Source organism: Massilia sp. 01N410 (assembly GCF_056399665.1).
Map to the genome: position 1 here is coordinate 111,491 of NZ_JBFTRV010000010.1, position 56,559 is coordinate 168,049.

49 protein-coding genes and 1 tRNA gene (2 of these 50 only partly in view) are annotated in these 56,559 nt (G+C 66.0%); 15 read left to right on the top strand and 35 right to left on the bottom strand.

The features are described 5' to 3' along the window. Both ychF and AC1DOP_RS15255 read right to left on the bottom strand, forming a co-directional pair. Positions 1-1,029: the 5' portion of a redox-regulated ATPase YchF gene (gene ychF / locus AC1DOP_RS15250; protein WP_441934895.1), read on the bottom strand. Its footprint begins 63 nt before the window's first position; only the first 1,029 of its 1,092 coding nucleotides appear in the window; its start codon is at positions 1,027-1,029; its stop codon lies beyond the left edge, outside the window. Between the two features lie 76 nt (positions 1,030-1,105). Beyond that, positions 1,106-2,203: a patatin-like phospholipase family protein gene (locus AC1DOP_RS15255; protein WP_477252063.1), complete on the bottom strand. Its 1,098-nt coding sequence runs from the start codon at positions 2,201-2,203 to the stop codon at positions 1,106-1,108. Between the two features lie 97 nt (positions 2,204-2,300). Here AC1DOP_RS15255 and AC1DOP_RS15260 point away from each other — a divergent pair, with 97 nt between their 5' ends. Further along, positions 2,301-4,175 carry a DUF3857 domain-containing protein gene (locus tag AC1DOP_RS15260; protein ID WP_477252065.1) on the top strand — a complete coding sequence of 625 codons (1,875 nt, stop codon included), beginning with the start codon at positions 2,301-2,303 and terminating at the stop codon, positions 4,173-4,175. Here the strand turns inward: AC1DOP_RS15260 and AC1DOP_RS15265 are convergent. Beyond that, positions 4,172-4,651 carry a GNAT family N-acetyltransferase gene (locus AC1DOP_RS15265; protein WP_477252067.1) on the bottom strand — a complete coding sequence of 160 codons (480 nt, stop codon included), beginning with the start codon at positions 4,649-4,651 and terminating at the stop codon, positions 4,172-4,174. The two genes, AC1DOP_RS15260 and AC1DOP_RS15265, sit on opposite strands and share 4 nt — an antisense overlap. Positions 4,652-4,695: 44 nt before the next feature. Between AC1DOP_RS15265 and AC1DOP_RS15270 the strand changes: the two genes are divergently transcribed. Continuing rightward, on the top strand, positions 4,696-6,138 hold the full coding sequence (locus AC1DOP_RS15270; protein ID WP_477252069.1) for an HD domain-containing phosphohydrolase: 1,443 nt from the start codon (positions 4,696-4,698) through the stop codon (positions 6,136-6,138). A gap of 45 nt (positions 6,139-6,183) precedes the next feature. Here AC1DOP_RS15270 and pth read toward each other — a convergent pair whose 3' ends face one another. From pth to AC1DOP_RS15305, 7 genes are all read right to left on the bottom strand, one after another. After that, positions 6,184-6,768, bottom strand: coding sequence for an aminoacyl-tRNA hydrolase (pth, locus tag AC1DOP_RS15275; RefSeq protein ID WP_477252071.1), 585 nt, complete (start codon positions 6,766-6,768; stop codon positions 6,184-6,186). 134 nt (positions 6,769-6,902) lie between these two features. Further along, complete coding sequence (locus AC1DOP_RS15280; RefSeq protein ID WP_441934889.1) at positions 6,903-7,490, bottom strand: 50S ribosomal protein L25/general stress protein Ctc; 588 nt, start codon at positions 7,488-7,490, stop codon at positions 6,903-6,905. Between the two features lie 168 nt (positions 7,491-7,658). Then, positions 7,659-8,609, bottom strand: coding sequence for a ribose-phosphate pyrophosphokinase (locus tag AC1DOP_RS15285; protein ID WP_441934888.1), 951 nt, complete (start codon positions 8,607-8,609; stop codon positions 7,659-7,661). A 155-nt stretch (positions 8,610-8,764) separates the two neighbouring features. Further along, positions 8,765-8,841: transfer RNA gene (locus AC1DOP_RS15290), tRNA-Gln, on the bottom strand. A 78-nt stretch (positions 8,842-8,919) separates the two neighbouring features. Next, the gene (gene ispE / locus AC1DOP_RS15295) at positions 8,920-9,819 is read right to left on the bottom strand and encodes a 4-(cytidine 5'-diphospho)-2-C-methyl-D-erythritol kinase (protein WP_477252074.1); all 900 of its coding nucleotides are present in this window, start codon (positions 9,817-9,819) and stop codon (positions 8,920-8,922) included. 1 nt (position 9,820) lies between these two features. Then, positions 9,821-10,432, bottom strand: a complete 612-nt coding sequence (locus AC1DOP_RS15300) for an outer membrane lipoprotein LolB (RefSeq protein WP_441934886.1) — start codon at positions 10,430-10,432, stop codon at positions 9,821-9,823. Positions 10,433-10,534: 102 nt separating this feature from the next. Continuing rightward, positions 10,535-12,340: a tetratricopeptide repeat protein gene (locus AC1DOP_RS15305; protein WP_441934885.1), complete on the bottom strand. Its 1,806-nt coding sequence runs from the start codon at positions 12,338-12,340 to the stop codon at positions 10,535-10,537. Positions 12,341-12,457: 117 nt separating this feature from the next. On the opposite strand from AC1DOP_RS15305, the gene mutM reads away from it, so the two are divergent. From mutM to mutY, 3 genes are read left to right on the top strand one after another with little or no spacing between them, the layout of a single operon-like run. Beyond that, positions 12,458-13,303, top strand: coding sequence for a bifunctional DNA-formamidopyrimidine glycosylase/DNA-(apurinic or apyrimidinic site) lyase (gene mutM, locus AC1DOP_RS15310; RefSeq protein ID WP_477252076.1), 846 nt, complete (start codon positions 12,458-12,460; stop codon positions 13,301-13,303). A gap of 22 nt (positions 13,304-13,325) precedes the next feature. Next, positions 13,326-15,272, top strand: a complete 1,947-nt coding sequence (locus tag AC1DOP_RS15315; RefSeq protein ID WP_441934883.1) for a dynamin family protein — start codon at positions 13,326-13,328, stop codon at positions 15,270-15,272. Then, entirely contained in the window at positions 15,269-16,387 is a 1,119-nt protein-coding gene (mutY, locus tag AC1DOP_RS15320) for an A/G-specific adenine glycosylase (protein ID WP_441934882.1), read from the top strand. The genes AC1DOP_RS15315 and mutY overlap by 4 nt, the downstream gene beginning before the upstream one ends. A 179-nt stretch (positions 16,388-16,566) precedes the next feature. Here mutY and AC1DOP_RS15325 read toward each other — a convergent pair whose 3' ends face one another. The 8 genes from AC1DOP_RS15325 to AC1DOP_RS15360 all read right to left on the bottom strand — a co-directional run bounded on the left by AC1DOP_RS15325 (position 16,567) and on the right by AC1DOP_RS15360 (position 26,516). Beyond that, positions 16,567-17,706, bottom strand: coding sequence for a deoxyguanosinetriphosphate triphosphohydrolase (locus AC1DOP_RS15325; RefSeq protein ID WP_441934881.1), 1,140 nt, complete (start codon positions 17,704-17,706; stop codon positions 16,567-16,569). Beyond that, positions 17,703-19,391, bottom strand: a complete 1,689-nt coding sequence (gene aroKB / locus AC1DOP_RS15330; protein ID WP_477252079.1) for a bifunctional shikimate kinase/3-dehydroquinate synthase AroKB — start codon at positions 19,389-19,391, stop codon at positions 17,703-17,705. Before aroKB ends, AC1DOP_RS15325 begins: the two co-directional genes overlap by 4 nt. A gap of 87 nt (positions 19,392-19,478) precedes the next feature. After that, complete coding sequence (locus AC1DOP_RS15335; protein WP_441934879.1) at positions 19,479-21,461, bottom strand: Ig-like domain-containing protein; 1,983 nt, start codon at positions 21,459-21,461, stop codon at positions 19,479-19,481. Positions 21,462-21,495: 34 nt separating this feature from the next. Continuing rightward, complete coding sequence (locus tag AC1DOP_RS15340; protein ID WP_477252081.1) at positions 21,496-23,631, bottom strand: type IV pilus secretin PilQ; 2,136 nt, start codon at positions 23,629-23,631, stop codon at positions 21,496-21,498. Then, on the bottom strand, positions 23,628-24,176 hold the full coding sequence (locus tag AC1DOP_RS15345; RefSeq protein WP_441934877.1) for a pilus assembly protein PilP: 549 nt from the start codon (positions 24,174-24,176) through the stop codon (positions 23,628-23,630). The genes AC1DOP_RS15340 and AC1DOP_RS15345 overlap by 4 nt, the downstream gene beginning before the upstream one ends. Further along, positions 24,173-24,835 (bottom strand): type IV pilus inner membrane component PilO, encoded by a 663-nt coding sequence (locus AC1DOP_RS15350; RefSeq protein WP_441934876.1) that lies wholly within the window; start codon positions 24,833-24,835, stop codon positions 24,173-24,175. Before AC1DOP_RS15350 ends, AC1DOP_RS15345 begins: the two co-directional genes overlap by 4 nt. Continuing rightward, entirely contained in the window at positions 24,832-25,440 is a 609-nt protein-coding gene (locus tag AC1DOP_RS15355) for a PilN domain-containing protein (protein ID WP_441934875.1), read from the bottom strand. The genes AC1DOP_RS15350 and AC1DOP_RS15355 overlap by 4 nt, the downstream gene beginning before the upstream one ends. After that, positions 25,440-26,516: a pilus assembly protein PilM gene (locus AC1DOP_RS15360; RefSeq protein WP_441934874.1), complete on the bottom strand. Its 1,077-nt coding sequence runs from the start codon at positions 26,514-26,516 to the stop codon at positions 25,440-25,442. Before AC1DOP_RS15360 ends, AC1DOP_RS15355 begins: the two co-directional genes overlap by 1 nt. Positions 26,517-26,855: 339 nt before the next feature. Between AC1DOP_RS15360 and AC1DOP_RS15365 the strand changes: the two genes are divergently transcribed. From AC1DOP_RS15365 to AC1DOP_RS15375, 3 genes are all read left to right on the top strand, one after another. After that, the gene (locus tag AC1DOP_RS15365; protein ID WP_441934873.1) at positions 26,856-29,210 is read left to right on the top strand and encodes a penicillin-binding protein 1A; all 2,355 of its coding nucleotides are present in this window, start codon (positions 26,856-26,858) and stop codon (positions 29,208-29,210) included. A 90-nt stretch (positions 29,211-29,300) separates the two neighbouring features. Further along, entirely contained in the window at positions 29,301-30,803 is a 1,503-nt protein-coding gene (locus AC1DOP_RS15370) for an ATPase domain-containing protein (RefSeq protein WP_441934872.1), read from the top strand. Then, on the top strand, positions 30,803-32,317 hold the full coding sequence (locus AC1DOP_RS15375) for a hybrid sensor histidine kinase/response regulator (protein WP_477252085.1): 1,515 nt from the start codon (positions 30,803-30,805) through the stop codon (positions 32,315-32,317). The genes AC1DOP_RS15370 and AC1DOP_RS15375 overlap by 1 nt, the downstream gene beginning before the upstream one ends. Here the strand turns inward: AC1DOP_RS15375 and cyaY are convergent. Next, a complete protein-coding gene (cyaY, locus tag AC1DOP_RS15380) occupies positions 32,304-32,633 on the bottom strand; it encodes an iron donor protein CyaY (protein WP_441934870.1) in 330 nt (109 codons plus the stop codon). The genes AC1DOP_RS15375 and cyaY overlap by 14 nt on opposite strands. A 41-nt stretch (positions 32,634-32,674) precedes the next feature. Here cyaY and lptM point away from each other — a divergent pair, with 41 nt between their 5' ends. After that, positions 32,675-32,926 carry an LPS translocon maturation chaperone LptM gene (gene lptM, locus AC1DOP_RS15385; RefSeq protein WP_441934869.1) on the top strand — a complete coding sequence of 84 codons (252 nt, stop codon included), beginning with the start codon at positions 32,675-32,677 and terminating at the stop codon, positions 32,924-32,926. Between the two features lie 2 nt (positions 32,927-32,928). Continuing rightward, a complete protein-coding gene (gene lysA, locus AC1DOP_RS15390; protein WP_441934868.1) occupies positions 32,929-34,203 on the top strand; it encodes a diaminopimelate decarboxylase in 1,275 nt (424 codons plus the stop codon). A 106-nt stretch (positions 34,204-34,309) separates the two neighbouring features. Here lysA and AC1DOP_RS15395 read toward each other — a convergent pair whose 3' ends face one another. Next, the gene (locus AC1DOP_RS15395; protein ID WP_477252089.1) at positions 34,310-35,263 is read right to left on the bottom strand and encodes a helix-turn-helix transcriptional regulator; all 954 of its coding nucleotides are present in this window, start codon (positions 35,261-35,263) and stop codon (positions 34,310-34,312) included. A 57-nt stretch (positions 35,264-35,320) separates the two neighbouring features. Here AC1DOP_RS15395 and AC1DOP_RS15400 point away from each other — a divergent pair, with 57 nt between their 5' ends. Together AC1DOP_RS15400 and AC1DOP_RS15405 are read left to right on the top strand one after the other, a co-directional pair. Beyond that, positions 35,321-35,944 (top strand): LysE family translocator, encoded by a 624-nt coding sequence (locus AC1DOP_RS15400; protein WP_477252091.1) that lies wholly within the window; start codon positions 35,321-35,323, stop codon positions 35,942-35,944. Then, positions 35,941-36,732 carry an NIPSNAP family protein gene (locus tag AC1DOP_RS15405; RefSeq protein WP_477252093.1) on the top strand — a complete coding sequence of 264 codons (792 nt, stop codon included), beginning with the start codon at positions 35,941-35,943 and terminating at the stop codon, positions 36,730-36,732. Before AC1DOP_RS15400 ends, AC1DOP_RS15405 begins: the two co-directional genes overlap by 4 nt. 3 nt (positions 36,733-36,735) lie before the next feature. Here AC1DOP_RS15405 and AC1DOP_RS15410 read toward each other — a convergent pair whose 3' ends face one another. From AC1DOP_RS15410 to AC1DOP_RS15440, 7 genes are all read right to left on the bottom strand, one after another. Then, complete coding sequence (locus AC1DOP_RS15410) at positions 36,736-37,032, bottom strand: hypothetical protein (protein WP_441934864.1); 297 nt, start codon at positions 37,030-37,032, stop codon at positions 36,736-36,738. 74 nt (positions 37,033-37,106) lie between these two features. Continuing rightward, the gene (locus AC1DOP_RS15415; RefSeq protein WP_441934863.1) at positions 37,107-37,292 is read right to left on the bottom strand and encodes a hypothetical protein; all 186 of its coding nucleotides are present in this window, start codon (positions 37,290-37,292) and stop codon (positions 37,107-37,109) included. A gap of 4 nt (positions 37,293-37,296) precedes the next feature. Continuing rightward, on the bottom strand, positions 37,297-37,971 hold the full coding sequence (locus AC1DOP_RS15420; protein WP_477252096.1) for a protein-methionine-sulfoxide reductase heme-binding subunit MsrQ: 675 nt from the start codon (positions 37,969-37,971) through the stop codon (positions 37,297-37,299). A gap of 10 nt (positions 37,972-37,981) precedes the next feature. Beyond that, on the bottom strand, positions 37,982-38,962 hold the full coding sequence (msrP, locus tag AC1DOP_RS15425) for a protein-methionine-sulfoxide reductase catalytic subunit MsrP (protein WP_441934861.1): 981 nt from the start codon (positions 38,960-38,962) through the stop codon (positions 37,982-37,984). Between the two features lie 121 nt (positions 38,963-39,083). After that, on the bottom strand, positions 39,084-40,256 hold the full coding sequence (gene ccsB, locus AC1DOP_RS15430; protein ID WP_441934860.1) for a c-type cytochrome biogenesis protein CcsB: 1,173 nt from the start codon (positions 40,254-40,256) through the stop codon (positions 39,084-39,086). Between the two features lie 27 nt (positions 40,257-40,283). Next, positions 40,284-42,425: a cytochrome c biogenesis protein ResB gene (locus tag AC1DOP_RS15435; protein WP_441934859.1), complete on the bottom strand. Its 2,142-nt coding sequence runs from the start codon at positions 42,423-42,425 to the stop codon at positions 40,284-40,286. Positions 42,426-42,485: 60 nt separating this feature from the next. After that, complete coding sequence (locus tag AC1DOP_RS15440) at positions 42,486-43,166, bottom strand: c-type cytochrome (RefSeq protein ID WP_441934858.1); 681 nt, start codon at positions 43,164-43,166, stop codon at positions 42,486-42,488. 185 nt (positions 43,167-43,351) lie between these two features. Here AC1DOP_RS15440 and yihA point away from each other — a divergent pair, with 185 nt between their 5' ends. Together yihA and hemB are read left to right on the top strand one after the other, a co-directional pair. After that, positions 43,352-44,059, top strand: a complete 708-nt coding sequence (gene yihA, locus AC1DOP_RS15445; protein ID WP_441934857.1) for a ribosome biogenesis GTP-binding protein YihA/YsxC — start codon at positions 43,352-43,354, stop codon at positions 44,057-44,059. Positions 44,060-44,077: 18 nt separating this feature from the next. After that, positions 44,078-45,091, top strand: a complete 1,014-nt coding sequence (gene hemB / locus AC1DOP_RS15450) for a porphobilinogen synthase (RefSeq protein ID WP_477252099.1) — start codon at positions 44,078-44,080, stop codon at positions 45,089-45,091. Between the two features lie 66 nt (positions 45,092-45,157). Here the strand turns inward: hemB and AC1DOP_RS15455 are convergent, their stop codons facing one another. From AC1DOP_RS15455 to AC1DOP_RS15475, 5 genes are all read right to left on the bottom strand, one after another. Next, positions 45,158-45,988, bottom strand: coding sequence for a hypothetical protein (locus AC1DOP_RS15455; protein ID WP_477252101.1), 831 nt, complete (start codon positions 45,986-45,988; stop codon positions 45,158-45,160). Positions 45,989-46,247: 259 nt separating this feature from the next. Next, the gene (locus tag AC1DOP_RS15460; protein ID WP_477252103.1) at positions 46,248-49,388 is read right to left on the bottom strand and encodes an efflux RND transporter permease subunit; all 3,141 of its coding nucleotides are present in this window, start codon (positions 49,386-49,388) and stop codon (positions 46,248-46,250) included. Then, positions 49,385-50,590 (bottom strand): efflux RND transporter periplasmic adaptor subunit, encoded by a 1,206-nt coding sequence (locus AC1DOP_RS15465; protein ID WP_441934853.1) that lies wholly within the window; start codon positions 50,588-50,590, stop codon positions 49,385-49,387. The genes AC1DOP_RS15460 and AC1DOP_RS15465 overlap by 4 nt, the downstream gene beginning before the upstream one ends. A gap of 120 nt (positions 50,591-50,710) precedes the next feature. After that, a complete protein-coding gene (locus AC1DOP_RS15470) occupies positions 50,711-52,093 on the bottom strand; it encodes an ATP-binding protein (protein WP_441934852.1) in 1,383 nt (460 codons plus the stop codon). Next, entirely contained in the window at positions 52,090-52,818 is a 729-nt protein-coding gene (locus tag AC1DOP_RS15475; protein WP_441934851.1) for a response regulator, read from the bottom strand. The genes AC1DOP_RS15470 and AC1DOP_RS15475 overlap by 4 nt, the downstream gene beginning before the upstream one ends. 248 nt (positions 52,819-53,066) lie before the next feature. Between AC1DOP_RS15475 and AC1DOP_RS15480 the strand changes: the two genes are divergently transcribed. After that, positions 53,067-53,597 carry a Spy/CpxP family protein refolding chaperone gene (locus AC1DOP_RS15480; RefSeq protein ID WP_441934850.1) on the top strand — a complete coding sequence of 177 codons (531 nt, stop codon included), beginning with the start codon at positions 53,067-53,069 and terminating at the stop codon, positions 53,595-53,597. 43 nt (positions 53,598-53,640) lie between these two features. Here the strand turns inward: AC1DOP_RS15480 and dsbD are convergent, their stop codons facing one another. From dsbD to AC1DOP_RS15495, 3 genes are all read right to left on the bottom strand, one after another. Next, positions 53,641-55,569, bottom strand: a complete 1,929-nt coding sequence (gene dsbD / locus AC1DOP_RS15485) for a protein-disulfide reductase DsbD (protein ID WP_477252107.1) — start codon at positions 55,567-55,569, stop codon at positions 53,641-53,643. A gap of 110 nt (positions 55,570-55,679) precedes the next feature. Further along, positions 55,680-56,075, bottom strand: a complete 396-nt coding sequence (gene rplQ / locus AC1DOP_RS15490) for a 50S ribosomal protein L17 (RefSeq protein WP_047826107.1) — start codon at positions 56,073-56,075, stop codon at positions 55,680-55,682. A 122-nt stretch (positions 56,076-56,197) separates the two neighbouring features. Next, positions 56,198-56,559, bottom strand: partial view of a DNA-directed RNA polymerase subunit alpha gene (locus AC1DOP_RS15495; protein ID WP_296953178.1) — the end only. The gene runs 616 nt beyond the window's last position; the window shows 362 of its 978 coding nt (coding positions 617-978); its start codon lies beyond the right edge, outside the window; its stop codon occupies positions 56,198-56,200.

Sequence of the window (56,559 nt, forward strand, 5' to 3'; positions counted from 1 at the left end):
ACGCATCTTGCCGGCTTCCTTCGCACCAGCCTCGCCCTTGTAGGCAATGTAGTCATCGTAGGAAATCGTCTGCGCGCGGATGAAGCCGCGTTCGAAGTCGGTGTGGATCACACCAGCCGCCTGCGGGGCGGTATCGCCGACATGGATGGTCCAGGCGCGCACTTCCTTGACGCCGGCCGTGAAGTAGGTCTGCAGGCCGAGCAGCTTGTAGGCGGCGCGGATCAAACGGTCCAGACCCGGCTCTTCCATGCCCATGTCGGACAGGAAGGCAGCCTTGTCGGCGTCGTCGAGGTCGGCGATTTCTGCTTCGATGGCGGCGGAAATCGCCACGATCGGCGCGTTCTGCGCTTTCGCGTATTCGGTCAACTGGTCGAGCAGCGGGTTGTTGGTGAAGCCGGTGTCGGACACGTTGGCCACGAACATGGCCGGCTTGGCGGTGATCAGGCACAGCGTCTTGATCATGGCCATCTCGTCCGCATCGAGGCCGGCGGTGCGCACCGGCTTGCCTTCGTTCAGGTGCGGCATCAGGCGCTCGCAGATCGCGACCAGCTTGGCCGCATCCTTGTCGCCCGAGCGCGCCTTCTTGTTCTCGCGGTGGATCGCCTTTTCGACGGCGCCCATGTCGGCCAGCGCCAGTTCGGTCTGGATCACTTCGATGTCGTCCAGCGGGCTGACCTTGCCGGCAACGTGGATGACATTGTCGTCTTCGAAGCAGCGCACCACGTTGACGATCGCGTCGGTCTCGCGGATGTGGGACAGGAACTGGTTGCCCAGGCCCTCGCCCTTCGACGCACCCGCCACCAGGCCGGCGATGTCGACAAATTCGACGATCGCGTTGACCATGCGTTCCGGCTTGACGATGTCGGCCAGCGCCTGCATGCGCGGATCCGGCACCTCGACCACGCCGACGTTCGGCTCGATGGTGCAGAACGGATAGTTTTCAGCCGGGATGCCGGCCTTGGTCAGGGCGTTGAACAGGGTGGACTTGCCGACGTTGGGCAGGCCGACGATGCCGCATTTGAGACTCATGGGAAGCTTTCAGGGGTCGAATTTACGAAACCTCATATTGTAACCCCGCTTGCCCCCGAAGACTGCAAATGCCTGATCAAAGGGGACGAATGCGCGACAGATCCGGCTTTTCGACGAAAGAGGCGAACTCGTCGCGCAGCCGCCCGCCCTCGTCCATCGCCTGTTTCCAGGCAAGAATCCTCGCATCGTGGTTGAGGCCGTAGAACTTGAAGTCGCTACGGTCGATCAGTTTCCCGCGCGGCAGTTTGGCGAGGAATTCGGGGCTCGGCGCCACGATGAGCACATTGTCCAGCCAGCCGCGGTTCGGTCCGCGTGCGGCGCGGCGCCAGGGCAGCGCCTTGTCCAGCCAGCCCGGCACGATGTGCTCGCTAAAGTGCGGATACAGGACAATCGCGCCCTGCTCCTGCTGTGAAAGGCGCGTGTAAGGCAGCGCCAGGTTGTAATCGATGATGCCGCCGTCCCAGTAGTGGCCCTGCGGTGCGCCGGCGATGTCGCGCACCGGCTTCATCAGCATCGGCAGGGTGCCCGAGGCCAGCAGGCCGGACGCCAGGTTCTCGCGCGTCAGCGGCGAAAAGTGGGTGGCGAAGCTGTCGAACTTCTCGCCCAGCCAGCTTGCAGCGCTGCGCACGTCGCCGATCACCACCCGGTCCATCAGCCGGGCCAGGCGGTCGCGCGACGCCAGGTTGTGCAGCGCCGCCGCCGCGAATCCCTTCATTTCCGCATACCGGTGCCCGGGCGCTGCCAGGGAGCGCTTGCCGCGCACGGTCAGCAGGTGCAGGCGATGCTGCTGGTGGTTGACGATGTCGTCCTCGTGGCCGCGCACGAATTCTCCCAGCAGGCCCTGCACCACTTCGCCGATCTGTTCCTGCGAGGGCTTCGTGCTGGTATAGCGCTGGCCGCTGTAGAGCTCGCCCAGGCGGGCGAAAGCCTTCACCGGATCCTTCTGGCAGGCGGCCGCCATGCGCCAGGCGCCGATCGAGGAGCCGATCAGGGTGCGCTCGCGCGGTGCGATTGGGAACCACTCGCCGAACACCCATTGGTCGAGCGAGCGGAAGATCAGTCCCTTGGGGCCGCCGGCGGCGGCGGGAACGACCGCGATGTCGCGGGCGCGCAGGCCATGCGCGCGGATCTGGGCCAGGGCCAGCGGCCCGGCGTGGAAGCTTAGTGCGCTCATCCCGAAATTATCGCAGGAAGAGCGCGCTTGCGTTCGCTCAAGGGTCAACAGGTCGGCCTTCGTAACATGGTCCGATCGCTCACTTCATGGAAGCCGCATGGCCACCCGCCGCTGCACAGCACAGTCCGCTATCGCGCCCTGCCCGGCCTGGCTTCCGGGCTTGGCGGCGCTTGCCGGCCTGCTGGTGCTGCTGGCCCTGGTGTTTGCCAGCGCCCCTGCGCGGGCGCGCGACACCGGCACCGATCCGGCGGTGGTGATCGACCGCTTCATCCAGCACTACGTGGTCGAGCCCGACGGCAGTTACCGGCTCAGCGTCGATCTTGCCAAGACCATCGTCCAACAGCGCGCCCTGCGTGCCCACGGCCAGGCCACGATCAGCTACAACCGCAGCCTGGACGAGGTGCTGTCGCTCGAGGCCTGGACCATCAAGCCGGACGGCCGGCGGGTGCCGGTGCAGCCGGGCCAGGTGCAGGACCAGCAGGAAGCGGCGAGTGCAAGCGACGAAGCGCCGATGTTCCAGGACACGCGCCTGAAAGTCGTGGTGTTTCCCGAGGCTGCGGTAGGCGACCAGCTGGTGGTGCGCTACGTGCTGAGGCGCAAGGCGGCGCTGTTCCCCGGTCACTTCGAAGACCTGTCGTCCGCGCCCTTCTACCTCAACAAACATTACCTGCTGGTCTACGACATGCCGGCCTCGATGCCGCTGCATGCGGACGCGGTCGGCTTCGTCCCGGTGCCGGGCGACAGTCCGCCGGGGCGCCGGCGCTACCAGTGGCGCTACGTGAACGGCGACAACGATCGCCTCGAGGCCGGCTCGGTCAGCTACCTCGACTACGGCAAACGGTTGGCGGTCTCGACCTTTCCCGATTACACCGCCTTCGCGCGCGCCTTCCGCCTCGGTGCCGCGCGCGCCGCCGGCAAGGCCCAGCCGTCGGCGGCCATCACGGCCCTGGCGCGCCAGCTGACGGCCGGGCTGCCGGACGCGCGCGCCCGTGCACTGGCGCTGTCGGACTGGGTCAGGCACAACATCCGCGGCCACTGCAAGGACCACGCCGGCCTGCTGGAAGCCCTGCTGGCCGCGGTCGGCATCGAGAGCAGCGGCGCGCTGGTCAACAACGGCAACGCCTACCGCCTGCCGGATGCGCCGACCCTGGGCGTATTCAACCACATGATCACCTGGGTGCCAAGCCTCGGCCTCTACCTGGATCCGACGACGGAGACGGTGGGCGCGGGCTATCTGCCGGCCGGCATCCTCGGCAAGCCGGTACTGCTGCTGAAGACCGGAACCTTCGCGATGACGCCGATCCTCCAGCCCGAGCGCAAGCGCACCACGACCTGGTTCGACATCCGCCGCGACGGCCAGAGCCGCTTCAGGCTGAGCAAGACGGCCAGCGGCGCGATGGCCGAGCCCTGGCGTAGCGCCATGAAGGATTCGCGCCAGGCCGAGCGCGACGCCTTCGCCCAGCGCATGCTGCAAGGCCTGGGGCGGAAAAGCCGCGGCGTCTTCGATGCGGTCCCGGGCGATGGCGCCGGCAGCGGCGACGAGGTCCGGTTGTCCTTTTCCGGCACCAGCGACGGTTTCCTCGACCTGCGCGGCCCGAGCGGGCTGGCCACCACCTACGATCTCTGGGGAGGGCTCGGCGAGGCCGTGTTCAAGCTCGGCGAGGAGAGCGAGCGGCGCCAGGACTTCGTCTGCCCGGCCATCGACATCGACGACGAAACCGGATTCCGCTTCCCGAAGGGGGTGCGCATCCTCGCCATGCCGCGCCCGGTGCAGCTGATGGACGGCGGCATCACCTATCGCGCCAGTTACGCGCGGCGCGGCAGCGAGGTCGTGGTCAGGCGCCGCCTGACCTTCCGCCATGGCCGCGCCACCTGCACCCCGGCCGACTTCCGTGCCATGCAGCCGGCGCTGGAGCGCATCATCCGCGACCTGCGCAGCCAGATCGTCGTCGCCGGCAAGCAGGCGCTCTAAGTGCGCAGCCGCGCCACCGCCTCGTCGCTCAGTTCGAAACGCAGGTCCACCCGCTCGCGTCCCGAGCGGTAGCCGCCGGGCCAGCGCGCGATCACCTCGAAGCCGCAGCGCTGGAAGAAGCCGGCCGTGTGCGGATGCGTGTCGACCGTCACCCAGCGCGGCCTCAGCTTGCGTCCCGCCATGTGCAGCAGGCGGTAGTTCAGCAGAAGACGGCCGATGCCGCTACCGTGGCGATCGGCGCGCACCAGGCCGAACACCAGCGTGCCCAGGTCGTAGAACGCCGAGAGTTCATAGCCGCCGAAGGCGACCACCTCCTCCCCCTCGACCGCGACGAAGAAGGGACCGTCCGGCTCGTCCAGCGCCGAACGCAGCCAGGCCTCTTCGGATGCCGGAAAATGGTCGGGGACATTGCTGCGGAAAGCGGCCAGCACCGCCTTGCGGTCGGCCGGGCGATAGCGCCTGATGTGTAGTTTCATGCGTGCTCCTTGTTGACTCTCATGTTGGCCGTTACATTATGGCCATGCAACTCGACGAAACCATCAGCGTGGAAGATGCCGTGCAGGTGCTGGCCATGGTCGGCGACCTGAGCATGGGCCTGCCGCCCGACCACTCGATCCGGACGGCGCGCCTGGCCGCGAGGCTGGCGGAAGAAAACGGCGATGCCGCGGACGCCTGCACCAGCACCCGCCTGGTCGGGCTGCTGCGCTGGTCGGGCAGCACGGCGACGGCGGCCGGCTTCGCCAACCTGCTCGGCGACGACGTCCTCGGCCGCCACGCGATGGTAACGCGCACCATGTCCGGCAATCCCAACCTGACCCTGCCCAATGTGCTGCCGCTGGCCCAGATGCAGTGCGAAGTCGCGGGCGACATCGCGGCGCTGCTGGGCCTGTCGAACGATGTCGAGGAAGCCCTGCGCCACCTGTTCGGCAGCCACCACCGCGGCGACATGCAGGATGCGCTGTTCGCGCCGAACATCCCGCGCGCCGTGTACTACGTGCGCCTGGCCGGCGACCTCGAGGTGCTGGCGCCGGCCCACGGCACGGACGGTGCCTTGAAGCTGATCGGCGAACGGGCCGGCGTCAAATATCCGGCGACGCTGGTGCAGCGCCTGCTGCCCCACGCCCAGGACTGGCTGGCGGCGCTGGACGAGCCCTCCTGCGCGGCCGACTATCCCGGCCACGACCGCCGCGTGCCGCTCACCATCATCGCCGACGTGATCGAGCTGAAGCTGCCCTGGCTGGCCGGTTACTCGCGCCGCGTGGCGGAGCTGGCGAAACGCAGCGCGGTGCCGGCGGGCCTGATCGCGCTCGAGGAAAAGCCGCTGGTGCGGGCCGCCCTGCTGCATGGGATCGGGCGGGTGGCGGTGCCGAACGCGGTGTGGCAGCGCCCGGGAAAACTGTCCGTGCTGGAATGGGACCAGGTGCGGCGAGTGCCGTTCTGGACCGCGCGCGCCGGCGACCAGATACCCGCCATCGTCCAGGATGCGACCCTGGCCTCCTTCGTCTACGAGCGCGTGGACGGCAGCGGATACTTCCGCAAGGCGCGCGGGGAAGCGATCGGGATGCAGGAAAGGGTGCTGGCGGTGGCGGCCGCCTACACGGCGATGTGCTCGCCGCGCCCGTGGCGTCCGGCCCATGGCGAGGCCGCCGCCGGGACCCTCCTCGTTGCCCAGGCCGGCGCCGGACGCTTCGACCGCCGGGCGGTCGCCGCCGTGATCGAGGCGGCGCGGGCGATGGCGCCCAAGCCCGGCAAGGTGAAGCCGGTCCGCGATCCCCTGCTGTCGGCGCGCGAGATCGAAGTGCTGCGCCACATCAGCCTGGGAGAAACGAGCCGGGAAGCGGCGCGCGCCATGAAGATCAGTCCGGCCAGCGTGCGCACCCACGTCGACCATATCTTCGAAAAACTGGAGGCGAGTTCGCGGCCGGCGGCGACTTTAAAAGCGCTGGCACGCGGATTGATCTAGGCAGGGTGGGCTCGGTGAGCCTACGCCGGCCGCGCCCACCCTACATCAATCGGTGTGGAGTTGCGTCGTGGCCTGGTTCAGCTTGCCCTCGCAAACCATCGGAATGATGCGCATCGACTTGTCGATCGCCTCTTCGATCAGGGTCTGCTCTTCGCGGCGCGGACGGTGCAGCACGAAGTCGGCCACGCCCTGCTGCAGGTTGAGGGTGCGCGGATGGCCGATGCCGAGGCGCAGGCGCCAGTAGTCCTGGGTACCGAGCGCCGAGGTAATGTCCTTCAGGCCGTTATGGCCGCCCGAGGAGCCGCCTCGTTTGAGCTTGGCTGCACCGGGAGGAAGGTCGAGTTCGTCGTGCACCACCAGGATCTCTTCCGGGGCGATCTTGAAGAAGCGCGCCAGGCTGCCGACCGACTGGCCGGAGCGGTTCATGAAGGTCAGCGGTTCCAGCAGCCACACCTCATTGCCCGAGATCGAGGTCTTGGCGACCATGGCGTTGAAGCGCGATTCGCGCTGCAGGCGGCAGTTGGGCAAGGTGTTGGCAAGGTTGTCGACCAGCCAGAAGCCGGCGTTGTGGCGGGTTTGTTCATATTCCGGGCCGGGGTTGCCGAGGCCGACGATCAGGCGGATGTGCATAAAACGGTCAAGTTCGCGTAAAACTCGATTATCGCGGAAAACCGCGAATGGCTGAACAAAACAAAAAACCCGCCGGACGCGAGTCGGGCGGGTTTTTGTCAAACCGCTCCCGAAAGAGCGGTAGCGAGTACAAATTACTCGGCAGCGGCTTCGGCCGTAGCGGCACCACGCGGCACCGACGAGGTGGCGATGGTCTGGTCTTTGCCGTGAGCAACCACGGTCACGCCTTCCGGCAGGGTCAGGTCGGACACGTGGACCGATGCGCCGGTTTCCAGCTTGCTCAGGTCGACGGTGATGAATTCCGGCAGTTTGCCCGGCAGGCAGGACACTTCCAGTTCGTTCAGCACGTGCGACACGATGGCGCCGCCCAGCTTGACTGCCGGCGAGATCTCGGCGTTGACGAAGTGCAGGGCGACCTTGGTGTGGATCTTTTGCGAAGCATCGACGCGCTGGAAGTCGACGTGCAGGACCAGTTGCTTGTATGCGTGCATCTGGAAGTCACGCAGCAGCACTTGCTGAGCCTTGCCATCCAGTTCCAGGTCCAGAACGGCACCGTGGAAAGCTTCTTTCTTGAGCGCGTGGAACAACGCGTTGCCGTCAACGGCGATCAGTTCCGGGGCAGCGGCGCCACCGTAGATGATGCCAGGGGTCTGGCCAGCGTTGCGCAGGCGGCGGCTCGCTCCGGTACCTTGCTGTTCGCGTTTGAATGCGACTACTTTCATGTGAAACTCCAAAAATAAATGGGCACGAATGCCGGAAAGCTCCGGCCCGGTTGCCCGAATTGTGAACACCCCCGCGACCAGGAGTGTCCGTGGAATGAGCGCATTGCTACGCACTCAAGAAATCGACAACGCATGGACGTGGGCACGGGTGCCCACGTTCTTATTCTCTTAGTCGACGAACAGCGAAATGACCGAGTCACCCTTCACGATACGCTTGAAGGTTTCGGCCAGCAGCGGCGCGCTGGTCAGTTGACGGATCTTGCTGCAAGCCTGGCCTGCCGGGCTCAGCGGGATCGTGTCGGTGACGACCAGTTCGTCCAGCGGCGAATTCGCGATACGCTCGATGGCCGGGCCGGACAGGACCGGGTGCGTGCAGTACGCCACGACTTTCTTGGCGCCACGCTCTTTCAGGACTTCGGCGGCCTTGCACAGGGTGCCCGCGGTGTCGACCATGTCATCCATGATCACGCAGTTACGGCCCTGGACTTCACCGATGATGTTCATGACTTCCGATACGTTCGCCTTCGGGCGGCGCTTGTCGATGATCGCCAGGTCGCAGCCGAGGCGCTTTGCCAGCGCACGCGCGCGCACCACGCCGCCGACGTCCGGCGACACGACCAGCAGGTCGTCGTAGTTGCGCTTCTGCAGGTCGCCCAGCAGGATCGGCGATGCGTAGATGTTGTCAACCGGGATGTCGAAGAAGCCCTGGATCTGGTCGGCGTGCAGATCCATGATCAGCACACGTTCCACGCCAGCTTCCTGCAGCATGTTGGCGACGACCTTGGCCGAGATCGCAACACGCGCCGAGCGCGGGCGACGGTCCTGGCGGGCATAGCCGAAGTAGGGAATCGCCGCGGTGATGCGGCCTGCCGATGCGCGCTTGAGAGCGTCGACCATCAGCATGATTTCCATCAGGTTGTCATTGGTGGGAGCGCAGGTCGATTGCAGAACGAAGACGTCCTTGCCACGAACGTTCTCGTTGATTTCGACCATTACTTCGCCATCGGAGAACTTCGAGACCACGGCCTTGCCAAGCGGGATGCCGAGGTTTTTTGCGACCCCTTCTGCTAGCGCCGGATTGGCATTGCCGGTAAAAACCATCAGGTTTTCGTAAGCCATGGGGAGTCCCAGAAGAGTAAGCGTTGAAAGAAACTGAAAAGACGTTAATGCAAGAAGATTAACGCTTGGACTACAAAAAAAATGGGCCGCTCTAGGCGGCTCCCACTTCCATTGCCTGCTGGAGCACTAGTCATCCACAGCTCAGGCAAAATCTTTGGCAGGGGAACAAGGATTCGAACCTTGGTATGCCGGAATCAAAATCCGGTGCCTTAACCAGCTTGGCGATTCCCCTACACTGAAACTTGTACTGCTTTTGCTTCTTATCACCGCTTTAGCTTGTTGCCGTTGCGCTGACAGGCAAAATTTTATTCTACAACTCGTTGATTTGCAAGAGCGATTTCATCGGATGTTTCGTTAGCGAACTTGCTTTCCACGCTGTCCACTTCGCCGGTACCTGCTTCAGCACCTGCTCTGCTTCTTGCTCTGTGGAAAACGCGCTGAACACGCACGCTCCGGAGCCAGTCATCCTGGCCGCCCCATGACCGCTCAACCATTCGACCGCCTCTGCTACCGGCGGGAACAGGCGAATTGCCACGTCCTGCAAATCATTTTTCCCGAACCCCGCTGAATCTTTCGATTCGGCTTGATGCCCTAGGAAGTCCGCTATTCTGACGGGTTTAGTGTTTCTTGTCAAATCGGGCGCCGTAAAAATTACCGCAGTGGGCACAGAAACACCCGGCTCGATCACCACATACCAGCAATCCGGCCCCGGCACCGCCTGCAGCGCCTCCCCTACTCCCTCGGCAAACGCGGTCTCGCCGAACAGGAAGAAAGGAATGTCGGCGCCCAGCGGCAGGCCGATCGCCATCAGTTCCGCATCGCTCAGGCCGGCCTGCCACAAATGATTCGCGGCCATCAGCGCGGTGGCGGCGTCCGACGATCCGCCACCCAGCCCGCCGCCCATCGGCAGGCGCTTGTCGATGCGCACGCTGATGCCGGGCGGCGGCCTGCCGTGGCGGCGCTGAAACTCGGCCTGCAGCGCGCGCAGGGCACGCACGATCAAATCCTGCCCTTCCGGCACGCCGGGCACGTCGTTGACGCGCACGATGCGGTCGTCGGCGCGCAGGTCGAAGTCGAGGGTGTCGCTTTTATCGATCAGCTGGAACACCGATTGCAGCAGGTGATAGCCGTCCGGGCGGCGGCCGGTCACGTGCAGGAACAGGTTGAGCTTGGCTGGCGCGGGGCAGCCGTGCAGGGAAGACAGCGCCATCTCAGCTTTCCGGGAAGATCGTGATGCTGATCGACAGGTCGCCGCTATCGGCGGTGGCGCCGCGGTTCGCCTGGATGAGCTTGGGCAGTGGCGCGCCGTTTGGGCCCGGCTTGTCCTGCCACTCGGCAAAGCGCAGGTTCCAGCCATCGCGCGTGAACACATTGTTGTTGGCCGGCGATGCCACGAAGCGTTTGCCCTGGGCATCCGTGGCATAGCCTTGCAGCCAGTCGCGCAGGCCGGCCACCGGCAGGGAATAACCGAGCGCCTGCCGGGTCAGCGTGTCGATGTCCTTTTCCGTGCGCGGTTCGCGCTTGGGCTGGGTCAGCGTGGCGGAGTCCGGCGTAACGCTGATCTCGGCAACGGTCTGGCCGAAGGGGTCGAACATCGATACCTCGACGTGCCCCGGACGCTGGGTCCAGCTGAATTTGCCGCCGACCCGGTTCGTCTCGTTATTGTTCTGATAGGTCACCGCGATCTTGCCGTTCAGGTCGATGGTGTCGCGGTAGGCGGCGACCGAGGCGGTGGACAGATTGGCGGTGGAGGTGGCGCAGCCGGCCAAGGTGAAGGCGATGGTGGCGGCTGCTAGCAGGCGAAATGGAAACTTGATCGGCATCGGTACGAACTTGGATCCCCGCCTGCGCGGGGACGACGTTAATAAAAGCTGGCGAATTGATGAAATATTATTTCAAAAATAGCCATTTTTTGAAAGATTCTGTCAGAGCGATGCGCGCAAGCGGGTCAGCGTGCTTTTGAGCGCATCGTTCTTCGGATCCTTGGCCCGCGCCTCGCGCCACAGCTTGCGCGCATCGTCGTGCTGGCCCTTCTTCCACAGGACCTCGCCCAGGTGGACGGCGATCTCCGGATCGTTGCGCAGCGCGTAGGCCTTGCGCAGCTGGGCTTCGGCCTCGTCCAGCTTGCCCATGCGGTATTGCACCCAGCCCATGCTGTCCATGATGAAGGGATCGCTCGGCGCCATCTTCTGGGCCTTGTCGATCAGCTGGTAGGCTTCCTTCAGGCGCACGTTGCGCTCCGCCAGCGAATAGCCGAGGGCGTTGTACGCATGCTGGTTGTCGGGCGCCTTGGCGATCACCTGGCGCAGCGCTTTCTCCATTACCGCGGGCTTGCCCATCTTCTCGGCCATCAGGGCGTAGTCGTAAAGGAAATCCGTGTTTTCCGGGAAGCGCTTGAGGCCCTGCTCCATCAGTTTGAAGGCTTCCTGGTTCTTGCCGGCATCGCGCAGCAGCTGGGCTTCGACTAGCAGGACCTGGGCCTGCTCGGCCGGCTCCGCGGGCTTGAGCGTACCCAGCAGCTTGCGGGCGCCGGCCAGGTCGCCCTGCTTGGCGGTCAGCTGGGCGCGGCGCAGGTCGGAGCCGAACTGGAGCTTCGGGTCGTTCGTGTCGAGGCGGTCGAGCCAGGCCAGCGCGCCCGGGATGTCGCCGCGGTCCTCGGCCAGCTGGGACAGGATCAGCACGGCCTTGGTCGGGTCGCGCTCCTCTTCCGGGGCCTTTTCCATGACGTCGACGAAGCGCGTGAAGTACTGCTCGGCGCCCTGGTTGTCGTTCATCTGCATCGACAGGATGCCGAGCGCGTACAGGGTGCCTGGATTGTTCGGCTGGGCCTTGTCGAGCGCCAGGAATTCGCTGCGCGCGGCCTCGTACTGCTTGGCGTTGACCAGTATGCGGGCGTAGGCGGTGCGCACTTCCCTGGCGTCCGGATGGGTGGCCAGGAAGTCGGCCAGCACCTTCGCCGACTGTTCGTCGCCCTCCGTCACCTGGGCCAGGGTCAGGACGGCGATCTCGGAATCCGGCTTGATCTGCAGCGCGGCGCGGGCTTCGCGCAAGGCATCTTCCTTGGCGCCGCGCGCCAGGGCGGACTGGGCCAGCACCACGTGGGTTTCCATCATGTTGCCGTAGGGCGCGACCAGGCGATCGAGCATGGCGATGGCGGCGTCCTTGTCCTTGGCGCGCATCACCAGCTGCTGCATCTGGAACATCATCAGGCCGCGGGCGCCCGGGGTGGCGTCGGCAAGGCGCTGCTTCAGCACATTTTCCGCTTCGGAGAGGTTGTCGGACAGGACCACCAGCCCCAGATAGTACTGGTTGGCCTCGTCGGAGTTGGGTGCGTACTGGCGCCACAGCTTCACCGCGGCGAGGGCGTCGTCGGGCTGCTTGGCCGACAGCGCCATCTCGGCGGCGCGCTTGGCCAGGCGCGGATCCCTGGTCTGCTGGGCCAGGCTCATCAGCGTGAGGTAGGGCCCCTGCCAGTCGCCCTTCTTGTATGCCAGCTCGGCACCCATGAGCTGGGACATCATCTGGGGCGTCATCGTCACATTCGGCAGTTGCTCGTCCCCCTGCTGGGCGCTGTCCTGGGCCGGCTCGCCGGCGGCGGCGCGGCGTTGCGCCTCGGCGGCGGCGAGCGGCTGGTCGGAATGGTCGGCCTGGCTGGCCGGCTGCTGCTTGGGCGCCACAGCGCATGCAGACAGCAGGGCCGAGAGGGTTACAATGGCGAAAGTGTTTTTCAAGGTCGATCCCGCATCAACAAGATGGACCGATTCTACGCTTAACGCCTGCCGCGCGTGCGCCGTTGCAACACGAATTTACATACTTTTCCACTGTTCTTCCCTGCATCTTTCCCTGATATGCCCGAACTCCCGGAAGTAGAAGTCACTCGGCGCGGCGTCGCTCCGCACCTGGAAGGCCGTGTCGTCGAACAGGTCGTGCTGCGGCGCGAAGGCCTGCGCTGGCCGTTTCCGCCGAACCTGGACGCGCTGCTGGCAGGACGCGAAATCCTGTCGACCAGCCGCCGCGGCAAGTATTTGCTGATCCATTTCGAGCACGGCACCCTGATCATCCACCTCGGCATGTCCGGCCACCTGCGGGTGCTGCCGGAGGGGGTCGAGCTGAAAAAACACGACCATGTCGACCTGATCGTCCGAGAGAAAAATGCGGGCCCCGAAGGCCGGCGCGTGCTGCGCCTGCACGATCCGCGCCGCTTCGGCGCCGTGCTCTGGCACGGCAACGACGACGGCGAACTCGAGCAGCACATCCTGCTGCGCGGCCTGGGCGTCGAACCGCTCGAGGACGGCTTCTCGGGCGACCTGCTCCACCGCGAGACGAGGCGCCGCAACGCGCCCATCAAGCAGGTGCTGCTGGCCGGCGACATCGTGGTCGGCGTCGGCAATATCTACGCCTGCGAGAGCCTGTTCCGCGCCGGCATCAATCCGAAGACGGCGGCGTCGCGCATCAGCCGCGCCCGCTATGACAAGCTGGCCGAGGCCATCCGCGAGATCCTTGCCGCCGCGATTGTGCAGGGTGGCAGTACCCTGCGTGACTTTATTGCAGTAAATGGGCAGTCCGGATATTTCCAGCAGACATATTTCGTCTATGATCGTGCAGGAGTGCCTTGCAGAAACTGTGGCGCGCCCGTGCGCCAGATCGTCCAAGGCCAGCGGTCGACGTTCTACTGCGCGACCTGCCAGAAGTAAGCCAAAGATAGGCGGCACAACAATGCAAGATATTCAACAATACGGGGCCTGGCGCGCCAGTGTCGCCGAGGCGCTGGAACGCTACCGCGGCTGGGTGCAAGCGGCCGAACTGCTGGACGGCGCGGCCGAACAGCGGCTGGCGCGGGCCCTGGCCCGGGTGCGCGACGACCGCCTGTCGGTGGCCTTCGTGGCCGAATTCTCGCGCGGTAAATCGGAGCTGATCAATGCGATCTTCTTTGCCGACTACGGCCAGCGCATCGTGCCGTCCAGTCCCGGCCGCACCACCATGTGCCCGACCGAGCTGGCATGGGATCCGCAGCTGCCGGCCTGCATCCGCCTGCTGCCGATCGAGACCCGCGCCGGGCGCCTGGCCACCAGCGACTACCGCGAGGATCCCGCCGCCTGGACCGTGCTGCCGCTCGAGCTCGAATCGCCCGAGCGCATGATCGAGACCTTCCGCCAGGTCAGCCTGACGCGCCGCGTGAGCGTCACCGATGCGCGCAGCTACGGCCTCTACGATCCGGAAGACCCCGATCTGGCTGGTGCCCTCGGCGACGATGGCCTGGTCGAGATCCCGCAATGGCGGCATGCGCTGATCAACTTCCCGCATCCGCTGCTCAAGCAGGGCCTGGTCATCCTCGACACGCCGGGCCTGAACGCGATCGGCACCGAGCCGGAACTGACCCTCAACCTGATCCCGAACGCGCACGCGGTGCTGTTCATCCTGGCCGCCGAGACCGGCGTGACGAAGAGCGACATCGAAGTCTGGCGCACCCACATCGGCGCCGGCCCGGGGCGTATCGTCGTGCTGAACAAGATCGACGCCCTGTGGGACGAGCTGCGCACGGAAGCGGAGAACGAGGCCGCGATCGCGCGCCAGCAGGCCGGCGCGGCCCAGCTGCTCGGCCTCGAAACATCCCGGGTGTTCCCGGTATCGGCCCAGAAGGGCCTGGTCGGGCGCGTCAACCAGGACATGGCGCTGTTCGAGAAGAGCCGCATCGGGCTGCTGGAATCGGCCCTGTTCAACGAACTCATTCCGGCGCGCCAGGACATCCTGCGCCGCCAGCTGCGCGAAGACATGGACGCCATCACGGCCGGCCAGCAGGCGCTGCTGGGGGCGCGCATCCGCGACCTGGTCGAGCAGCTGCAGGAGCTGCAAAGCCTGCGCGGCAAGAACCAGGGCGTGATCGCCCACATGATGCGCCGCGTCGAGATGGAGAAAAAGGAATTCGACGCCAGCCTGTTCAAGCTGCAGGGCACGCGCGCCGTGTTCGCGACCCTGTCGACGGAGCTGTACAGCAGCATCGGCATGGACGTGCTGCAGGAGCAGGTCGATGCGGTGCGCTCCGCGATGGAAGGCGTGCTGTTCGCCACCGGCATGCGCGCGCCGGTACGGACCTTCTTCGACGAGGCGCGCGCCAGGCTGGACGCCTCCACCGCCAAGATCGGCGAGATCGGCGCGATGATGGAGACCATGTACCGCCGCTTCTCGGCCGAACACGGCCTGGCGCTGGCGATGCCGATGCCCCTGTCGCTGGCGCGCTACCGCAGCGAAGTCGACGCCGTCGAAGCGATCTGGCAGAAGCAGTCCGGCACCGCGACCCTGCTGATCACCAGCCGCGGCACGATGCTGGAGCGCTTCGTCGACACCATCGCCGCGCGCGTCAAGCACACGTTCCGCGCCGCGAATGCCGATGTCGAGGCCTGGCTGAAGGTGATCATGGCGCCGCTGGAAGCGCAGATCCGCCAGCACCGCGAACAGCTGCGGCACCGGCAATCGTCGATCCAGCGCATCCACGACGCCACCGAAAGCCTGGAACAGAAGATCGCCGCCTTCGAATCGGCCCAGCAGGCACTCGAGCAGGTCAAGACGAAATTGTCCGCACTGACGGGCGCGGTGACGCAGGTGCTGGAGGCTTCGCAGGACGCGGCGCCGGCATCGGCATCGCAGGTTTTGGAAATAGCATGAAACGATTGACCGAATTTGATTTGAGCGCGCTGGAAGACCCCGGCTTTTCACGCGCCGTGATCGACTGGCAGCGCCAGCACGGCCGCCACGCCCTGCCCTGGCAGAACACGCGCGACGCCTACCGCATCTGGCTGTCCGAGATCATGCTGCAGCAGACCCAGGTGGCCGCGGTGCTGGGCTATTACGCGCGTTTCCTGGAGCGCTTCCCGACCGTGCAGGCGCTGGCCGACGCCCCCGTCGACGAGGTGATGGCGTATTGGGCGGGCCTGGGCTACTACACCCGGGCGCGCAACCTGCACGCCTGCGCGCGCCGCGTGGTCGCCGAGTATGGCGGCGTGTTCCCGTCCGATCCGGCGCTGCTGGCCGACCTGCCCGGCATCGGGCGCTCGACCGCCGCCGCCATCTCCGCGTTTTCCAGCGGTACGCGGGCCGCGATCCTGGACGGGAACGTCAAGCGCGTGTTCGCGCGCGTGTTCGGCATCGACCAGTATCCCGGCCTGAAGCCGGTCGAAGACGCCTTGTGGCGCCGTGCCGAGGCGCTGCTGCCCGAAGGTGGCGAGGGGATCGAATCCTATACCCAGGGCCTGATGGACCTGGGCGCGACCCTGTGCACGCGCTCGAAACCCGACTGCGGCCGCTGTCCGCTGCAGGATCGCTGCGTGGCCCACGCCCTGAGGCGCACCGCCGAACTGCCGGTGCGCAAACCGAAAAAGGCGACGCCGGAAAAGCGCGCGCAGATGCTGGTCGTGATCGACCGCGGCCAGGTGCTGCTCGAGCAGCGGCCCGGCACCGGGATCTGGGGCGGCCTGCTGTCGCTGCCGGAAGTCGACGGGCATGTGGCGCTGGATGAGGACGAAGAACTCGACCGGGGCGCGGCGTCGGAGGCGGCCGCCAGGTTCGGCATGGTCGACGAGACGGAAACGCTGCTGCCGCTGGAACACGGCTTCACGCACTACAAGCTGCACATCCACCCCTACCGGATCGGGCTGGCGTCGCGCGCCGAGCTCCCTGCTAGCCACGTGTGGTGGGACCTGGCCCGAATCGAAGAAGCCGCACTGCCGGCACCCATCAAGAAACTGCTGGGCCAGCTCGGCCAGCCCTCCCTGTTCGGCTGAACAAATTCGGGGTCAGAGCACTTTTCTGGGCAACGTCCTGCTGCCATCTTTTTAGGCAGATTGCGCAAGCCCACCACGAGAGCCGCCAGCTTGGCCCTGATGGTGTTGAGCGCGAGGAATTGTTCGAAAAAGTGCTCTGACCCCGAATTTGGGCCGAAGAGTGCTCTGACCCCGAATTTTTACAACTCATCCAGAGAGAAAATCCGCTTGTGTTCGCGGATCGCGTAGCGGTCCGTCATGCCCGCGATGTAGTCGGCGATCTTGCGGGCCTGCTTCATGGTGTCGCCGGATGCTACCTGGTAGTCGAAGGGGAGCAGCACCGGGTCCGTCATGAAGGCGTCGAAGAGTTCGCGCACGATGCGGCTGGCTTTCACGCGCATGCGGTTGACCTTGTAGTGGCGGTAGAGGTTGGCGTACAGGAAGCGTTTCAGAGCCGTGGTCTCTTCGCGCATCTTCGGCGAGAAGCGGACCAGGGGCGGTCCGGCGCGCACCTCGTCGATGCTCTTCGGGGCGGCCTCGAGCAGCAGTGCCGCCGAGGTCTCGACCAGGTCGGCCGTCATCGCCGTGATCATCAGGCGGATCGTCTCGTACAGCTCGCGCCGGCCCGGCAGGCCGGGGTACTGCTGCACGACCTGGTGGTGCAGGCGCGCGAACAGTTCCACCTCTTCCATCTGCTTCATGGTCAGCAGGCCGGAGCGCAGGCCGTCGTCGATGTCGTGGTTGTTGTACGCGATCTCGTCGGCCAGGTTGGCCAGCTGGGCTTCCAGGCTGGGCTGGTGCCTGTCGATGAAGCGCTGGCCGAGTTCCCCCAGCTGGCGCGCATTCGTCAGCGAGCAGTGCTTCAGGATGCCTTCGCGCGTTTCGAAGGTCAGGTTCAGGCCGTCGAAGGCGCCGTAGTGCTCCTCGAGATGGTCGACCACGCGCAGGCTCTGCAGATTGTGCTCGAAGCCGCCATGGTCCTTCATGCATTCGTTCAGCACGTCCTGGCCGACGTGGCCGAAGGGCGTGTGGCCGAGGTCGTGGGCCAGCGAGACCGCTTCGACCAGGTCCTCGTTCAGGCGCAGGCTGCGCGCCAAGGTGCGCGCGATCTGGGCGACTTCGATCGAGTGGGTCAGGCGGGTGCGGAACAGGTCGCCCTCGTGGTTCAGGAAGACCTGGGTCTTGTATTCCAGCCGGCGGAAGGCGGTGGAGTGGATGATGCGGTCGCGGTCGCGCTGGAATTCGCTGCGCGAGCCGGCCGCGGGTTCGGGATGGCGACGCCCACGGGACTTCGACGAGTGCGCCGCATAGGGTGCCAGGTGGGCGTCGAAATCGATCATCCCCGCCCTCTCCCGACAGTCGCGACGTTGGCGTCCAGGGTCGCCAGCAGCTGCTCGCGCGGCGCCCCGGTGATGCTCGGGCTGCCCAGGGGTTTCAGCAGGATGAACTTGATGGCGCCGCCCTCGTTCTTCTTGTCGACTTCCATCAGCTCGATCCAGCGATCGGCGCCCAGGTCCGGCGCTTCGACCGGCAGCCCGGCCGCCTTCACCAGCCGGCGCACGCGCAGGGCTTCGTCGGCGCCCAGCAGGCCAAGGCGGTGCGAGAGGTCGGCCGCCATCACCATGCCGCAGCCGACCGCCTCGCCGTGCAGCCACGCGCCGTAGCCGAGGCCGTTCTCGATCGCGTGGCCGAAGGTGTGGCCGAAGTTCAGCACCGCGCGCAGGCCGCCTTCGCGTTCGTCGCGGCGGACCACGTCGGCCTTGATCTCGCAGGAGCGCAGGATGGCGTGGGCCAGCGCGGCCGGATCGCGCGCGACCAGCTTGCCGATATTCGCCTCGATCCACTCGAAGAAGGACAGGTCGAGGATGGCGCCATGCTTGATCACCTCGGCCAGGCCGGCCGACAGTTCCCTGGCCGGCAGGGTGTCGAGAGTGGCGGTGTCGGCAATCACGGCGCGCGGCTGGTAGAAGGCGCCGATCATGTTCTTGCCGAGCGGGTGGTTGATGCCGGTCTTGCCGCCGACCGAGGAATCGACCTGGGACAGCAGGGTGGTCGGGATCTGCACGAAGGGCACGCCGCGCATATAGCTGGCGGCCGCGTAACCGGTCAGGTCGCCGATCACGCCGCCGCCCAGCGCCACCAGTGTGGTCTTGCGGTCGCATTTGTTGGCCAGCAGGGCGTCGAACACCAGGTTCAGGCTCTGCCAGTTTTTATATTCCTCGCCGTCCGGCAGCACGATGGTGACGATCTCGCGTCCGCTCGCGCGCAGCGGCGCCGCCACCTTTTCCAGGTACAGCGGCGCGATCGTGGTGTTGGTGACGATCGCGACTTTTCCGCCGGCGCCGCTGCTTGTGCCGATATAGCGGGTCAGCAGTTCGCTGTCCTCTAAAAGTCCGCGTCCGATCAGGATCGGATAGCTGCGTTCGCCCAGGTCGACGTTAAGGGTAGTAAAGGCTTGTTCGTTCATGTGTGTGCGTGCCTTGGTCCGCTGGCGCGCCGCATCCAGCGCGGCCAGCTGGTCCAGTATTGTCTGAACCATCGATTGTACGTTAGGCCGGCCGGTGTCGATGACGAGGTCGGCGATCTCGCGGTACAAGGGTTCGCGCTGGGCGGTCAGGTCTTCCAGTTTCTTGCGCGGATCGGCGGTCTGCAGCAGCGGACGGTTCTTGTCGTGCGAGGTGCGCGCCAGGATGCTGTTGACGCTGGCCCGCAGGTAGATCACGGTGCCGCGCTCGGACAGCAGGCGCCGGCTGTCCGGATTCAGCACCGCGCCGCCGCCGGTGGCCAGCACCAGGCCGCTGCCGGCCGTCAGTTCGCGGATCATGTCGGCTTCGCGCCGGCGGAAGCTGGGCTCGCCTTCGATCTCGAAGATCCAGGGCACCGAGGCGCCGGTGCGGGCTTCGATCTCATGGTCCGAATCGACGAAGTGCATGCCCAGCCGGCGCGCCAGCATGCGCCCGATGGTCGTCTTGCCGGCGCCCATCAGGCCGACGAGGAAGATGTTGTTGTTCTTGCAGTGAGGCACTATTCTCGATCGCTCAAAAAGCAAACGGCCAGGATAACCTGGCCGCCGCGTGATTCGTTCAGTTGCTACCGGTTTCAGTGCATTGTATTACGGGCAGGTGAACGTGAGTTTAAAAGGAATGGTCGTTACCGTATTGAACGGCGCCGGCGTGGTGACGGTGACGTTGAACGAGGACTGTACGGTGGTCGTGCAGTTGGTCGGATTCGAGCCCGAAATACTGAAGGTGTGGGTCGAGCCCTGGTTGCCGCCGACCGCGATCCCGCTCGGATCGTCCACGTTGCTGCTGCTATGCGGCGCGATGTTCGGCACGGTGGCCGGCTGGACCGCCGCCGCGTTACCGTTGAGCATGCTCGTGATCGCCACCGTACTGCCTGCCGGCAAGGGGTTGAAGTTCACGTCATTGAACTGCAGCTGGAACACCTTGGTGGCGCTGGCGCTGATCGATCCGAGGTCATTCGGCGTCAGTGCATTGAACGAGACCCTGCTGCCGTTCATGAAGGTGTTGATGGCCGTGCCGCCGCTGAAGAACACCGCGGTCCGCGCAGTCAGGAAGTTGGTGCCGTCGGTGGTGCTGGCGCAGATCGTCGCCAGGCCGGCACGGGTGCTGTCGGGCGTGATGCTGTTGCATGCCGTGGCCGGCACGCCGGGGGTGGCGGTGAACGGCGCCTGGGCGCGCAGCGGCACCGCGCAAGTGCCGTTGGTGGTGTTGCAGCCGCCCTTGTCGGACGTGCCGATGATGCCCAGGTTGGTCTGGAAGACCACCGGGGTACCGTCCGGCACCGGGTTGGAGAAGGCGTCGCCCAGGCTGACCGAGACCGTGGCGGCCGGATTGGTCGGCGAACTCTGGACATTCCAGCCTTCGAAATTGAACTTGTCGGTCGCGATCGAGAACGCGCGCTGCACCGGCTTGCCGGTGGTCACGACGATCGAGTCCGACAGGGTCGAGATATCCGGATTGCCGTTGGCGCCCGTGTTCGGCAAGGTGGCGCGCACCTTGAACGAGGTGGCGGTCGAGCCCGAATTCACGGTGGTCACGACGTTGCCGCTGGCGTCGGTGGTATCGCTGAGCTTGTTGATCGTGACGTCGGCAGTGTCCGGGTAACGCTGGAAGGTGACCTGCTGGCCGGCCAGCGGGTTGCCGAAGGTATCGACCACCTTGAAGGTGAGCAGCGCGGTTTCGGTACGGTTGATGCCGCCCTGCCCCTGGACCACCAGCGACTGGCTGGTCGGCGATGCCGATGCGAACTGCACCGAGGCCGCGCGCGGCGGCGCGATCGTCAGCGACAGCGTGGACTGGGTGGAGATGCCGTCCGCCGACACGGTGATCACATCGCTGGTGCCGCAGCCCTTGTCGCGGTAGACGGTCTTGGCGACGCCGTTGTTGGTCGCCACGGTGGCGGCCAGGGTCGCCTTGCCCTTGTCGGCACAGTCCGACCTGAAGCTCACGTTGACCGGCTGCGCGGTGTAGGCGGCGCCGCCGCTCATCACGCTCACCGACAGGTCGGTCGATTCGTAGGCCTGGATGGAGGCGGAGGAAGCGCTCAGGGCGCCGAAGGACAGCGCGGTGGCGCCGACCGAGAAGTTGGAGTTGCCCGTCACGGCGCTGCCGGCCACGGTGCTGGTGGCGGTGACGGTGCCGGCGCCGCCCGAGGCTGCGCTGGCGGGACGCATGGTGACGCTGGCGACGCCGTTCACGTCGGTCAGCGCGGTGCCCGACGAGGGCGAGAATACCGCCAGGCTATTGTCGGTGGCGAAGGTGACGATCGCGTTCGGCACCGGCTTCTTGTTTGCGTCGAGCACGGTCGCCTTGACCGTCAGCGGGGTCGCGCTCGACAGGGCGTTCGATGCGGCGCCGCCGGCGCCGGTAAAGCCCACGCTCACGCTCGGGCTGGCGGTCACGGTGGTGCCGCCGGTGCCGGTGCCGCCGCTGCCGCTGCCGGTGGAACCGCTGCCGCCGCCGGTCACGGCGCCAGGACTGCCGCCGCCACCGCCGCAGGCGCTCAGTACCAGCGCCATCAGCAGCGCGGTGGCGACGGGCGCGCCGCGGCGCGCGATGTTGGTATTGCTCATGTCTGCCTTCTTCTTGTCGATTGTGTTGACTGGTTCAGTGTGCCGCGTTCTGCAGGTGCTCGGTCACGATCTTCGGGGTGATGAATACCAGCAACTCGGTCTTCGAGGTCGAGCGCGCCGTGGTCTTGAACAGGTAGCCGACCACCGGCAGGTCGCCGAACAGCGGCACCTTGGAGTCGTTCGAGGTCTCGGTCTGCTGGTAGATACCGCCGAGCACCACGGTGCCGCCGTTCTCGACCATCACCTTGGTCTTCACGTGCTGGGTGTTGATGGCGAAGCCGGAGGCGGTGCTCTCGCCTTTCGAATCCTTGTTGACGTCGACTTCCAGCACCACGTTGCCGTCCGGCGTGACCTGCGGCGTCACTTCCAGGCGCAGGTTGGCCTTCTTGAAGGTGACCGAGGTCGCGCCGCTGCTGGTGGCCTGCTGGTACGGCAGCTCGACGCCCTGCTCGATCACGGCCGCCACGTTGTCCTCGGTGACCACGCGCGGGCTGGAGATGATCTTGCCCTTGCCGTCCGCTTCCAGCGCCGACAGCTCCAGGTTCAGGAAGCGGTTGGCCGCCGACGAGAACAGCGAGAAGGCGATGGTCGGCGCATTGACGCCGTTGATCGGCGCCGCCGGCAGGTTGACCAGCTGGGTGTTGTTGTAGGAATCGCTGGTCAGGGCCAGCTGACCGGTGGTCTGGCCGATGCCGTTCAGGTTGCCGCCGACCGCCACGCGCTGGTTGCCGCTGACCTGGTAGCCGGAGTCGCCGCCGCGGATGGTGCGCATGTCGGCGAAGCCCAGCTTGGCGCCGAGGTTGCGCGAGAAGCCGTCGTTGGCCTCGACCAGGCGCGCCTCGACCAGCACCTGCTTGGTCGGGATGTCGACCTTCTGGATCAGCTTGCGCACCTCTTCCAGCCTGGACGCGATGTCGGTCACGAACACCTGGTTGGTGCGCGGATCGATGGTGGCGCTGCCGCGCTTCGACAGCACGCGGTTGCTGGCGCCGGCAGCGCCGCCCCCATCCAGGCCGAACACGGTGCGGAAGGCTTCGGCCTTCTGGTAGTTCAGCTGGAAGATCTCGGAGCGCAGCGGCTCGAGGTCGGCGATCTGGGCCTTCTGCTCGAGCTCCAGCTTTTCCTTGGTCAGCATCTCTTCCTTCGGCGCGATCCACAGCACGTTGCCGTTCTTGCGCATGTCGAGGCCCTTGGCCTGCATGATCACGTCCAGCGCCTGGTCCCACGGCACCTGCTTCAGCTGCAGGGTCAGGCTGCCGCTGACGGAATCGCTGGCGATGATGTTCAGGCCCGAGATGTCGGCCACCGCCTGCAGGGCGGCGCGCACTTCGACGTTCTGGAAGTTGAACGAGATCTTCTCGCCCTTGTAGCCCTGCGCTCCCTGGGCCAGGCGGTTCGGGTCTTCCTTGACCGGCTTGACGTCGATGACCAGCTGGGTGTCGCTCTGGTACACGCTCTGTTCCCAGTTGCCCTGGGCGTCGATCGTCATGCGCACGTTCTCGCCTTGCGGCGTGGTGGTGATCTTCGTGACCGGGGTGCCGAAATCGGTCACGTCGAGGCGGCGGCGCAGCGTGGCCGGCAGGCCGGTGCGCAGGAAGTCGACCGTGATCTGGTTGCCGGCCTGGCGCACGTCCACCGGCACCTGGCTGTTCGGCAGGTCGACCACGATGCGGCCTTCGCCATTGGCGCCGCGGCGGAAATCGAGGTCGCGCAGGTTCTGGCGCACCGCCGCCGGGGCCGCCGGATGGGCCGGCAGGCCGGCCGCGTTGACCGCCTGCGCCACGCCGCCCGAGCCTTCGACGGTCAGGATCACCGACTTGCCGTCGATCGCGGCGGCATAGCTCAGCGGACGCTTCAGGTTCAGCACCAGGCGGGTGCGCTCACCGGCCTGCACCACGTTCACGCCGCGCACGTCGCCCAGGTTGATGTCCTGGGCGCTCCTGCCGGTGGCGTTGGCGGTAGAGCCGAAATCGAGCGCGATGCGCGCCGGGTTGGTGATCGAAAAGCCGATCGGCAACCTGGCCGGGGCCTCCTTCATCGCCACGTTGATGACGACGTTATTGCCTTGCTGGTTGGCGCTGATCGATTCGATCGCGTTGTCCTGTGCGAAGACGCTGCCGGCGCCGAAGGCCAGCACCAGGCCGAGGGCGATGCTTCCAAGTCGGGTCATTTATGATTCTCCTTGCTTTGCAGCTCAAGCTTCGCGATGCGCTCGACCCACTCGCCGGCAGCGTCCTGCACCACTTCACGGATATTGATGGCGTCGTCGCCCACGCGGGTGACGATGCCGAAATTCTGGCCGATGCGCTGGCCGGCGCGGACCTGGTAGACCGCGCGGTCGACCTGCAGCAGCGCATAGTTCGCGCCGCCCTTCTGCATCGTGCCCACCATGCGCATGGTGTCGAGCGGGAAGTTCTCGAGCAGTTCGCGCGGGCGCTTCAGGTCGGGCTTGTTCGGGTCCGGCGACGTCTCCGCCGCCTTGGCCAGCTGGTTCAGCAGCTTGTTCGGATTGAAGGGATCCACCGCTTCCCTGTCGCCGTAGGCGAAGGGGATGAAATCCTTCGGTTCGGCCAGCGGCTTCACGGCCGGCCGGGTGTCGTGCTTGACCTGGTCCATCCAGTCGCGCACTTCCTTGACGTCGCTGTCGCCGCAGCCGGCCAGCAGCAGCGCCGCAGCCGCCAGGGCGCCGGCCCGCTTCATCATGTACCCGCTCACGCCTTGGCCTCCTTCTTCTTTTTCTTCCTGGCCTTCGATTGCGCGTCCAGCTCGTCCTGGTCGAGGTAGCGGAAGGTCTTGGCGATGGCGTCGAGCGACAGCATGCCGTCCTTGCCGGTGCTGAGCGCCAGGTTGTTCAGGGTGACGATGCGCGGCATCTTCGCCACGTCGGCGGCGAATTCGCCGATGTCGTGGTAGCTGCCGGTAACCTTGATGTCGATCGGCTGCTCGGCATAGTAATCCTTCACCACCGCCTGGCCCGGCCGGAACAGCTCGAACTGCAGGCCGCGGCCGAGGCCCGCCTGGTTGATGTCCGACAGCAGGGCCGCCATCTCGGCCTTGCTCGGCAACTGCTTCTCGAGGCGTTCAACGTAGCGGTTGACCTGCTGCTGCTGGGCTTCGAGCGCGTCCAGGTTGATCGCCTGCGCCATCTTGGCCTTGTAGGCGTCGCGCAGGGTCTGCTCCTGCGCGGCCAGGGCCTGCTGCTCCTCGAACTGGCCGCTCCAGTAGAAGAAGTAGCCGAGGCCGATCGCGGCGGCCATCACGCCGGCCGCGCACAGCAGGCGCGGCGCCAGCGGCCACAGGCCGGGATGGCGGCCCTGCAGGCCTTCGAACTGGGAGGCGATGTCGGCACCCAGCTGTTTCAGATCGATGTTCATTTTTTCGGTCCCGGCTTCGCGTTCTCTTTGGCGATCTCTTCTTTTTCACGCACGCGCTTGATCGACACGTTCAGCGTGAATTCGACGACCTTGCGTCCGGTCTTGCTCTGGGCCAGGGTGGCGGCGCGCACCTCGGCCAGTTCCGGGCGCTCCAGCCACGGCGAATTGCCCGACAGGTTGCGCAGCAGTTCGGCGACCCGTTCCTGCGACTGCGCCACGCCCGTCAGCAGCACCTTCTGGCCATCCTGCTTGAAGCTCTTCAGGTAGACCCCTTCCGGCGTCTGGCGCACCAGTTCGTCGAGCAGGTAGACCGGCTGGTTGCGGTCGCCCTGCAGGTCTTCGACCGCCTGCTGGCGCGCCTTCAGCGCCTCGATCTCGGACTTCAGGTTGGCGATCTTCTTGATCTTGACGTCGAGTTCCGCGTTGGCCTGCTTGAGCACCTCGTTGCGCTGGTTCTGCGTGGCGATGACGCTGGCGTTATAGCCGCCCACCATCAGCACCAGGGCCCCGCCGAGCACGCCGCCGAGGGCCAGCAGCGCGGCAAACGCCGCCTGCTTCTGCTTGCGTTTCGCTTCCCGGTGGGGAAGCAGGTTAATCCGGATCATCAGCCAAACCTCCGCAGTGCCAGGCCGCAGGCGACCAGGTAGGCCGGCGCTTCGTGACGCAGCTGCTGTTCGCGCACCGAGGGCGCCAGCTGCATGCCCTTGAACGGCGAGATCACGCTGCAGCTGATCCGGGTGCGGCTGGCGATGATGTCGGGCAGGCCGGCCACCTGTGCGCAGCCGCCGGCCAGGTAGATCTGGTCGATGCGGGTGTACGGGGTCGAGGTGAAGAAGAACTGGATCGCGCGCGTGATTTCCAGCGCGGCGTTTTCCAGGAAGGGCGTCAGCAGGTCGGCGCCGTAGTTATCCGGCAGGTCGCCGGCCTTCTTGCGCGCTTCCGCCTCCTCGAAGGACAGGCCGTAGGCGCGCACGATGTCCTGGGTCAGCTGGATGCCGCCGAAGGGCTGTTCGCGTTCGTAGATGGTCTCGCCGTTCTGCAGCACCGAGATATGGGTGGCCTGGGCGCCGATCTGGAACAGGGCCACGATCTGCCCCTCCCTGGCGCCGCCCTCCTCTTCGATCGCGCGCTGGGCCGCCGAACGCGCCGCATACGATTCGATGTCCATCACGGTGGCGGTGAGGCCGGCCGCCTCGGCGATCGCGACCCGGTCCTCGACCTTCTCGCGGCGCGCCGCCGCCAGCATCACTTCCATGTCTTCCGGCGAGTTCGGCGCCGCGCCGATGACGTCGAAGTCCAGGCTGACCTCGTCCAATGCAAACGGGATATACTGGCTGGCCTCGGACTCCACCTGCACTTCGAGCTGGTCTTCGGCCAGGCCCGCGGGCAGGATGATTTTCTTGGTGATGACGGCGGCCGGCGGCATGCCGAGCGCGACATGCCTGACCCTGCTGCCGCTCTTCTTCCAGACGCGCAGCACCGCTTCCGATACGGCTTCGATATTCTCGATGTTACCGTCGACCACGGTACCGCGCGGCAACGGCTCGGAAGCATAGCGCTCCAGCCGCAGCGCACCCTTGCCGGCGTCCGCCAGCTCCACCAGTCGCACGCCGGACGTACTGATGTCGATCCCGATCAAGGGCGGGTTGGACTGTCCGAACAAGGAACCTAGACTGATCACGAGCGTTGCTCCCTCTTTGCTTCTTTGCGTTCCTGAAGAACGGCTATTGAACGCCCGCGTTGGGGAATTATTTGTTTAGAAAAACCAGCGACTTAGTGCGCCTTATTTATGTGCATACTGAAGGCACTGTGTTAAATCGTAGCAATAAGGATGACCTCAGACAAGATATTTCTACATGGGAACACTTTGGTCCGAAGCAGGAAAACGACAGTTGGTTTTTCCCTGTCGTAGATCAATATTGTCACCGTTTACACACCTGTTATCGACTTGACCAGCAGTGTTTCGATATCGCCCCTGCCTTATAATGAATCTGATCAACACAGCGAACCATTCATGCGCATGAAAGCATCTCCGAACGGGGCGCCGCCCCCGCCCTCCCCGCCGCCTTCCAGCAAGCACAGCCCGAAGCGTATCGTCCTGACCCTGCTGGCGGCCCTGTCCGGCCTGGCGGTGTGCGGCGTGCTGGTGGTCGTGTTCGCGCTGGCGATGGCCTACCCCAACCTGCCCGCCCTCGATACCCTGACCGACTACCGGCCGAAGATGCCATTAAGGATCTTCACCGCCGATAACGTCCTGATCGGCGAATTCGGCGAGGAGCGCCGCACCCTGGTGCACTTCAAGGACATCCCGGACGTGATGAAGAAGGCCGTGCTGGCGATCGAGGACGACCGCTTCTACGAGCACGGCGGCGTCGACTACTGGGGCATCCTGCGCGCGGCCCTGCACAACGCCACCGGCGGCGCGCGCCAGGGCGCCTCGACCATCACCCAGCAGGTGGCGCGCAACTTCTTCCTGTCGTCGGAACAGACCCTGAAGCGCAAGGCTTATGAGGCCCTGCTGGCCTGGAAGATCGAGAAGAACCTGAGCAAGGACCAGATCCTCGAGGTCTACATGAACCAGATCTACCTGGGCCAGCGCGCCTTCGGCTTCTCGTCGGCGGCCCAGATCTACTTCGGCAAGGACCTGAAGGACATTACGGTGGCCGAAGCGGCCATGCTGGCCGGCCTGCCGAAGGCGCCCTCGGCCTACAACCCGGTGGTGAATCCGAAGCGCGCGCGCCTGCGCCAGCAGTACATCCTGCAGCGCATGCACAACCTCGGCTACATCACCGATGCGCAGTACGAGACCGCGAAAAACGAGGAACTGAAGATCAAGACCGACAGCACGGCCTTCGGCGTGCACGCCGAGTACGTGGCCGAGATGGCGCGCCAGCTGGTCTACGAGCAGTTCAAGGAAGACACCTATACGCGCGGCCTGAACGTGTTCACCACCATCACCAAGGCCGACCAGGACGCCGCCTACCTGGCGCTGCGCCGCGGCGTGATGGACTACGAGCGCCGCCACCCCTACCGCGGCCCGGAAAAATACATCGAGATCCCTTCAACCAAGGCCGAGGCCGATGAAGCCATCGAGGCCGAGCTGGCCGAGCATCCCGATTCCGACGACATCCTCGCCGCCATCGTGCAGCAGGCCTCACCCACCCAGGTGACGGCGGTGCTGGCCTCCGGCGAAGAGATCAGGATCACCGGACCCGGCCTGGCCTTCGCGCGCGAATGGCTGTCGCCGAAAGCGGCCGAGACCCGCCGCCTGCGCCGCGGCGCCGTGATCCGCGTGACCCAGGACGGCGGCTCGGCCTGGAGCATCACCCAGATGCCGCAGGTGGAATCGGCCTTCGTGGCGGTGAGCCCGGACGACGGCGCGATCCGCGCCCTGATCGGCGGCTTCGACTTCAACCGCAGCAAGTTCAACCACGTCACGCAGGCCTGGCGCCAGCCGGGTTCCTCGTTCAAGCCCTTCATCTATTCGGCCTCGCTGGAGCGCGGCTTCTCGCCGGCGACCCTGATCAACGACGCTCCGATTTCCTTCGATGCCGGCTCGACCGGCGGCCAGGCCTGGGAGCCGAAGAACTACGACGGCAAGTACGAGGGCCCGATGACGATGCGGCGCGGCCTGATGAAGTCGAAGAACATGATCTCGATCCGCATCCTGAACAAGATCGGCGCCCGCTACGGCCAGGAATACGCGACCCGCTTCGGCTTCGACGCCGACAAGAACCCGCCCTACCTGACCCTGGCGCTGGGCGCGGGCGCCACCACGCCGCTGCAGATGGCGGGCGCGTATTCCGTGTTCGCGAACGGCGGCTTCCGCGTGATGCCCTACATTATTTCGAAGGTGACGGACGCGGACGGCAAGGTGCTGTCGGAAGCGCGTCCGGAACGCGCCGGCGTCGACGCCAACCGCGTGATCGACGAACGCAATGCCTACCTGATGGACAGCATGCTGCGCGACGTGGCCCGCTTCGGCACCGCCGCCAAGGCCCAGCAGATGCTGAAACGCCCCGACCTGGCGGGCAAGACCGGCACCACCAACGACTCGATCGACGCCTGGTTCGCCGGCTACCAGCCGCACCTGGTGGGCATCGCCTGGATGGGCTACGACCAGCCGCGCAACCTGGGCAACCGCGAAACCGGCGGCGGCCTGGCGCTGCCGATCTGGATCGGCTTCATGCAGAAGGCGCTGAAGGACGTGCCGGTGGCGGAGCGCCAGGTGCCGGCCGGCCTGGTGCAATATGGCGACGAGTACTATTACGTGGAAAACCCGCCGGGTACCGGCGTGCAGTCGCTGGACGTCGGCGCGCAGCCGCCGGCGGACCAGCAGAAGACCCGCGACGCGGTGAGGAACGAGCTGTTCTGAGGACTGGTCTACGGTGCACGTATTGTTGCAAAAACTATGTAATCATGATGGTTTAGGAACAATGCGGCACCCTCTGCGCAAGACATTGTCATGAGCACCCAGAACACTTCCAGCACCGCATTCATCTCGACCGGCATCCCGGGTCTCGACAACGTCCTCGGCGGCGGCCTCACCAGGGACAGGCTCTACCTGGTCGAAGGCGATCCCGGCGCCGGCAAGACGACACTCGCGCTGCAATTCCTGGCGGAAGGCGCGGCGCGCGGCGAGACCGTGCTGTACATCACCCTGGCCGAGACCGAAGTCGAATTGCGCGCGGTCGCCGAGACGCACGGCATGTCGCTGGACGGCATCTCCGTCCAGGAAGTGATACCGGATGAAAGCCTGCTCGACCCCAGCGAGCAGTACACGGTGATGGATCCGTCCGAAGTCGAGCTGGGCGAAACCAACAACATGATCATCAGGCTGGTCGAGAAGCTCAATCCGAGCAGGGTCGTGCTCGATTCGCTGTCCGAGCTGCAGCTCCTGTCGGGCACTCCCTTGCGCTACCGGCGCCATGTGCTGGCGCTCAAGCAGTACTTCTCGAAGCGTTCCTGCACCGCCCTGCTACTCGACGACAAGACCTCTCTCAAGGGCGACCAGCAGGTGCGCAGTATCGCCCATTGCGTTATCTCGCTGCAGCACACCGATTCCGAGTACGGCGCCGAACGGCGCCTGGTGCGGGTCCTGAAATACCGCGGGGTCGCCTTCCGGCGCGGCCCGCACGACTATTCGATCGTCACCGGCGGCCTGGTGGTCTACCCGCGCATCGTCGCCGCCGAGTCGCGCGAGATCGGCCGGCGCGCCCAGCTCGGCAGCGGCCTTGCCAAGCTGGACCAGCTGCTGGGCGGCGGGATCGAGGAAGGATCGAGCACCCTCGTGTCGGGGCCGCCGGGCACCGGCAAGTCCAGCGTCGCCATCCAGTTCGTGAAGGCGGTGACCGACCGCGGCCAGCGCGCCGCCATGTTCCTGTTCGAGGAATCCTTCAATACCCTGCTGAACCGCAGCGAAGGCATCGGCCTCGACCTGCACACGCCTTTCGAATCCGGCCTGCTGAACGTCCACCAGATCGATCCGGCAGAGATGTCGCCCGGCGAATTCACCCATGCCGTATGCGGCGCGGCGGACCAGGGCGCCAGGGTGATCGTGATCGACAGCCTGAACGGCTACATGAACGCCATGCCGGAAGCCGGTTTCCTGTCGACCCATTTGCACGAAGTGCTGACCTACCTGGGGCAGCGCGGGGTGGCGACCTTCCTGGTCGGTGTCCAGCAGGGCATCGTCGGCAGCAGCATGTCGACCGGAATGGATGTCAGCTACATGGCGGACAATGTCCTGATCCTGCGTTATTTCGAAGCCCAGGGCGCCGTCCAGAAGGCGATCTCCGTGTTCAAGAAGCGCGGCAGCGCGCACGAGACCACGCTTCGGCAGTTCGACATCACCCAAAACGGCATCGTCGTCGGCGCCGTGCTCAGGAATTTCCAGGGTGTCCTGACGGGCGTACCGACCATCCTGGACCCGGACGGCGGACGGCACGATCCCGCTTCTGCGAACTGATGCAGGCCAACGATCTCGAAGAGCGCATCCTGATCCATGCACCGGTGGGCAAGGACGCGCGCCTGATCGAGGAGCTGTTCGGGCGCGCCGGCATCGCCTGCGGCGTGTGCGCCCAGCCTGGCCAGCTGATCGACGAACTCGGGCGCGGCGCCGGTGCGGTGCTGGTCGGCGACGAAGCGGTCACGCCGGACTTCGTGCGCGTCGTCAGGCACTTCATCGACCACCAACCGGACTGGTCCGACCTGCCGGTCCTGATCATGAGCCGGCGCGGCGCCGCGGCGCCCGGCCCGCAGCACCGCTACCTGGAACTGGGCAATGTCTCGCTGCTGGAGCGTCCGGCGCAGGGCGTGACCCTGGTGAGCGCCGCGCAGTCGGCCCTGCGCGCCCGCCGCAGGCAGTATGCGATGCGCGAAGTCGACCAGCGCAAGGACGAGTTCCTGGCCATGCTGGGGCATGAGCTGCGCAATCCGCTGGCGCCAATCCGCGCGGCCTCCGACCTGCTCCGCATCCCCGACCTCGACCGCGAAAAGATCCGCCAGACCAGCGAGATCATTGCGCGCCAGGTGAAGCACATGACGGGCCTGATCGACGACCTGCTCGACCTGTCGCGGGTATCGCGCGGCCTGGTCACGCTCGACGAAACCCTGCTGGACGCCAGGCAGATCGTCACCGCCGCCGTCGAGCAGGTGCGCCCGCTGATCGAGAGCCGGCGGCACCGCGTCTCGATCCAGTTGCCGCGCGACACCGCCTTCGTGCACGGCGACCAGAAGCGCCTGGTGCAGGTGGTCGCGAATATCCTGAACAACGCCGCGAAATACACGCCCGAGGGCGGCGAGATCGCGGTGGCGCTGCACGCCACTAGCGACAGCGTTGACTATACCGTCACCGACAACGGCATCGGCATCGCCCCCGAGATGCTCGACCGGGTGTTCGACCTGTTCGCACAGGCTGAACGCAGCTCCGACCGTTCCCAGGGCGGGCTCGGCCTCGGCCTGGCGCTGGTCCGGAACCTGGTGGCGCGTCATGGCGGCAGGGTCTCGGCGTTCAGCGAGGGCGCCGGCAAGGGCAGCCGCTTCACGGTCAGCCTGCCGCGGGTCGAGACGCCCGGCGCCGGCGCCGCCCCTGCGCAGCACGGCGAGGCGCCGAGCGACACCCATGGACTGCGCCTGCTGGTCGTCGACGATAACGACGATGCCGGCCAGATGCTCGGCCTGTTCCTGGAAACCGCCGGCTACCGGGTCGTGGTCGTGCAGAGCGCCCACGCGGCACTGGCATCCGCCGCCGCGGAGCCCTTCGACGCCTGCCTGCTCGACATCGGCTTGCCGGACATGGACGGCAACGAGCTGGCGCAGCGCCTGCGCCAATTGCCACGGATGGCGCAGGCGACCCTGATCGCCATCACCGGCTATGGACAGGATGCAGACCGCGCCAGGACCAGCGCCGCCGGCTTCGACCACCATTTCGTCAAGCCGGTGGACATGGAAGCCCTGCTGGGCGTCCTCAGCGCAATTTGACCGGCGCCCCGCCCTGCTGGGTGGCGTAGTCGGACAGCGAGGTGAACAGCTCGCTGTCGTCGCGGGTATTGCGCCATTCGTCGCCGACGCGCTTGTAGTGGAAGCCGCCGGCACGCGCTGCCACCCACATCTCCTGCAGCGGGGCCTGGCTGTTGACGATGATTTTCGAACCGTTGTCGACGAATTCGATCTCAAGCACATTGCCGCTGCGCTTGCATTCGACGTCAACGACGTCCTGCTCGAACAGGCGATCGAAGGCCAGTTCGATCTCGTTCAGGGTGGACTCGGCGAGGTCCAAAAATTCGGTTTCGGTCATGCTACACTCCAAGGTCTGCTAATCAAACCGTGATTCTAATCGTGAAGTCCCCATTTGCGCTCCCGGCCTTTGCTGTGGCCACGCTGGTCCTGCTGTCCGCCTGCGGCCAGCCCGGCCCGCTCTACATGCCCAAGCCGCCGGCCCGCCCCGCCGCTCCGGCCCCGGCCGCCGTGGTTCCGGCCACCACCGCCACGCCGCCGGCGCCGGCCGCCGGCACGACCACGCCGAGCGCGGGATCGAACGCCAACAATACCCAAGCCACCAACCCGCCCACCCCGGCCAGCCAACAGTAACCATGTCGCACTTCTCGTTCCAAGACGGCGTCCTGCACGCCGAAAGCGTCCCCCTGTCCGCCATCGCCCAAGGCTTCGGCACCCCGACCTACGTGTATTCGAAGGCCCAGCTGCTGCAGAACTTCCGCGGCTATGCGGCGCCGGCCAAGGGCCGCGATGCCCTGGTCTGCTATGCGATGAAGGCGAATTCGAACCTGGCCATCCTCGACATCCTGGCGCGCGAAGGCGCCGGCTTCGACATCGTCTCCGGCGGCGAACTACTGCGCGTGATCGCGGCCGGCGGCGATCCCGGCAAGGTGATCTTCTCGGGCGTGGGCAAGACCGTGGCCGAGATCGAGCTGGCGCTCGACCAGGGCATCCTGTGCTTCAACGTCGAATCGATCCCCGAACTGCACCGCATCAACGAGGTGGCGGGCCGCCGCGGCAAGCGCGCGCCGGTGTCGCTGCGCGTGAACCCGAACGTCGATCCCAAGACCCACCCCTACATCGCCACCGGCCTGAAGGCCAGCAAGTTCGGCGTGGCCTTCTCGGACGCGCTCGACACCTACCGTACCGCAGCGTCCCTGCCGCACCTGGAAGTGGTCGGCATCGACTGCCACATCGGTTCGCAGCTGCTGGATGACGCACCGCTGCTGGAAGCGCTGGACAAGCTGATCGAGCTGATCGACACCCTGGCCGGTGAAGGCATCCACTTGCACCACCTGGACGTCGGCGGCGGCCTCGGTATCGACTACGGCACCGGCGACAACGCCCCGGTGGCGATCGGCGATTACGTGTCGCGCGTGTTCGCGCGCGTGGACGCCTGGCGCGCCGAGAAGTACGAGGGCAAGCCGATCAAGGTGATCTTCGAACCGGGCCGCTCGATCGTCGGCAATACCGGCGTGCTGCTGATGTCGGTGGAATTCCTGAAGCCGGGCGAGGAAAAGAACTTCTGCGTGATCGACGCCGCCATGAACGACATGGCCCGTCCGGCCCTGTACCAGGCCTGGATGGACGTCAAGCCGGTGGTCCCGCGCGCAGGCGGCACCGTGAAGTACGACCTGGTCGGCCCGGTTTGCGAATCGGGCGACTGGCTGGCGCGCGACCGCGACCTGGCGGTCGAGCCGGGCGACGTGCTGGCGATGATGGCGGCCGGCGCCTACGGCTTCACGATGGCCTCGAACTACAACACCCGCGGCCGCGCGGCCGAGGTGCTGGTCGACGGCGACCAGGTCCATTTGATCCGCCGCCGCGAGACGCCGGAAGAGCTGTTTGCGCTGGAAACCATCGTCAAATAAGAGCGCCTGACAAAACCTTCAGGGCAAGGCGCATCGCCGCAGCGGCGGACCGCGAAGACAGTACGCTAGTACGGCGAGACGATGCAACGCTGCCATGGAGGATTTGTCAGGTGCTCTCGGCGCAGCGCAGCAGGCGCCGGACGCAGTCCCCCACCGCCGCCCTCAGCTCTGGAGGGTGACGGATCTCGAACTCGAAGGGCATGCCGGCCAGCTGGCGCGCGAACCAGTCCAGTTCGTCGGACTGGGCGCGCACCACCACGCCGCCGGCCGTTTCCTCCAATACCCCCGCTTCGGCAAACAGGTGGGCCCGCACCGAGGCCAGGTCGGCCTTCAAAAGCACTTCAATGGAAAAGGCGCGCGGCAGGGTCGCGATGGAACGCACGACGTGGGCCATCGGATCGAAGCCGGGCGGCCGCTCGAAATCTTCCTCCAGCGGCTCCACGCCCGCGACCCGGTCCAGCCTGAAGGTGCGCAACTCCTGCCGCAGATGGCACATGCCGGCCGCGTACCAGCGCCCGTGGCGCAGCGCCACGCCATAGGGATCGAAGCGGCGCACGGACTCCTTGCCGTGCTGGTCGCGGTAGCGCAGCAGCACCCGGCGGCAAGCCTGGGCCGCACCGGTCAGCAGCACCAGCGGCTGGTTGTTGGCCGGCGCCAGCGCGCGCGCCGCATCGAGCTTGACGGTTTCGTCGACGGCGCGCACGCGGCGCCTGAGCTGGTCGGGCATGATGCGCTCCAGCTTGGCCTGGGCGCTGGCCACCGCCGGCGCCGCCTCGGCCAGCCCGAGTCCGCGCGCGGCGAGCAGGCCGAGCGAGAGCGCCAGGGTTTCGTCCTCGGTGAACATCATCGGCGGCAGCTTGAAGCCGGGCATCAGCGCATAGCCGCCCGCCCGTCCGCGCTCGGCCGTGATGGGGATGCCGATGTCTTCCAGCTTGCCGACGTAGCGGCGCAGGGTGCGGCGGTCCACGCCCAGGCGCGGCGCCAATTCGGCGCCGCTCATGCGGCCATGGGTCTGCAGCAGTTCGAGCAAGGCGAGAACGCGGGTGGTCGGATGGTACATAGGACCGATTATGACCTATATACCGCTTACGCTGACATTTTGACCATGGAGGCGAACATGAACGGCAGCGGCTCGCTCTGGCTGTATTTTGTCCTTGTATTCGGCATCATCGCCCTGCCCGGGCTCGATATGGCCTATGTGCTGGCCAATGCCCTGACCGGCGGGCGCGGCGCCGGCCTGGCCGCGGTGGGCGGCATCGTCGCCGGCGGCGTCTGCCATATCGCGATGGGCGCGCTCGGCGTGGCCGCCATCGTGCGGCTGTGGCCCGCGCTGTTCAATGTGCTGCTGGTGGCCGGCGCGGCCTATATCGCCTGGATCGGCTGGAACCTGGCGCGCGCCGGCGCCACCACGCTCGAGGTGCGCGCCGACGCCCCCGCGCAGCCGGCGTCGTCCGTGTTCCTGAAGGGGATGGCGACCTGCCTGCTGAACCCGAAGGCCTATGTGTTCATGCTGGCGATCTTCCCGCAATTCCTGAAGCCGGCCCAGGGACCGATCTGGGCCCAGGCCACCGCGCTGGGCCTGATCACGGCCGGCACCCAGGCCGGCGTCTACGGCGGCGTCGCCCTGCTGGCGCAAAGGGCCGGCGGCTCGCTCGGCGCCAGCGGGCTGGCCACGCGCGCGGTCGGCATGCTGCTGGTCGGCACCGGCATCGTCACCGTCGTGCAAGGGTGGCAGGCATGAGCCGCCGTATCCTTTCCGGCGCGGCGCTGGCCTGCGCGCTGAGCTCGTCCGCCGCCATGGCCGCCCAGGATTGCTGCCCGATCGTCGAGCTGCGCCAGTACACGATGTACCCGGGCAAGCGCGACGAACTCATCTCCCTGTTCGAGGACCGCTTCATCGAAAGCCAGGAAGCCACCGGCATGCGCATCGCCGCCACCTTCCGCGACCTCGCCGACCCCGACCGTTTCGTGTGGGTGCGCGGTTTTGCGGACATGCAGAAGCGCCACGACGCCCTTACCGCCTTCTACTACGGTCCCGTATGGCAGGCCAACCGGAACCAGGCCAACGCCACCCTGGCCGATAACGACAACGTGCTGCTGCTGCACCCGGCCTTCGCCAGCAGCGGCTTCGCCCTCGACGGCCTGGCCCGCCCGGCCAGGGGAGACATTGCCGCCAGCCGCCTGGTGGTCGCGACGATCTATTACTTGCGGGAAGACACACTGGCGGAATTCGCCGCCGCGTTCCGGCGCGAGATGGCGCCGCTGCTCGAAGGCCGCGGCGCGCGCATCCTCGCCCAGTATGTGACGGACAGGAGCAGGAATACCTTCGAGCGCCTGCCGGTGCGGGAAAAGGAAAACGTGTTCGTCAGCTTTGCCGCCTTCGACGATGCGGACGCCTACGACAGGCACCTGAAGGCGCTGGCGGCGGACCAGCACTGGCGCGCCATGCAGGCGGCCGCCGCGGCGCGCATGGAAGGGGCGCCGCAAACCCTGCGCCTCGCGCCGACGCCGCGTTCGCTGGTACGCTAGCGCTCAGTGCCGTCCACCCCAGCCGCCGCGGCCTCCCCAGCCGCGCCCGCCGCCCCAGCCGCCGCGATAGCCGCCGCGGTAGCTGTGCTCGTAAAAGCCGAAACTGAGCGAGAGCGGCGGCCCGACATAGGTCGGGTAGCCGTAGCTGTAGGGGTAATAATAGGGAGAAGCCGCCACCGGCGCCGAGCCGTAGGCATCGTAGGCGGCATAGGGCGGCGGCGCGTAGACGCAGCCCGACAGGCTTGCGGCCGCCAGCGAAAGAATCAGGCGTTTCGCCGCGCCTTTCGTACGGGTGTCCATGTCGACGTCCTCAAGTGCGATCCTTACTGAATTCTAGGTCAGATTGCACGGTTTGCAGCGCCGATTTGTAACTCTTAATCTCTTCCGCGGGAACGGTCTTCCGGCCAGGCCTGGCGTGCACAGGCGGCGGCCTGCTCGTTCCAGCGTCCGTCCAGCACCAGGCAGCGGTCGACCGACGAGCCGGTACGGAAGCGCGACGCGGCCAGCACCAGCACGAGCACCAGTGCCAGCAGCAGGCCGATGACGGAAGGCCCCTTCATCACGTCAGGAACCCACCGATCGCGAGGGAGCGGGACTGCGCGTGCGGTTCCAGCTCCAGACCACGCGCAGGCCGAGCAGCACGGCGACGACCAGGCCCCAGACGATGGGCTGCTCGAAGTTGTGCTTGCCCGCCTTCATCCACCAGTAATGCAGGATCGCCAGCGGCGCGATCAGGTAGATCAGGCGGTGCAACTGGGCCCAGCGCCGGCCGAGGCGCTTGATCATGGCGTTGGTGCTGGTCGCGGCCAGCGGCAGCAGCAGCACGAAGGCGATGAAGCCGACCGTGATGAAGGGGCGCTTGAGCACGTCCTTCCACATGGCGCCGAAGTCGAAGCGGTGGTCGGCCCACAGGAAGGTGAGGAAGTGCATCAGCGCATAGAAGAAGGCATACAAGCCCAGCATGCGCCGCAGGCGGATCAGCCAGTTCCAGCCCGTGAAGCGGCGCAGCGGCGTGATCGCCAGGGTGGCGCACAGCAGGTAGAGGGCCCAGTCGCCGGTCCCGTGGGTCACGAACTCGACCGGGTCGACCGGCACCTGCCGGACCGTCAGCCAGACGATGCGCGCGAACGGCAGCAGCGCCAGCACGAACACCACGGCCTTGAGCGCGGCGAGCTGCTTGGGCGTCGGGCCGAGAGACGGCTTTTTGATGGCCGGTCTTTGGGTCGCGTTGGCTGTCATCGTTCCTTGGTCAGAAAAATTTCTTCAAGTCCATCCCACTATACAGGGAAGCCACCTGATCATAGCCGTTGAACATCAGGGTCTTGCGCTTCGGCGCGAAGAAGCCGCCTTCGCCGATGCGGCGCTCGCTGGCCTGGGACCAGCGCGGGTGGTCGACGTTCGGGTTCACGTTCGAATAGAAACCGTATTCCTCGGGCGCCACCGTGTTCCAGGCGGTGCGCGGCTGGTCGCGCACGAAACGGATGCGCACGATCGACTTGGCCGATTTGAAGCCGTATTTCCAGGGCACGATCACGCGCACCGGCGCGCCGTTCTGGTTCGGCAACACCTGGCCGTACATGCCCACCGTGAGCAGGGCCAGCGGATGCATGGCTTCGTCCATGCGCAAGCCTTCCACATAGGGCCATTCCAGCACGCGGCTGCCGACGCCGGGCATCTGGCGCTTGTCGGCCAGGGTGGTGAACTCCACGTATTTCGCATTGCCGTTCGGCTCGACCTGCCTGATCAGGTTGGCCAGCGAGTAGCCGACCCAGGGAATCACCATCGACCAGCCTTCGACGCAGCGCAGGCGGTAGATGCGCTCTTCCAGCGGCGCCAGCCTGGTGAGGTGGTCGATGTCGAGGGTGAGCGGCTTCTTGACTTCGCCGTCGATCTGCACCGTCCACGGCCGGGTGCGCAGCGTATGGGCGTTCTGGGCCGGGTCGGATTTATCGGTGCCGAATTCGTAGAAGTTGTTGTAGTGGGTCGCATCCTCGAAGGAGGTCGGCTTTTCGGTGGTCGAGAAGGCGGCGTTGCGGGTGGCGGCCAGCTTGGCGGCGGGAGCGCCCTGCGCAAAGGCTTCGCGGTTGGCGAGCTCCCACAGCGAGGAGCCGACCGCGGCGGTGGCGGCGATCTGCGCGATGAACTTGCGCCGGCCTTCATAGACCTCGCGCGGCGTAATTTCGGAAGGAAACGGCAAGTCGATACCGTTCGGGTTTCGTTTGATCAGCATGGCTGGCTCCACTAAGCATGTCCGGCGCACGACATGCGCCGGACATATCAACCTTACACCATCTGTTCCCGGTTAGCTGTTACCGTAGAGCCTTCTGACAGATTTGTAATCGGACTGTCATTCAAAGCTTGCCGTAGGAGTGCAAGCCCGACAGGAACATGTTCACGCCCAGGAAGGCGAAGGTGGTGACCAGCAGGCCGATCAGGGCCCACCAGGCGGCCGGGCGGCCGCGCAGGCCGGACATCAGGCGCATGTGCAGCCAGGCCGCGTAGTTCAGCCAGACGATCAGGGCCCAGGTCTCCTTCGGGTCCCAGGACCAGTAGCCGCCCCAGGCCTCGGCCGCCCACAGCGCGCCCAGGATGGTCGCCACCGTGAAGAACGCGAAGCCGACCGAGATCGACTTGTACATGACGTCGTCCAGCACCTCGAGCGCAGGCAGGCGGTCGGCCAGGATGCCGTGCGACTTGAGCAGGTAGGCGCAGCCGACCATGGCCGCCAGCGCGAAGGTGCCGTAGCCGATGAAGTTGGCCGGCACGTGGATCTTCATCCACCAGCTCTGCAGGGCCGGCACCAGCGGCTGGATCTCGGCGGCGTCGCGCGCCACCGTGTACCACAGCAGGAAGCCGACCGCGGCCGAGATCACCAGCAGCACGAACGGCCCCAGTTGACGGGTCTTGTAGCGCTGTTCGTAGTACAGGTAGAACAGCGCCGTGATCATCGAGAACAGGATGAAGACTTCGTACAGGTTCGATACCGGGATGTGGCCGACGTCGCTGCCGATCAGGTAGGACTCGTACCAGCGCACCATCATGCCGGTGAAGCCCAGCACCACGGCGGCCCGGCACAGGGTCGAGCCGACGCTGGCGCCGAACGGCGACCTGGCGATCAGGCCGCCCCAGTAGAACACGGTCGAGAACACGAACAGGGCGCTCATCCACAGGATCGCGGACTGGCTCGACAGCATGTACTTGAGGAAGAATTTCTGGTTCGCGGCATCCAGCGAGCCGCCGTACAGCGACACGCCCCACAGCGACAGCACGGCGATCAGCGGGATCAGCCAGCGCACCGGCTTCCAGTGCCAGCCCAGCAGGGCGAAGGTGGGCGCCGCCAGCACCAGGATCGCCTGCTCGTAGACGTCCATGAAGCTGCCGAAACGCTGCAGGGCGAACAGCACTGCCGCCATCAGGCCGGCGCCGTAGAGCCAGTCGATGACGGTCAGGCTCTTGAAGAAGCCCGGCGGCTGCGTATATGCCGCCTGCGAAGGCGTGCTGGGTGGTTGGGTTGCTTGAGACATAGGTCCTCTCTATCTCCGGTGCCAGGCCTAGCTTACGCCGATTTGCTCCGCTTGCGGCAGCCTGTTCTTCAAATCATCGAACTCCCGTTCGAAGTCGAGCGTCTTGCGCTGGGTGCTCATCGCCATCAGCGCATGTGCATCCCCGTCCTGTTCCTTGACCCAGACCCAGATGCGGCGCTCGCGGATGTAGAACATCGCGAAGATGCCCATCACCAGCAGCAAGCAGCCCAGGTAGACCACTTTCTTGCCCGGCGAGCGCGTCACCTGCAGCACCGAAGCCTTCACTTCCGTGAAATCCTCGAGCGAGAGGTAGACCGGTGCGCCGTAGAAGAAACTATCGGACAAGGCGTTCGTGGCCAGTTGCAGGAAGCGGCCGTGGGCCTCGCTGGGCTCGACCGGCGGCTCGCCCGCATGCACGTGCGCAGCCTGCCACAGCTCCCACATCACGCCGTTGAGCATCTTCATGAAGACATTGGCCGCCTTTTCCTGTTCGGCCGGCGGAATCCGTTCGAGGAATTGCGAGACCGCCACATAACCGCCACTGCCGCCCTTGCCGTCGCCGGCGAAGATCGCCAGGGTCTTGGCCGCCGATTCCTCAAGCTGGCGCGCCAGGGCGGGATCGAGCTTTGACTGCGCATCGCGCGACTGCGGCATCGCCCGCTCGGCATAGCGGCGCGCGGCTTCCTCGCGCAGCGCGGGGTCGGCCAGCGCGGCGCGCAGGCGCATCCATTCGCGCACGCTGTGCTGGTCGTCGGCCGGGATGCGCAGGTAGCTGAACTGGTCGCCCGGGTTGTTGCGTACGCCGGCCAGGTAGACCTGGGCGCCTTCGAGCGTCACCGGCTGCATGTAGTTCATGAATTCGCGCGCCTGGCCGGTGCTGTCGCGCAGCTTGTACTGGACGCTCGGGCCGACGTTCCTGAGGTCCTTGTTGTTGGCGTTCTTGGCGGCCGAGCCCGTATGCTGGGACAGGGTGCGCGCGAACTGCTCGTTGAACGACTCGCCCTTCTTGACGTCCCGCGTGTCCTGGCCTTCCTTCGTGTTCTCGACGTTGAAGGCGCGGAAGCCCGACCATTCGATCGTGTAGGCGCCGCCGGCCCGCTGGAGTTCGGCGGGTTTCAATTCGGTCGCGCCGCCGACTTCGCCCTCGATCGCGAACGCCTTATCCGAACTTCCCGTCATCGGGTAGCCGGTCAGTTTCAGCTTGCTGCCGCCATCCTCGATGCCGGACTGGTAGACAGCGACGCCGCGGTAGATCAGCGGCTGGTTGACCTTGATGCTGGCCGGGAAGCTCTTGCCGGTCTCGTGATCGCGGATCACGACTTCGCTGGCGAACAGCCTGGGCATGCCGGTCGAGTAGAAGTCGACGATGAACTTGTTCAGGTGGATCGTGAACGGCAGCTCCTGCACCAGCACGCCGTTCGCCTGCTGCAGGATGGCGGTACTGCTGTTCTGCCCTTCCGGGATCATGGTGTTGCCGCGGAAGCTGGGATTGCCCAGGCCCAGGCGGTGCTGGGGCGGGATCTGCGAAATCAGGCCGGCGCCCATATACGGCGTCTTGCCCATGAACCATTGCTGGAAGCGGATGGGCAGGTCGGAATCGAGCAGGCCGCCCAGCAGGATCACGACGATGGCCGAGTGGGCGAAGATATAGCCGAACTTGTTGCCGGCGCCCTTCTTGGCCGCCACCAGCACGCCGTTCGGCTTGTCGACCAGCTTCACGCGGTAGCCGGCATTGCCGAGGCGCTGGGCGGTCCGGCTGGCCAGCGCCACCGGGCTGCCCGCGGCCGTCCATTCGGTCTTGTGGTGGAAGTTGCGCAGCGATTCCTCGCGCACGCTTTCGCGCCAGCTGCGCATGTCGCGCAGCATCTTGGGCGCATTGCGGGCGATGCACAGGCTGGTCGAGACGATCAGGATCGCCAGCATCGCCAGGAACCACCAGGCGCTGTAGACGGTGTACAGGCCCAGCTTGCGGAAGATCTCGAACCAGAACGGACCGAACTGGTTCACGTAGTCGGGCGAGGCCTGGTTCTGCTTCATCACGGTGCCGATGATGGCCGCGATCGCCACCATCACCAGCAGCGTGATCGCGAAGCGCATCGACGATACCAGTTCGACCGCCTCGGCCAGGCCGCGGCGGCGGGTCTTCAGTTCAATTCCGGTGGTACTCATCGCTTCCTAAGATAACACGCGGCCGCAGCCGCGGCCGCCCGTCGCTCCCGCGCAGGCGGATTATTTCAGGCCGGCGATATAGTCGGCGACGGCTTTCATTTCCTCGTCCGACATGCGCTTGGCCAGCGTGCCCATCTGCGGGCTGTTGTTGCGGGCGCCGCTCTTGAAGGCCTGCAGCTGGGTGAAGGTGTAGTCCTGGTGCTGGCCGGCCAGGCGCGGATACTGGGCCGGGATGCCCGAACCGGTGGCGCCGTGGCAGCTGGCGCAGGCGGCCACGCCGCGGTCGGCGATGCCGCCGCGATAGATCTTGCGGCCCAGTTCGACGGTGTCCTTGTTTTTCGCCGCGCCCGGCTTGACCTGCTGGGTCGACAGCCAGGCGGCGATATTGGACTTCTCGTCGTCGCTCAGCATCTTGGCGTAGGTGGTCATCACCGGCTGCTGGCGGTTCGGGGTGGTGAAGTCGACCAGCTGCTTGTGGATGTAGGCCGCCGGCTGGGCGGCCAGCTTGGGATTGGCGACGATGGTGGAGTTGCCGCCCGCGCCATGGCAGGAAGCGCAGGCCGGCAGGCCGCGTGCGTTGTCGCCGGAGTCGTACAGGGAGCCGCCCTTCGCGGGGTCAAGCTTCGGAGCGGAGCCATGCGCCGCATCGGCGGCGGAGGCGCTGCCGGCAACCACCAGGGTCGCGAGCAGCAAGGACTTTACGATTGCCGCGCCGGCGGCCGGGAGAAACACACGATTCATTCAAGCACCCTGAAAAAATTAAGACAATAATTCTTGCGTACAGTGCAGCGGCCATGCTCGTGTCCTGCCATCGAAGAGCGTTCGCGTTCTTAGCGCCGACGACAGGTAACTCCCTATTGTACAATAGCTTTGTTTCCGAACCGCCTCTTTTGTTGTCTTTTTCGCTTCAACAAGCGCCCCCACCCATGTCCAAACTCTGGCAAGCCCGCTTCTTCACGACCGTCAACCAGTTGCGCGACCTGCCGCGCACCCAGGTGCCGGAAATCGCCTTCGCCGGACGCTCCAACGCGGGCAAGTCGACGGCGATCAATATCCTGACCAACCAGAAGGGGCTCGCCTTCGCCTCCAAGACGCCGGGACGCACCCAGCACATCAACTTCTTCTCGATCGGCGGCGCCCACGTGGCCATGCACCGCAAGGACGCGACCAATGTCGACGAGATCCGCGCCCTGCTGGTCGACCTGCCCGGCTATGGCTATGCGGAAGTGTCGGGCGACGCCAAGCTGCACTGGCAAAGGCTGCTGGGCGACTACGTGCAGCGCCGCGAGCAGCTGGCGGCCCTGGTCCTGATCATGGATTCGCGCCGCCCGTTCACCGAGCTCGACATCCAGATGCTGGAATGGTTCGCCCCGACCGGCAAGCCGATCCACTGCATCCTGACCAAGGTGGACAAGCTGAACCGCAACGAGTCGACGAATGCGCTGCGCCAGGCGCAACAGGTGCTCGACAGCTACGTCGACGAGGAAGGCAATGGCTTCCCGTTCACGGTGCAGCTGTTCTCGGCCCTCAAGCGCGTGGGCATCGACGAAGCGAACGACAAGATCATCGAACTGCTGGGCCTGGACGACGACGGTACCGAAGAAGACGAGGCCCCGCAGGACGCTCCGCTCTGAACCTTTCAAGGAAAAGACATGCCGATCATTACCCCTTCCCAGTACCCCGCCGTGCGCATGCGCCGCATGCGCCGCGACCCGTTCTCGCGCGCCCTGATGCGCGAGAACACCGTCACCGCGTCCGACCTGATCTACCCGGTGTTCATCATCGACGGCCATAACCAGCGCCAGCATGTTGCCTCGATGCCCGGCGTGGAACGCGTGTCGGTCGATCTGCTGATGAAGGTCGCGGAAGAGTGCGTGAGCCTGGGAATCCCGGTACTGGCCCTGTTCCCGATGGTCGACGCCTCGCTGAAGACCTATGACGGCGTCGAAGCGACCAATCCGGAAGGCCTGGTGCCGCGCGCGGTCCGTGAGCTCAAGCGCAACTTCCCGCAGTTGGGCATCATGACCGACGTCGCCCTCGACCCCTATACCACCCATGGCCAGGACGGCCTGCCGGACGAGAACGGCTACATCGTCAACGAGAAGACCATCGCCATGCTGACCCGCCAGGCGATGGCCCAGGCCGAGGCCGGCGTCGACATCATCGCCCCCTCGGACATGATGGACGGCCGCATCGGCGCGATCCGCATGGCGCTGGAAGAAAGGGAATTCATCCACACCCGCATCATGGCCTACTCGGCCAAGTATGCCTCCGGCTACTACGGCCCCTTCCGCGACGCGGTCGGATCAAGCGCCAACCTGGGCAAGGCCGACAAGAACACCTACCAGATGGACCCGGCCAACAGCGACGAAGCCCTGCGCGAAGTGGCGCTGGACATCGCCGAAGGCGCCGACATGGTCATGGTCAAGCCCGGCATGCCCTACCTGGACGTGGTGCGCCGCGTGAAGGACGAGTTCAAGGTGCCGACCTTCGCCTACCAGGTCAGCGGCGAATACGCGATGCTGCAGGCGGCTTTCCAGAACGGCTGGCTGGATCCGGACAAGATCATCCTGGAGACCATGATGTCCTTCAAGCGCGCTGGCGCCGATGGCGTGCTGACCTATTTCGCGCTGGATGTGGCGCGTCGTTTGAAGGCGATGGCTTGATTGTTTAAATAAATTGAACAATGAAAAAACCGCGCCGAGGCGCGGTTTTTTGTTGCCGGATGCCGATCACTTTGGTGGCTTGTAATCCGGGAACATTTCCTTGAACAGGAAGTCCATCAGCTCCTTCGTATCCTGAGGCCGCGCCGACAAGGTCACCACCTTGTTCAGACGATGCGAATCCCACTCGAAGTCACCGGTCTTTTCCTTGCGGATCAGCTCGATCATCTTCTTGACGATGGCGGTCTCGATGTCCGGATCGCTGCCGCGCTCCACCGACACCGCGGTCAGCCAGCGCCGTTTGAAGTTCGGGTTCCAGCCGCGGAATTTCAGGTCGGCGTGGCTGAAGCTCTTGTTGGTGACGCTGAACACGCCGCCGGTCTCATTCGGATCCTGGCCGCCGCGGCCGTTGATGGCGGCGACGTTGGCGAGGGCGTTGCGCATGCCGCGCTGGGCGTCGCTTTCCTCGGCCGGCTGCTCGCTGCGGGCGCCGCGTGCCTGGCGGCGTTTCTCGATATAGGCCGCCATGTCGGTCTCGTCCGGCTGCAGCTTGGTCTCTTCCTTCGGCTGCGGCTTGGGTTGCTCGACCGGCTTTTCGTTCGGCAAGGTGATCGTGTCGGGCAGGCGCTGGACCTGGGTCACGCGCGGCCTCGGCTTCGACGGCGCCGGCTTCGCGCTCTGTTTCGATTCCTGCTGCGGGGTTTTCGGCGCCGGCTTGCTCGGCTTCTCGGGCGGCAGCCAGACGATCGCTTCCTCCCCTTTCGGCGGCGCCGCGTGCTGGTCGCGCTGGGGATGGAACAGCCAGATCGCCACCAGCAGCAGGTGCAGGCCGATCGTGACGATCAGGCCGGTGCGATTGAGGCGGCGCTCCCCATACGTCGCTACCTTTCGTCCAGGCAAGGGCTGGCCGCAATGTGCGCACACATCGCTCTCGTCCGATGGAGTATGGGAATGGTCACGCAAGATAGCTGTACAACTTTCCGGGAAGTAGCAAAGAATGATCCGAGGGCCGCAGTCTACCCTGTTTCGGGCGGCCCGCGCACGTTTGTTGGACCTTCGCTAACAGCTTACAAGCTGGTCGGATTAATGGATGTTACAGAGTGTATCAGCGGCGCGACAGAGCGTTGGTCACCGGGGGTGACCAACGCAATCGTTTCGATCAGGCGGCCTTGGTCAGGACGACCTTCGGCGCCTCATGGTGAGGCGACTCCAGCTCGGCCAGGTGGTCATCGGTCATCGGACCCTTGCCGCTGTACTTGTCGAGATAGAGATAGATCACCGGGGTGATGTAGAGCGTGATCACCTGCGAGAAGATCAGGCCGCCGCACACCACCAGGCCCAGCGGCTGGCGCAGCTCGGCGCCGGCCCCCAGGCCGAGGGCGATCGGCAGCGCGCCCATCAACGCGGCCAGGGTCGTCATCATGATCGGACGGAAGCGCAGGATGCAGGCCTCGCGGATCGCCCGCTGCGGCGTCATTCCCTGGTTGCGCTGGGCGTCCAGGGCGAAGTCGATCATCATGATCGCGTTCTTCTTCACGATACCGATCAGCATCAGGATGCCGATCATGGCGATCATCGTCAGGTCCAGGTTAAACAGGCGCAACGTGATCAGCGCACCGACGGCCGCCGAGGGCAGGCCGGCCAGGATCGTGATCGGGTGGATGAAGCTCTCGTACAGCACGCCCAGCAGCACGTAGATCACGCCCACCGCCGCGATGATCAGGATCAGCTGACTCGACTGGGAATCCTGGAAAACCGCGGCATCCCCGCCATATTTCGTGATGACCGAGGCCGGCATCTTCATCTCGCGGCCCATCTGGTCGATCGCCGCTGTGGCGTCGCCCAACGGGGCGTCCGGCGCCAGGTTGAAGGACAGCGTGATCGCCTGCAACTGGCCCTGGTGGTTGACGGCGATCGGGCCGACCGTGCGCTTGACGGTGGCCAGGCTGGACAGCTGGACCAGCTGGCCGTTCTTGCTGCGCACCGACAGGCGCGACAGCGCGTCTTCGAACTGGCGGTCTTCGTTGGCCGTTTCCAGGATCACGTAGTAGCTGGCCGCGGTCGAGTAGATGGTCGACACCTGGCGTTCGCCGAAGGCGGCGTACAGCGCGGTGCGCACGTCGCCCAGCTGCACGCCCAGCAGGTTGGCCTTGTCGCGGTCGATGTCGAGAGTCGCCTGCAGGCCCTTCTCCTGGGTGTCGCTGGTGACGTCGCGGAACAGCGGGTTGTTGCGCATGCGTTCCTGGAACTCGTTGGCCCAGTGGCCGATGTCGCCGCCCGACACGCTCTGCAGCGTGTACTGGTAGCGGCTCTTGCTCTGGCGGCCGCCCAGCTGCAGGTTCTGCACCGGCGACATGTAGACGTTGATGCCGGCGACCTTGCGGGTCGCCTTGCGCAGGCGCTCCATGATCTGCGGCATCTTGTCGCGCTGGTCGCGCGGCTTGAGCACCACGAACATGCGGCCGTTGTTGCCGCCGCCCGAGAACGAGGTCGTGTCCTGCACCGCCGGATCGGCCTGGATGATGGCCGCGATCTGGGTCTGCAGCGCCACCATGGCGGTCGACGAGATGTCTTCGGAGGCTTCGGTGGACACGCGCAGCTGGCCGATGTCTTCTTCGGGGAAGAAGCCTTTCGGGATGGTCGTGTACAGCACCACGGTCAGGGCGAAGGTGCCGAAGGCGATCAGCAGCACCACGAAGCGGAAGCGCAGCGCCAGGTCGAGGGTCTTCTCGTAGCCGTTCCGGACCTTGGTGAAGGCGCGCTCGAAATGGCGGCCGATGAAGCTCTTCTCTTCGCTGTGGTCATGGCCCGCATTTGCCTCATGAGCGGGCAGCAATCGCGAGGACAGCATCGGCACCAGGGTCAGCGAGACGACCGCCGACACCAGGATCGACAGGCCGACGATCACCGCGAATTCGTGGAACAGCAGGCCGATCACGCCCGGCATGAAGAAGATCGGGATGAACACCGCCACCAGCGATACCGAGATCGAGATGATGGTGAAGCCCATCTCGCGCGATCCTTCGAGCGCCGCGCGCAGCGGCTTCTTGCCCATCTCGATGTGGCGCACGATGTTCTCCAGCACCACGATGGCGTCGTCGACCACCAGGCCCACCGCCAGCGTGATGCCGAGCAGCGAGATGTTGTCGAGACTGTAGCCGAGCGCGTACAGCAGGCTCAGGGCGCCCAGCAGCGAGATCGGCATCGTGATCGCCGGGATGAAGGTGGCCGACAGGCGATGCAGGAACAGGAAGATCACCAGCACCACCAGGCCGACCGTCAGCGCCAGCGTGAAGTTGACGTCGTGGATCGCCTCGCGGATCGAGACCGAGCGGTCGTTGACCAGGTTGATCTTGATCGAGGCCGGCAGCTGCGACTGGAAGCGCGGCAGCAGCTTGCGCACGTGGTCGACCACGGCGACGGTGTTGGCGTCCGGCTGGCGCTGCACCAGCAGCACGATCGCGCGCTCGCCGTTGTAGGCGCCGTAGGCCTTGGTCGACTGGTAGCTGTCCTCGACGGTGGCGACGTCCTTCAGGCGCACCGGCTGGCCGTCGCGGGTGGCGACGATCAGCTCGGCGAAGTCGGCCGCCTTCATCATCTGCGGCGGGCCCTGGATGGTCAGGGTCTGCTGCGGACCGTCCAGGATACCGAGGGCGGCGTTCGAGTTGGCCGTGCGCAGCGAAGCCGCCAGCTCGTCCATCGTCAGGTTACGCGCGTTCATCAGGTCGGTCTTGGCGCGCACGCGCACGGCAAACTTCTTGCCGCCGTTGACCTGCACCTGGGCCACGCCCGGCAGGGTCGAGATCGCCGGCGACACCAGGTTCTCGGCGTAGTCGTTCAGCTCCGACAGGTTCATCGACGGCGAGGTCATGGTCATGAACAGCACCGGCGCGTCGGCCGGATTGACCTTGCGGTAGGACGGCAGGTCCGTCATCTCCTGCGGCAACTGGCGCTGGGCGCCCAGCAGCGCGGCCTGGACGTCGACCGCCGCCTTGTTGACGTCGATCGAGGAATCGAATTCCAGCGTCAGAGAGGTATTGCCCTGGGTGCTGGTCGAGGTGATCAGGTTGATGCCGGCGATGGTCGAGAACTGCTTCTCGAGCGGCAGCGCGACCGACGACGCCATGATCTCCGGGCTGGCGCCCGACAGGTTGGCGTTGACGTTGATGACCGGGGTGTTATAGCTGGGCAGCGCCGCGACCGGGATGTGCGTGTAGGCCAGCACGCCGACCAGGATCAGGCTGATCGACAGCAGCACGACCATGACCGGCCGGCGGATACATAGTTCGGAGAGGTTCATGCGGCCCCGCCCTTGCTGCCCGCGCCGGCGCCCTTGCCTTCGCCCGCGCCGTTACCCTTGCCTTCGCCCTTGCCCATTTCGGAAGCCAGGCGCACCTTGCCGCCCGGGCGCACGTTCTGCTTGCCCTCGGTGATGACCTGCTCGTTGCCGCTCAGGCCGCTGACGGCGGCATCGATGCCGGCGCCGTACAGGCGCTGCACCGGCACCTGGCGCGCCGAGTGATCCTTCTCCAGCACGTACACGAAAGTGCCCTGGGCATTGGTGATGATGGCGCTCTGCGGCACCACCACGGCATCCTTGATGGTCTGCACCGTCACCTTGGTGTTCACGTACTGGCCCGGCCACAGGGTGGTGTCGCGGTTCGCGAACTCGGCCTTCACCTTGATGGTGCCGGCGGTCGGGTCGACGGTGTTGTCGATGAAGCTCAGGGTGCCGGTGACCGGCTCCAGGCCGGCGCCGGGGATGGCCTGCACCTCGATCTTGCCGCGCTTCTGCGCCGCCAGCAGGGACGGCAGGCTGGCTTCCGGCAGCGTGAAGGCGATCGTGATCGGATCGAGCTGGGTGATGGTGGTGAGCGAGGTGGACGGCTGCACCAGGCTGCCCGGATAGACGCCGATGCCGCCGACGCGGCCGGACATCGGCGCGCGGATCGCGGTGTAGCTGGTGGAGACGCCGGCCGCGCGCGCGGCCGCGATGTCCGACTGCAGGGTCGCGCGCGCCTGGTCGACCTGGGCCTTCAGGGTGTCGACCGCGCTCTGGGCGATGAATTTCTGGGCGAACAGGTCCTGGCTGCGCTTGTACTGGCGCTCGAGGTCGGCCAGTTGGGCGCGGTCGCGTTCGACCTGGGCCTGGGCCTTGTCCTGGTTGGCGCGGTCGGCGCGGTCGTCGAGCGAGAACAGCAGCTCGCCGGCCTTCACGAACTGGCCTTCCTTGATGTGGACCTGGCGGATGGTCGCGGTGGTCTGCGGATGCAGGTCGACGGTGCGGATCGGGGTGACGGTGCCGCTGGCCTGCTGGACCACCGGCACGTCGCGGCGCTGCAGCGCCACCACGTTGACGACCGCGGGCGGCTGGCCGCCCTTTCCCTTGGCGCCGCCGCCGGCGCCGCCATTGGCGCCGTCCTTCTCCTGGCTGCAAGCACTGACGCCGGCGCCCGCGATGATGACGGCGGCGGCGATGAGTCCGAGGTGATTCCTTTTCATTCCACTCCCTATGCCGCCAGTGCCGGCGGCTTCATTTTTATGATTATCGATGAGGATGAGATACACGCAGTCGACACGTGGTCCCCGCGGCGATTTTCGCACATCGGGATGACCGCGTCGTTACTTCCCTGGGTAGTACTCCGGCAGCATGAGCGTCACTTCGAGCCCGCCTTCCGGGTGGTTGGCCAGCACGATGCTGCCGCCATGCTGTTCGGCGATGTTGCGCGCAATCGTCAGTCCCAGGCCGGTGCCGCCCGACTCGCGCGAACGCGAGCCCTCGACCCGGTAGAAGGGATCGAACACGCGCGCCAGCTCGGCGCCCGGAATGCCGGGCCCGCCGTCGCGGATGCGGATCCGCGCCGCGCCGTTGATGCGGTCCACCGACACCTTGGCCGAGTGGCCGTACTTGACCGCGTTGTCGATCAGATTGACCAGGCAGCGGCGCAGGTCCATCGGACGGCCCAGCAGCGCCATGTTGGCGGTGCCGCTCAGGGTCACGCGCTGGCTGGCGTCGGCGGCGTCGGCGCATACCGAATCGAGCAGCGAATCGAGGTCCATCATCTGCATGGTCTCGGTGGTGTCCATGCTGCGCGCCAGGTCCAGGCCTTCCTTCACCATCGCCTGCATCGCCGACAGGTCGCCGATCAGGCGCTGCTGCAGCTCTTCCTCGCTGACCTTCTCCAGCCGCAGGCGCATGCGCGTGAGCGGGGTTTGCAGGTCGTGGGTGATCGCGGCCAGCATCTGGGTGCGCTGGAAGATGTACTGGCGGATCCGCGCCTGCATCGCGTTGAAGGCGGCGCTGGCCTGGCGGATCTCGTCGGCGCCGGTCAGGTCCAGCGGCGGGTGGTTGATGTCGTTACCGAGGTCTTTCGCGGCCTGGGCCAGCTGCTTGAGCGGACGCGTGGTCATGCGCGCCACCAGGTAGGCCAGGAAGGCGATGCTGACCAGGAACAGCGAAATCGTGCCGCGGTAGTCGGTGCGCTCCGGCGAGGTGGCCGAGCGCGGCGGCAGCACCGACAGGATCAGCGGAGTGCCGTCGCGCAGATTGACCATGATGCTCTCGCAGGTGCCGCGCCACTTCATGCGCAGCAGGCCGAACACCACCGGCTGCTCGCGCGCGCGCGCGCAGGACTCCGGCCGCACCGCCAGCGACTGCAGGCGGTAGGGCTTGTTGCCGGGGGATTTGTTCATGCGCGCGTCGAGGTCTGCGACGAACTCGCTCGGCGTCGGGGTCAGCGCCGGCGGGTTCGGGCCGACCGCCTCCAGGCGCATGCCGGGGCGGTTCGCCACCTGCAGGTAGGCGCTGCGCGCGGACTCGGGGACGATCTCGGTGGCCACGATCAGCTGTTCGGCGCGGTCGAGCGAATGCAGGTCGCGGAACTCGTCGAGCACGCGCTGGCGCTCCGCATCGGCCAGCAGCTGGGTCAGCGCGGCGGTCAGCAGGATCCCCAGCAGCAGGGTGATGAACACACGGCCCGTCATCGAGCCGAAGAATGCCTTCACGCGCCGGGCTCCACGCTCACCTGGCCGGCGAGCACATAGCCGCCGTTACGGACTGTCTTGATAATCTGGGGCATGCGTGCGTCCTCGCCCAGCTTCTGGCGCAGGCGGCTGATCTGGATGTCGATCGAGCGGTCGAAAGGATCGGCGTCGCGGCCCTGGGTCAGGTTCAGCAGCTGGTCGCGGTTCAGCACGCGGTTCGGATGTTCGAGGAATACGCGCAGCAGGCGGAACTCCGCGCCCGACAGCATGATGACCACGCCCTGCGGGTTGACCAGGTGGCGCGCGGTCAGGTCCAGGGTCCAGCCCGAGAACTTCATCTGCTGCACGTTCTCGGCCTGGGAATTGGGCGGCATCGCGTGGCTGCGGCGCAGCACGCTGCGGATGCGGGCCAGCAGTTCGCGCGGCTCGAAGGGCTTCGGCAGGTAGTCGTCGGCGCCCATCTCGAGGCCGAGGATACGGTCCAGCGGCTCGTTGCGGGCGGTGAGCATGATGACCGGCAGGGTCGAGGTGGCGCGCAGCTTGCGGCACAGGGTCAGGCCGTCGTCGCCCGGCAGGTTCAGGTCGAGCACGATCAGGTCGGGACGCGACTCATCCAGCGTCTTCCACATTGCCGTGCCGTCGGCGGCAGCCAGCGCGCGGTAGCCGTTCGCTTCCAGGTAATCGGCCAGCAGCGAGCGGATGTCACGGTCGTCGTCGACGATCAGAATGGTAGATGGAGTATCCATGACATCATTATCGCGACTTAGCGTACCCCTGAACAGCGACTTTGTATCGGCATGTATATGGATGGCACAGGGAAACAAATTGATACAAAGGGCGAGACAGCGGACACGCTGCGCTTACATCTTTCACCGATGATGACATCACCGTGCAAGGAGATGTTCTCCGAAGTTCCCGGAAGTTATCCGAAGTCGGATGCACGCCGCCGTGGCAGCCGCCACATTCAACGCACTAGTGGATAAGGAAAAAAGAGATGAACACCTTACGCAAAACCCTCCTCACCGGACTGGCCGCCCTGTCGCTGGGCGGCGCAATGATTGGCGCCCAGGCGCAAACCCAAGCGCCCGACGCGCACCCGAAAGCGCAGCTGAGCAAGGAAGCGCACCAGGCCAAGCGCGCCGAGTTCGCGGCCAAGCGCGAGCAGATGCGCGCCGAGCGCATCGCCAAGCTGCACGACGAGCTCAAGATCACGCCGGCCCAGGAAAACGCCTGGAACAGCTTCGTCGCCTCGATGAAGCCGGCCCAGCGCCCCGGGCAGCATGACCGCGCCGCCTGGGCCGGTCTGACGGCGCCGCAGCGCGCCCAGAAGATGATCGAACTGCAGAAGCAGCGCACCGCCTTCATGGAGCAGCGCCTGGGCGCCCTGAACAGCTTCTATTCGGTACTGTCGCCGGACCAGAAGAAGGTCTTCGACGAGAAGGCGGCGCAGATGCAGTCGCGCTTCGGCCGCCATGGCGGCCACGGCGGCTGGCAGCACCGCGGCGGCGAGACCGCGCGCGGCTGACCGGTCCGCACCATGAACAAGGAGCGCCGCGGCGCTCCTTTTTTTACTGCAGCCGGTCCAGCGAGGCCAGGAATTTGGCGCTGTCCTGGTAGCCGATCACCCGCCCATCGGGAATCTCCTTCCCTGCCCGGTCGAACAGGATGATGCCCGGCGGCCCGAACAGGCCGAAACGCTTCAGCATCGCGCGGTCGGCCGCATCGTTGGCGGTCACGTCCACCTGCAGCAGTACGGTGTTCGCCAGGCGCGACTTGACCTTGGGGGCGATGAAGGTCAGCTTTTCCATCTCCTTGCAGGACACGCACCAGTCGGCGTAGAAGTCGAGCATGGCGGTCTTGCCGTTGGTGGCGGCCAGCGCGGCGTCGAGCTGCTCGACGGTCTTGATGCGGGTAAAGGCCAGACCCTCGGCCGGGGCGCCTCCGGCGAAGCGCGACAGCGGCGCGAGCGGATCGCGCGCGCCGCTGGCCAGGCCCACCAGCTGGGTCGCGCCGAGCACGGCCAGCGCCGCGCCGAAGGCCATGCCGGCCCAGTGGCGCGGCTTGCCGGCGGCGCGCAGGAGGTAGAAGCCGTAACCCAGCAGCAGCGCGGCCCACAGCAGCATCTGCAGCAGGCCAGGCAGCACCGGCGCCACCATCCACAGGGCCATCGCCAGCATCAGCACACCGAAGAAGCGCTTGACCGACTCCATCCACAAACCGGCACGCGGCAACAGCGAGCCGGCCGAGACGCCGACCAGCAGCAGCGGGATGCTCATGCCGACGGCCATCGCGAACAGCGCGGCGCCGCCGATCAGCACGTCGCGGGTCTGGCTGATGTAGACCAGGGCCCCGGCCAGCGGGGCGGCCACGCAGGGGCCGACGATCAGGGCCGAGATTGCGCCCATCACGAACACCCCGGCCAGCTTGCCGGAAGCCTGGCGCCCGGAGGCGTCGGCGAGGCGGGTCTGCAGCGCGGCCGGCACCTGCAGCTGGAACACACCGAACATCGACAGCGACATCGCCGCGATCAAGAGGGCAAAAGCACCCAGTACCCAGGGATTCTGCAAGGCCGCGGCAAGGCCTTCGCCGAGCAGGCCGGCGGCCACGCCCAGCAGGGTGTAGACGATCGCCATCCCCATCGAATACGAAAGCGACAGCACGAAGCCGCGCCCGCGCCCGCTCTGCTGGCCTTCGCCGACGATGATCGAGGACAGGATCGGCACCATCGGCAGCACGCAGGGCGTGAACGCCAGGCCGAGGCCGAGCAGGATGAAGGCGGGGATGATGGCGAGCAGGCGGCCGCCCTGCAGCAGGGCGGCGATGCCGGAGAGCTCGGACGGCGCGGACCTGGCGGCCGGCGCGGCGGCCGCCGTCGCCGGTGCGGCCGCAGGCGCGGCACCGCTCGCCGGCGCCGGTTCGATCGTGGATGAGCCGACGGCTGCGGGCCGGGATGCCGCCGGCGGCGCCGACTGGCCCGGCAGCGTGAAGCCGCTTGCGCCTTCGGCGGCCGGCGCCGAACCGAGCGGACCGGCGGCTTGCTGGCCGGCAGGCAGGCTCATCTGCGGTTGCGCCTGCCCTGCCCCGCCGCCGGCGGCCACCAGGCGGATGCTGGCGTCCTGCGGCGGATAGCACAGGCCCTTGTCGGCGCAGCCCTGGCCGGTGGCGGTCAGGGTGAACGGACCTTCTCCCTGCACCGGAATGCGGATCGCCACGCTGTGGTGGTAGGTCTCGACGTCCTTGTTGAAGGTTTCGTCGAACTTGACCTTGCCCGGCGGGACCTGCGGCTCGCCCAGTCTGGCGCCGGCGGCCGTGAACTTGAAGCGCTCGCGGTACATGTAGTAGCCGTCGGCGATCGCATAGCTGACCTCGGCCGTGTGCGGATCGACCATGCGAGCCGAGAACTTGAAGGCCTGTTCGGGCGGCAGGAAGTCGTCGTCCGCGTACGCGGGCGCGAGCAGGAAGGTGCAGGCGATCAGGGAAAGCAGGAATCGGAGCATGGGCACAGGGATTGGTTTAGCCAGCAGCATGGTACACCGGGTGTGCCGGCGATGCACGGGCGAAAAAAAACCAGGCACGAGGCCTGGTTTTTTCAAACGCTGACTGACGATTACTCGGCGGTCGGTGCGTTTTCGTCGACGCCGACTTCCGGACGGTCGGTCAGCTCGACGTAGGCCATCGGTGCATTGTCGCCAACGCGGAAGCCCATCTTCAGGATACGGGTGTAGCCGCCGTTGCGGTTCGCGAAGCGCGGGCCGATGTCGGCGAACAGCTTCTGAACGATTTCACGGTCGCGCAGGCGGGCGAATGCCAGACGCTTGTTTGCCAGGGTGTCTTTCTTGCCCAGGGTGATGATCGGCTCGACGACTTTGCGCAGTTCCTTGGCTTTCGGAACGGTGGTCTTGATCGCTTCGTGACGCAGCAGCGAAACGGTCATGTTGCGCAGCATGGCCAGGCGGTGGGACGAAGTACGGTTCAGCTTACGGAGGCCGTGACGGTGACGCATGGTAAATCCTTTCGAGTTTTATATTCCAGTTCTTCGATCGTTCAGGCAAATTGCAGGAACGCGGACCGGTTCAAAGTTTGAATAAAACGCCCGCGCCGAATTGCGCGGGCGGGTACTGCAAATTACTTTTCCAGACCTGCCGGCGGCCAGTTTTCCAGCTTCATGCCCAGGGTCAGGCCACGGGATGCCAGGACTTCCTTGATCTCGTTCAGCGACTTGCGGCCCAGGTTCGGGGTCTTCAGCAGTTCGTTTTCCGAACGCTGGATCAGGTCGCCGATGTAGTAGATGTTCTCGGCCTTCAGGCAGTTTGCCGAACGGACGGTCAGTTCCAGGTCGTCCACCGGACGCAGCAGGATCGGATCGACCAGCGGAGCGCGCGACGGGGCTTCCGCAGCGGCTTCGGTGCCTTCCAGGGCGGCGAACACATTCAGTTGGTCGACCAGCACGCGTGCCGACTGGCGGATCGCTTCTTCCGGGGTGATGA

Excerpts from the sequence above, each read along its gene's own strand:
- AC1DOP_RS15255 (WP_477252063.1), bottom strand. The coding sequence starts at position 2,203 with ATGAGCGCACTAAGCTTCCACGCCGGGCCGCTGGCCCTGGCCCAGATC.
- AC1DOP_RS15260 (WP_477252065.1), top strand. The coding sequence starts at position 2,301 with ATGGCCACCCGCCGCTGCACAGCACAGTCCGCTATCGCGCCCTGCCCG.
- AC1DOP_RS15265 (WP_477252067.1), bottom strand. The coding sequence starts at position 4,651 with ATGAAACTACACATCAGGCGCTATCGCCCGGCCGACCGCAAGGCGGTG.
- AC1DOP_RS15270 (WP_477252069.1), top strand. The coding sequence starts at position 4,696 with ATGCAACTCGACGAAACCATCAGCGTGGAAGATGCCGTGCAGGTGCTG.
- pth (WP_477252071.1), bottom strand. The coding sequence starts at position 6,768 with ATGCACATCCGCCTGATCGTCGGCCTCGGCAACCCCGGCCCGGAATAT.
- AC1DOP_RS15280 (WP_441934889.1), bottom strand. The coding sequence starts at position 7,490 with ATGAAAGTAGTCGCATTCAAACGCGAACAGCAAGGTACCGGAGCGAGC.
- AC1DOP_RS15285 (WP_441934888.1), bottom strand. The coding sequence starts at position 8,609 with ATGGCTTACGAAAACCTGATGGTTTTTACCGGCAATGCCAATCCGGCG.
- ispE (WP_477252074.1), bottom strand. The coding sequence starts at position 9,819 with ATGGCGCTGTCTTCCCTGCACGGCTGCCCCGCGCCAGCCAAGCTCAAC.
- AC1DOP_RS15300 (WP_441934886.1), bottom strand. The coding sequence starts at position 10,432 with ATGCCGATCAAGTTTCCATTTCGCCTGCTAGCAGCCGCCACCATCGCC.
- mutM (WP_477252076.1), top strand. The coding sequence starts at position 12,458 with ATGCCCGAACTCCCGGAAGTAGAAGTCACTCGGCGCGGCGTCGCTCCG.
- AC1DOP_RS15315 (WP_441934883.1), top strand. The coding sequence starts at position 13,326 with ATGCAAGATATTCAACAATACGGGGCCTGGCGCGCCAGTGTCGCCGAG.
- mutY (WP_441934882.1), top strand. The coding sequence starts at position 15,269 with ATGAAACGATTGACCGAATTTGATTTGAGCGCGCTGGAAGACCCCGGC.
- AC1DOP_RS15325 (WP_441934881.1), bottom strand. The coding sequence starts at position 17,706 with ATGATCGATTTCGACGCCCACCTGGCACCCTATGCGGCGCACTCGTCG.
- AC1DOP_RS15335 (WP_441934879.1), bottom strand. The coding sequence starts at position 21,461 with ATGAGCAATACCAACATCGCGCGCCGCGGCGCGCCCGTCGCCACCGCG.
- AC1DOP_RS15340 (WP_477252081.1), bottom strand. The coding sequence starts at position 23,631 with ATGACCCGACTTGGAAGCATCGCCCTCGGCCTGGTGCTGGCCTTCGGC.
- AC1DOP_RS15350 (WP_441934876.1), bottom strand. The coding sequence starts at position 24,835 with ATGAACATCGATCTGAAACAGCTGGGTGCCGACATCGCCTCCCAGTTC.
- AC1DOP_RS15355 (WP_441934875.1), bottom strand. The coding sequence starts at position 25,440 with ATGATCCGGATTAACCTGCTTCCCCACCGGGAAGCGAAACGCAAGCAG.
- AC1DOP_RS15365 (WP_441934873.1), top strand. The coding sequence starts at position 26,856 with ATGAAAGCATCTCCGAACGGGGCGCCGCCCCCGCCCTCCCCGCCGCCT.
- AC1DOP_RS15370 (WP_441934872.1), top strand. The coding sequence starts at position 29,301 with ATGAGCACCCAGAACACTTCCAGCACCGCATTCATCTCGACCGGCATC.
- AC1DOP_RS15375 (WP_477252085.1), top strand. The coding sequence starts at position 30,803 with ATGCAGGCCAACGATCTCGAAGAGCGCATCCTGATCCATGCACCGGTG.
- cyaY (WP_441934870.1), bottom strand. The coding sequence starts at position 32,633 with ATGACCGAAACCGAATTTTTGGACCTCGCCGAGTCCACCCTGAACGAG.
- lysA (WP_441934868.1), top strand. The coding sequence starts at position 32,929 with ATGTCGCACTTCTCGTTCCAAGACGGCGTCCTGCACGCCGAAAGCGTC.
- AC1DOP_RS15395 (WP_477252089.1), bottom strand. The coding sequence starts at position 35,263 with ATGTACCATCCGACCACCCGCGTTCTCGCCTTGCTCGAACTGCTGCAG.
- AC1DOP_RS15400 (WP_477252091.1), top strand. The coding sequence starts at position 35,321 with ATGAACGGCAGCGGCTCGCTCTGGCTGTATTTTGTCCTTGTATTCGGC.
- AC1DOP_RS15405 (WP_477252093.1), top strand. The coding sequence starts at position 35,941 with ATGAGCCGCCGTATCCTTTCCGGCGCGGCGCTGGCCTGCGCGCTGAGC.
- AC1DOP_RS15410 (WP_441934864.1), bottom strand. The coding sequence starts at position 37,032 with ATGGACACCCGTACGAAAGGCGCGGCGAAACGCCTGATTCTTTCGCTG.
- AC1DOP_RS15415 (WP_441934863.1), bottom strand. The coding sequence starts at position 37,292 with ATGAAGGGGCCTTCCGTCATCGGCCTGCTGCTGGCACTGGTGCTCGTG.
- AC1DOP_RS15420 (WP_477252096.1), bottom strand. The coding sequence starts at position 37,971 with ATGACAGCCAACGCGACCCAAAGACCGGCCATCAAAAAGCCGTCTCTC.
- msrP (WP_441934861.1), bottom strand. The coding sequence starts at position 38,962 with ATGCTGATCAAACGAAACCCGAACGGTATCGACTTGCCGTTTCCTTCC.
- ccsB (WP_441934860.1), bottom strand. The coding sequence starts at position 40,256 with ATGTCTCAAGCAACCCAACCACCCAGCACGCCTTCGCAGGCGGCATAT.
- AC1DOP_RS15435 (WP_441934859.1), bottom strand. The coding sequence starts at position 42,425 with ATGAGTACCACCGGAATTGAACTGAAGACCCGCCGCCGCGGCCTGGCC.
- AC1DOP_RS15440 (WP_441934858.1), bottom strand. The coding sequence starts at position 43,166 with ATGAATCGTGTGTTTCTCCCGGCCGCCGGCGCGGCAATCGTAAAGTCC.
- yihA (WP_441934857.1), top strand. The coding sequence starts at position 43,352 with ATGTCCAAACTCTGGCAAGCCCGCTTCTTCACGACCGTCAACCAGTTG.
- hemB (WP_477252099.1), top strand. The coding sequence starts at position 44,078 with ATGCCGATCATTACCCCTTCCCAGTACCCCGCCGTGCGCATGCGCCGC.
- AC1DOP_RS15460 (WP_477252103.1), bottom strand. The coding sequence starts at position 49,388 with ATGAACCTCTCCGAACTATGTATCCGCCGGCCGGTCATGGTCGTGCTG.
- AC1DOP_RS15465 (WP_441934853.1), bottom strand. The coding sequence starts at position 50,590 with ATGAAAAGGAATCACCTCGGACTCATCGCCGCCGCCGTCATCATCGCG.
- AC1DOP_RS15475 (WP_441934851.1), bottom strand. The coding sequence starts at position 52,818 with ATGGATACTCCATCTACCATTCTGATCGTCGACGACGACCGTGACATC.
- AC1DOP_RS15480 (WP_441934850.1), top strand. The coding sequence starts at position 53,067 with ATGAACACCTTACGCAAAACCCTCCTCACCGGACTGGCCGCCCTGTCG.
- dsbD (WP_477252107.1), bottom strand. The coding sequence starts at position 55,569 with ATGCTCCGATTCCTGCTTTCCCTGATCGCCTGCACCTTCCTGCTCGCG.
- rplQ (WP_047826107.1), bottom strand. The coding sequence starts at position 56,075 with ATGCGTCACCGTCACGGCCTCCGTAAGCTGAACCGTACTTCGTCCCAC.